The 56,846-nt window shown below is 62.4% G+C and carries 57 protein-coding genes; 28 read left to right on the top strand and 29 right to left on the bottom strand.

The annotated features are described in order from the left end of the window. Positions 1 to 167 precede the first annotated feature (167 nt). From VGG51_01355 to VGG51_01340, 4 genes are all read right to left on the bottom strand, one after another. Positions 168 to 1,562, bottom strand: coding sequence for a selenium-binding family protein (locus VGG51_01355; GenBank protein ID HEY1881670.1), 1,395 nt, complete (start codon positions 1,560 to 1,562; stop codon positions 168 to 170). Positions 1,563 to 1,604: 42 nt separating this feature from the next. Next, positions 1,605 to 2,234 (bottom strand): hypothetical protein, encoded by a 630-nt coding sequence (locus VGG51_01350; GenBank protein ID HEY1881669.1) that lies wholly within the window; start codon positions 2,232 to 2,234, stop codon positions 1,605 to 1,607. 141 nt (positions 2,235 to 2,375) lie between these two features. Then, entirely contained in the window at positions 2,376 to 3,074 is a 699-nt protein-coding gene (locus VGG51_01345) for a hypothetical protein (GenBank protein HEY1881668.1), read from the bottom strand. Between the two features lie 36 nt (positions 3,075 to 3,110). Further along, positions 3,111 to 3,959, bottom strand: coding sequence for a hypothetical protein (locus tag VGG51_01340; GenBank protein HEY1881667.1), 849 nt, complete (start codon positions 3,957 to 3,959; stop codon positions 3,111 to 3,113). Positions 3,960 to 4,298: 339 nt separating this feature from the next. On the opposite strand from VGG51_01340, the gene VGG51_01335 reads away from it, so the two are divergent. Then, positions 4,299 to 5,078, top strand: coding sequence for a serine protease (locus VGG51_01335; GenBank protein HEY1881666.1), 780 nt, complete (start codon positions 4,299 to 4,301; stop codon positions 5,076 to 5,078). A gap of 41 nt (positions 5,079 to 5,119) precedes the next feature. On the opposite strand, the gene VGG51_01330 is transcribed toward VGG51_01335, so the two are convergent. Next, positions 5,120 to 6,313 (bottom strand): serine hydrolase domain-containing protein, encoded by a 1,194-nt coding sequence (locus tag VGG51_01330; GenBank protein HEY1881665.1) that lies wholly within the window; start codon positions 6,311 to 6,313, stop codon positions 5,120 to 5,122. 357 nt (positions 6,314 to 6,670) lie between these two features. Between VGG51_01330 and VGG51_01325 the strand changes: the two genes are divergently transcribed. The 4 genes from VGG51_01325 (at position 6,671) to sigJ (ending at position 10,212) form a co-directional block, all read left to right on the top strand. Continuing rightward, complete coding sequence (locus VGG51_01325; protein ID HEY1881664.1) at positions 6,671 to 7,213, top strand: hypothetical protein; 543 nt, start codon at positions 6,671 to 6,673, stop codon at positions 7,211 to 7,213. Between the two features lie 611 nt (positions 7,214 to 7,824). Further along, positions 7,825 to 8,658: a 5'-3' exonuclease H3TH domain-containing protein gene (locus VGG51_01320; GenBank protein HEY1881663.1), complete on the top strand. Its 834-nt coding sequence runs from the start codon at positions 7,825 to 7,827 to the stop codon at positions 8,656 to 8,658. 76 nt (positions 8,659 to 8,734) lie between these two features. Further along, positions 8,735 to 9,280, top strand: coding sequence for a hypothetical protein (locus VGG51_01315; GenBank protein HEY1881662.1), 546 nt, complete (start codon positions 8,735 to 8,737; stop codon positions 9,278 to 9,280). After that, complete coding sequence (sigJ, locus tag VGG51_01310; GenBank protein HEY1881661.1) at positions 9,277 to 10,212, top strand: RNA polymerase sigma factor SigJ; 936 nt, start codon at positions 9,277 to 9,279, stop codon at positions 10,210 to 10,212. The genes VGG51_01315 and sigJ overlap by 4 nt, the downstream gene beginning before the upstream one ends. Here the strand turns inward: sigJ and VGG51_01305 are convergent. After that, the gene (locus tag VGG51_01305; protein ID HEY1881660.1) at positions 10,157 to 11,329 is read right to left on the bottom strand and encodes a serine hydrolase domain-containing protein; all 1,173 of its coding nucleotides are present in this window, start codon (positions 11,327 to 11,329) and stop codon (positions 10,157 to 10,159) included. The genes sigJ and VGG51_01305 overlap by 56 nt on opposite strands. 100 nt (positions 11,330 to 11,429) lie before the next feature. On the opposite strand from VGG51_01305, the gene VGG51_01300 reads away from it, so the two are divergent. After that, positions 11,430 to 13,691, top strand: a complete 2,262-nt coding sequence (locus VGG51_01300) for a penicillin acylase family protein (protein HEY1881659.1) — start codon at positions 11,430 to 11,432, stop codon at positions 13,689 to 13,691. Between the two features lie 61 nt (positions 13,692 to 13,752). Here VGG51_01300 and VGG51_01295 read toward each other — a convergent pair whose 3' ends face one another. After that, a complete protein-coding gene (locus tag VGG51_01295; protein ID HEY1881658.1) occupies positions 13,753 to 14,652 on the bottom strand; it encodes an NADP-dependent oxidoreductase in 900 nt (299 codons plus the stop codon). Further along, positions 14,649 to 15,479, bottom strand: coding sequence for a hypothetical protein (locus VGG51_01290; GenBank protein ID HEY1881657.1), 831 nt, complete (start codon positions 15,477 to 15,479; stop codon positions 14,649 to 14,651). The genes VGG51_01295 and VGG51_01290 overlap by 4 nt, the downstream gene beginning before the upstream one ends. Before the next feature lie 333 nt (positions 15,480 to 15,812). On the opposite strand from VGG51_01290, the gene VGG51_01285 reads away from it, so the two are divergent. Genes VGG51_01285 through VGG51_01270 form a run of 4 tightly spaced genes read left to right on the top strand, consistent with a single transcriptional unit; the run spans position 15,813 to position 18,346 of the window. Beyond that, positions 15,813 to 16,406: an alpha/beta fold hydrolase gene (locus VGG51_01285; GenBank protein ID HEY1881656.1), complete on the top strand. Its 594-nt coding sequence runs from the start codon at positions 15,813 to 15,815 to the stop codon at positions 16,404 to 16,406. A 17-nt stretch (positions 16,407 to 16,423) separates the two neighbouring features. Then, complete coding sequence (locus tag VGG51_01280; protein ID HEY1881655.1) at positions 16,424 to 16,600, top strand: alpha/beta hydrolase; 177 nt, start codon at positions 16,424 to 16,426, stop codon at positions 16,598 to 16,600. A gap of 23 nt (positions 16,601 to 16,623) precedes the next feature. Further along, the gene (locus tag VGG51_01275; protein HEY1881654.1) at positions 16,624 to 17,466 is read left to right on the top strand and encodes an alpha/beta hydrolase; all 843 of its coding nucleotides are present in this window, start codon (positions 16,624 to 16,626) and stop codon (positions 17,464 to 17,466) included. Positions 17,467 to 17,491: 25 nt separating this feature from the next. Continuing rightward, positions 17,492 to 18,346 carry an alpha/beta hydrolase gene (locus tag VGG51_01270; GenBank protein HEY1881653.1) on the top strand — a complete coding sequence of 285 codons (855 nt, stop codon included), beginning with the start codon at positions 17,492 to 17,494 and terminating at the stop codon, positions 18,344 to 18,346. Positions 18,347 to 18,427: 81 nt separating this feature from the next. Here the strand turns inward: VGG51_01270 and VGG51_01265 are convergent, their stop codons facing one another. Continuing rightward, positions 18,428 to 19,057: a GntR family transcriptional regulator gene (locus VGG51_01265; protein ID HEY1881652.1), complete on the bottom strand. Its 630-nt coding sequence runs from the start codon at positions 19,055 to 19,057 to the stop codon at positions 18,428 to 18,430. A gap of 92 nt (positions 19,058 to 19,149) precedes the next feature. Between VGG51_01265 and VGG51_01260 the strand changes: the two genes are divergently transcribed. From VGG51_01260 to VGG51_01250, 3 genes are all read left to right on the top strand, one after another. Then, positions 19,150 to 19,962, top strand: coding sequence for a retropepsin-like aspartic protease (locus tag VGG51_01260; protein ID HEY1881651.1), 813 nt, complete (start codon positions 19,150 to 19,152; stop codon positions 19,960 to 19,962). 91 nt (positions 19,963 to 20,053) lie between these two features. Next, positions 20,054 to 20,488 (top strand): SRPBCC family protein, encoded by a 435-nt coding sequence (locus tag VGG51_01255; GenBank protein HEY1881650.1) that lies wholly within the window; start codon positions 20,054 to 20,056, stop codon positions 20,486 to 20,488. 69 nt (positions 20,489 to 20,557) lie between these two features. Next, positions 20,558 to 21,520: a hypothetical protein gene (locus VGG51_01250; GenBank protein HEY1881649.1), complete on the top strand. Its 963-nt coding sequence runs from the start codon at positions 20,558 to 20,560 to the stop codon at positions 21,518 to 21,520. A 20-nt stretch (positions 21,521 to 21,540) separates the two neighbouring features. On the opposite strand, the gene VGG51_01245 is transcribed toward VGG51_01250, so the two are convergent. The 5 genes from VGG51_01245 to VGG51_01225 all read right to left on the bottom strand — a co-directional run bounded on the left by VGG51_01245 (position 21,541) and on the right by VGG51_01225 (position 25,145). Next, positions 21,541 to 22,116 (bottom strand): hypothetical protein, encoded by a 576-nt coding sequence (locus VGG51_01245; protein HEY1881648.1) that lies wholly within the window; start codon positions 22,114 to 22,116, stop codon positions 21,541 to 21,543. Then, positions 22,113 to 22,973, bottom strand: a complete 861-nt coding sequence (locus tag VGG51_01240; protein HEY1881647.1) for an aspartyl protease family protein — start codon at positions 22,971 to 22,973, stop codon at positions 22,113 to 22,115. Before VGG51_01240 ends, VGG51_01245 begins: the two co-directional genes overlap by 4 nt. 149 nt (positions 22,974 to 23,122) lie before the next feature. Then, positions 23,123 to 24,394: an RNA polymerase sigma factor gene (locus VGG51_01235; protein HEY1881646.1), complete on the bottom strand. Its 1,272-nt coding sequence runs from the start codon at positions 24,392 to 24,394 to the stop codon at positions 23,123 to 23,125. After that, positions 24,394 to 24,738 (bottom strand): YciI family protein, encoded by a 345-nt coding sequence (locus VGG51_01230; protein ID HEY1881645.1) that lies wholly within the window; start codon positions 24,736 to 24,738, stop codon positions 24,394 to 24,396. Before VGG51_01230 ends, VGG51_01235 begins: the two co-directional genes overlap by 1 nt. Continuing rightward, positions 24,735 to 25,145 (bottom strand): YciI family protein, encoded by a 411-nt coding sequence (locus VGG51_01225; protein ID HEY1881644.1) that lies wholly within the window; start codon positions 25,143 to 25,145, stop codon positions 24,735 to 24,737. Before VGG51_01225 ends, VGG51_01230 begins: the two co-directional genes overlap by 4 nt. 119 nt (positions 25,146 to 25,264) lie before the next feature. Between VGG51_01225 and VGG51_01220 the strand changes: the two genes are divergently transcribed. Then, positions 25,265 to 25,852 (top strand): hypothetical protein, encoded by a 588-nt coding sequence (locus tag VGG51_01220; protein HEY1881643.1) that lies wholly within the window; start codon positions 25,265 to 25,267, stop codon positions 25,850 to 25,852. Here the strand turns inward: VGG51_01220 and bla are convergent. Together bla and VGG51_01210 are read right to left on the bottom strand one after the other, a co-directional pair. Further along, the gene (gene bla, locus VGG51_01215; GenBank protein HEY1881642.1) at positions 25,842 to 26,723 is read right to left on the bottom strand and encodes a class A beta-lactamase; all 882 of its coding nucleotides are present in this window, start codon (positions 26,721 to 26,723) and stop codon (positions 25,842 to 25,844) included. The genes VGG51_01220 and bla overlap by 11 nt on opposite strands. Beyond that, on the bottom strand, positions 26,724 to 27,518 hold the full coding sequence (locus VGG51_01210) for a hypothetical protein (GenBank protein HEY1881641.1): 795 nt from the start codon (positions 27,516 to 27,518) through the stop codon (positions 26,724 to 26,726). It lies immediately after the preceding gene. 237 nt (positions 27,519 to 27,755) lie between these two features. On the opposite strand from VGG51_01210, the gene VGG51_01205 reads away from it, so the two are divergent. The 6 genes from VGG51_01205 to VGG51_01180 all read left to right on the top strand — a co-directional run bounded on the left by VGG51_01205 (position 27,756) and on the right by VGG51_01180 (position 31,392). Further along, positions 27,756 to 28,994, top strand: a complete 1,239-nt coding sequence (locus VGG51_01205) for an alkaline phosphatase family protein (GenBank protein HEY1881640.1) — start codon at positions 27,756 to 27,758, stop codon at positions 28,992 to 28,994. A gap of 77 nt (positions 28,995 to 29,071) precedes the next feature. Continuing rightward, the gene (locus VGG51_01200) at positions 29,072 to 29,518 is read left to right on the top strand and encodes a DUF5069 domain-containing protein (GenBank protein ID HEY1881639.1); all 447 of its coding nucleotides are present in this window, start codon (positions 29,072 to 29,074) and stop codon (positions 29,516 to 29,518) included. Further along, entirely contained in the window at positions 29,455 to 30,225 is a 771-nt protein-coding gene (locus VGG51_01195; protein ID HEY1881638.1) for an alpha/beta hydrolase, read from the top strand. Before VGG51_01200 ends, VGG51_01195 begins: the two co-directional genes overlap by 64 nt. 12 nt (positions 30,226 to 30,237) lie before the next feature. After that, positions 30,238 to 30,585, top strand: coding sequence for a DUF190 domain-containing protein (locus VGG51_01190; GenBank protein ID HEY1881637.1), 348 nt, complete (start codon positions 30,238 to 30,240; stop codon positions 30,583 to 30,585). Beyond that, positions 30,582 to 30,980 carry a CrcB family protein gene (locus VGG51_01185; GenBank protein ID HEY1881636.1) on the top strand — a complete coding sequence of 133 codons (399 nt, stop codon included), beginning with the start codon at positions 30,582 to 30,584 and terminating at the stop codon, positions 30,978 to 30,980. The genes VGG51_01190 and VGG51_01185 overlap by 4 nt, the downstream gene beginning before the upstream one ends. A gap of 13 nt (positions 30,981 to 30,993) precedes the next feature. Next, positions 30,994 to 31,392, top strand: coding sequence for a 4a-hydroxytetrahydrobiopterin dehydratase (locus VGG51_01180; GenBank protein ID HEY1881635.1), 399 nt, complete (start codon positions 30,994 to 30,996; stop codon positions 31,390 to 31,392). A gap of 11 nt (positions 31,393 to 31,403) precedes the next feature. On the opposite strand, the gene VGG51_01175 is transcribed toward VGG51_01180, so the two are convergent. The 3 genes from VGG51_01175 to VGG51_01165 all read right to left on the bottom strand — a co-directional run bounded on the left by VGG51_01175 (position 31,404) and on the right by VGG51_01165 (position 34,771). After that, positions 31,404 to 32,960, bottom strand: coding sequence for a hypothetical protein (locus VGG51_01175; protein HEY1881634.1), 1,557 nt, complete (start codon positions 32,958 to 32,960; stop codon positions 31,404 to 31,406). A gap of 13 nt (positions 32,961 to 32,973) precedes the next feature. Continuing rightward, positions 32,974 to 34,329, bottom strand: coding sequence for an alkaline phosphatase family protein (locus tag VGG51_01170; GenBank protein ID HEY1881633.1), 1,356 nt, complete (start codon positions 34,327 to 34,329; stop codon positions 32,974 to 32,976). A gap of 85 nt (positions 34,330 to 34,414) precedes the next feature. Then, positions 34,415 to 34,771, bottom strand: coding sequence for a DMT family protein (locus VGG51_01165; protein HEY1881632.1), 357 nt, complete (start codon positions 34,769 to 34,771; stop codon positions 34,415 to 34,417). 142 nt (positions 34,772 to 34,913) lie between these two features. Here VGG51_01165 and VGG51_01160 point away from each other — a divergent pair, with 142 nt between their 5' ends. Together VGG51_01160 and VGG51_01155 are read left to right on the top strand one after the other, a co-directional pair. Continuing rightward, on the top strand, positions 34,914 to 36,026 hold the full coding sequence (locus tag VGG51_01160; protein ID HEY1881631.1) for a hypothetical protein: 1,113 nt from the start codon (positions 34,914 to 34,916) through the stop codon (positions 36,024 to 36,026). A gap of 1 nt (position 36,027) precedes the next feature. Continuing rightward, on the top strand, positions 36,028 to 36,570 hold the full coding sequence (locus VGG51_01155) for a YceI family protein (protein ID HEY1881630.1): 543 nt from the start codon (positions 36,028 to 36,030) through the stop codon (positions 36,568 to 36,570). Here the strand turns inward: VGG51_01155 and VGG51_01150 are convergent. Beyond that, positions 36,551 to 37,051 carry a hypothetical protein gene (locus tag VGG51_01150; GenBank protein HEY1881629.1) on the bottom strand — a complete coding sequence of 167 codons (501 nt, stop codon included), beginning with the start codon at positions 37,049 to 37,051 and terminating at the stop codon, positions 36,551 to 36,553. The genes VGG51_01155 and VGG51_01150 overlap by 20 nt on opposite strands. A gap of 52 nt (positions 37,052 to 37,103) precedes the next feature. Here VGG51_01150 and VGG51_01145 point away from each other — a divergent pair, with 52 nt between their 5' ends. Continuing rightward, entirely contained in the window at positions 37,104 to 37,709 is a 606-nt protein-coding gene (locus tag VGG51_01145; protein HEY1881628.1) for a hypothetical protein, read from the top strand. Beyond that, positions 37,696 to 37,962, top strand: coding sequence for a hypothetical protein (locus tag VGG51_01140; protein HEY1881627.1), 267 nt, complete (start codon positions 37,696 to 37,698; stop codon positions 37,960 to 37,962). Before VGG51_01145 ends, VGG51_01140 begins: the two co-directional genes overlap by 14 nt. Here the strand turns inward: VGG51_01140 and VGG51_01135 are convergent. The 6 genes from VGG51_01135 to VGG51_01110 form a co-directional block, all read right to left on the bottom strand. Beyond that, entirely contained in the window at positions 37,947 to 39,092 is a 1,146-nt protein-coding gene (locus VGG51_01135) for a multicopper oxidase domain-containing protein (protein ID HEY1881626.1), read from the bottom strand. The genes VGG51_01140 and VGG51_01135 overlap by 16 nt on opposite strands. A gap of 116 nt (positions 39,093 to 39,208) precedes the next feature. Then, on the bottom strand, positions 39,209 to 42,664 hold the full coding sequence (locus VGG51_01130) for a hypothetical protein (protein HEY1881625.1): 3,456 nt from the start codon (positions 42,662 to 42,664) through the stop codon (positions 39,209 to 39,211). 192 nt (positions 42,665 to 42,856) lie between these two features. Beyond that, positions 42,857 to 43,303, bottom strand: a complete 447-nt coding sequence (locus VGG51_01125; protein ID HEY1881624.1) for a GNAT family N-acetyltransferase — start codon at positions 43,301 to 43,303, stop codon at positions 42,857 to 42,859. Positions 43,304 to 43,631: 328 nt separating this feature from the next. Then, on the bottom strand, positions 43,632 to 44,510 hold the full coding sequence (locus tag VGG51_01120) for a hypothetical protein (GenBank protein ID HEY1881623.1): 879 nt from the start codon (positions 44,508 to 44,510) through the stop codon (positions 43,632 to 43,634). 250 nt (positions 44,511 to 44,760) lie between these two features. Then, complete coding sequence (locus VGG51_01115) at positions 44,761 to 46,515, bottom strand: S53 family peptidase (GenBank protein ID HEY1881622.1); 1,755 nt, start codon at positions 46,513 to 46,515, stop codon at positions 44,761 to 44,763. A 182-nt stretch (positions 46,516 to 46,697) separates the two neighbouring features. Next, on the bottom strand, positions 46,698 to 49,628 hold the full coding sequence (locus tag VGG51_01110; GenBank protein HEY1881621.1) for an FAD-binding and (Fe-S)-binding domain-containing protein: 2,931 nt from the start codon (positions 49,626 to 49,628) through the stop codon (positions 46,698 to 46,700). A 108-nt stretch (positions 49,629 to 49,736) separates the two neighbouring features. Here VGG51_01110 and VGG51_01105 point away from each other — a divergent pair, with 108 nt between their 5' ends. Together VGG51_01105 and VGG51_01100 are read left to right on the top strand one after the other, a co-directional pair. Further along, positions 49,737 to 50,876, top strand: a complete 1,140-nt coding sequence (locus VGG51_01105; protein HEY1881620.1) for a glycerate kinase — start codon at positions 49,737 to 49,739, stop codon at positions 50,874 to 50,876. Beyond that, on the top strand, positions 50,876 to 51,361 hold the full coding sequence (locus VGG51_01100) for a hemerythrin domain-containing protein (GenBank protein ID HEY1881619.1): 486 nt from the start codon (positions 50,876 to 50,878) through the stop codon (positions 51,359 to 51,361). Before VGG51_01105 ends, VGG51_01100 begins: the two co-directional genes overlap by 1 nt. On the opposite strand, the gene VGG51_01095 is transcribed toward VGG51_01100, so the two are convergent. The 3 genes from VGG51_01095 to VGG51_01085 all read right to left on the bottom strand — a co-directional run bounded on the left by VGG51_01095 (position 51,340) and on the right by VGG51_01085 (position 54,515). Then, on the bottom strand, positions 51,340 to 52,167 hold the full coding sequence (locus tag VGG51_01095) for a hypothetical protein (protein HEY1881618.1): 828 nt from the start codon (positions 52,165 to 52,167) through the stop codon (positions 51,340 to 51,342). The genes VGG51_01100 and VGG51_01095 overlap by 22 nt on opposite strands. Before the next feature lie 60 nt (positions 52,168 to 52,227). Then, positions 52,228 to 52,461, bottom strand: a complete 234-nt coding sequence (locus VGG51_01090; protein ID HEY1881617.1) for a hypothetical protein — start codon at positions 52,459 to 52,461, stop codon at positions 52,228 to 52,230. A 77-nt stretch (positions 52,462 to 52,538) separates the two neighbouring features. Next, positions 52,539 to 54,515, bottom strand: a complete 1,977-nt coding sequence (locus VGG51_01085) for a ferritin-like domain-containing protein (protein ID HEY1881616.1) — start codon at positions 54,513 to 54,515, stop codon at positions 52,539 to 52,541. A gap of 313 nt (positions 54,516 to 54,828) precedes the next feature. Here VGG51_01085 and VGG51_01080 point away from each other — a divergent pair, with 313 nt between their 5' ends. Both VGG51_01080 and VGG51_01075 read left to right on the top strand, forming a co-directional pair. After that, positions 54,829 to 55,476, top strand: a complete 648-nt coding sequence (locus VGG51_01080; GenBank protein HEY1881615.1) for a hypothetical protein — start codon at positions 54,829 to 54,831, stop codon at positions 55,474 to 55,476. 114 nt (positions 55,477 to 55,590) lie between these two features. After that, the gene (locus tag VGG51_01075) at positions 55,591 to 56,685 is read left to right on the top strand and encodes a hypothetical protein (protein HEY1881614.1); all 1,095 of its coding nucleotides are present in this window, start codon (positions 55,591 to 55,593) and stop codon (positions 56,683 to 56,685) included. Positions 56,686 to 56,846: the final 161 nt, after the last annotated feature.

Raw genomic sequence — 56,846 nt, 5'->3', positions numbered from 1 at the left:
CGCAACTCGAGCGGGAAATCCCCGCCTACGTCCGACAACGTAACAAGAACCCCAAACCGTTCGTGTGGACCGCTACCGCCGACATGATCCTGGATAAAGTGGTAAAGGTTTGCGAACGAACTTCTAACTCACTACACTAGCTCAGGATGACATTTTCTTCGACTAGCCTAAGAGTAGCAGTATGAGTCCGACGAAGCGTCGCCGCCCGCAAGGCGGACTTGATGTACGCGATGCGCGTCTGCCGACTCAAAGTAGAACTTCTTATCGAAGCTCATCACACCGTCGCCCGCAACGTCGAGTTTCACCATCCAGCTCTTCACGCCGTCGGGATAAAACTGATCGTCCCACGCGCGATAGAGCGAGTTGGTGAAGTAGACGCGCTTGCCGTCGCGGCTGACCTCGACCATCTGCGGGCCGCCCGCGAGGGCTTTATCGGGTTTTGCGGGGTGCGGCGCGCGGCGAGCGATGCCGCCGATGTGCACCGAGCCGACGAGCTCGGGATGGAAGGGATCGCTGACGTCGTACTGGCGCATCTCGCCGGTTCCCCAGCACGAAGCATAAAGGTAGCGGTCGTCGACGGACAGATCAATATCGCTCAGCAGCGGCGGCACCGCCGAGAAGCCTTTGAGCAGGTCGGGCAGCTGCGCGGGATCGGCCGGTTCCGCCGGAATCTCGATTACCTTCTGCGCGGCCCACTCGCCGTTTTTGCGATGCCAAAGCCAGATCGAGCTCGACAAGTCTTTGAGTGAGACGACGACGCCGGCGAATCCATAGGTGTTCGCCGGATCGTGCGACGGCCGCAGCTCGAGCACCATCTGCTGCTCGGGTCCGAGATCGATGCTCTGCTTGTGCTTACGCGTGCGCAGATCCCAGAAGTGGAGCTGATGGCCGTATTTGCCGGCCAGCAGCATCTCCGCGTTGAGACCATTCTCAAGCATCTTCGGCGTGCCCCATTCGCTGCTGATCAGCGCGTCGTGCGTGAGGTGCCACCAGAAATCGTACGCGAGATACTGCGGGCCGCGATCGACTTCCCACGGGCCGATTACGTCGAAGGTATCGCAATCGAGCTTGAAGATACCGCCCGGGCCGTCGCCCTCGGCGTTGCCGAGTGCACTGACGTAGATCGCGTCGGGGCCGCAGTGCACCGTGTGCGGGCGCGTGTAACCGGCCTTTGCGATGATTTCTTCGGGCTCGATGATTTTGGTGATGCGCGGTTGCGCCGGGTTCGGCTTCGTATCGATGACGTAGATGCGCGAGGAGCGCAGGCCCGGCACGATCAGGTAACGCCGCTCGACGTGCGGATGCGGTGCGAACGGACAGAGCGCGGCACTGCACGCGTTCCATCCGAAGTGATGCAGCTCGTCGCCGGTGTTCGGAAGGTCCACGCCGCCGACTTCGGTTGCGTATCGGGGCGAGGACGGATCGGTATCGACGACGGCAAGCCGATCGGGCACGCCGTTGCCGGTCGCGCTCAGCAGGGCCACGTAGGCGAGCGCCTCGGGCGGTGCTTTCATGGCGTCCTTCGGGGAGGCGTAAAAGGTGGGGTCTGGCTTGAGCTGCATGCGGGCTACTCCGTTTTGTTGACCTAGGTCTCCTTTTTTAATTTAGGTCAGGAGAGCGATGAGGCCGGTCAGGATCAGCGCAATCGCCCAAACGAGATCCAAGTTAAGCCAGCCGACGCGCAAAAACCGGACCCCAACCTTCGTATAGACAAGCAGCGCCACCCCCGTCGTCGTCAGCAGGTACCCAAGCGTATGCACGGCCACCATCAGCCAGGCGACGGCGTACGGCCCGTGCGCCACGCCGGGCATCGGCATCGAGGGCGCGCTCGCGTGCGCGGACGTCACGAACGGCAGCAGCATCAAACCGGCGCCGTGCGCGCTCGACATCAAGAATCCCCAGAGAACGAGCCCCCAGAATCCGACGCGCATGCCGACCCAGCGGATATGGCGAGCGCGAACGAGCCGGTAGACGCCGAAACCGATGAGAACCGCGGCGGCCGTGTAGTGCACGGCGTTGTGCGGGAACTCCGCGTCAGCGAAGGTTGCGACCACGACGATGCTGGCGACCGAGACAACGTGCCCGAGCGTCAGCGGCACGATTGCCCGAAGGACGGCGCTCGCGCGCTTCTCCTGAAAACCGAGCGCGACCGCGAAGAGCCAGCCCATACCTGGGTTGAGGCCGTGATAACAGCCGAGCAAAAAGAGCGCGAGCCAGACGTAGCGATCGCTCACGCAGCGGCCTTTTGAAGCCGGATGCTAAGTCCTGGCGAACGCGGTTCGGCGACCTCGATCGGCGGGTCGAAGACAGGACTCGACGGACCGCTCGGGCTTTCAGTCGCTCCCTAAGCTACATATTGTCGTGGACGCTCATGCTCATGCTGTCGTGAGCGTCCACGGCCCAGATTCCCGCGCGGGTCTTTTCGTTCGGCCAAACGTGTACCATCCAACCGAAAACGACCGGAATGAACGTGCCGCCCGCCTTCGTGCAGGCGTCTTTTGCTTCGATCGAGCCTTTGAAGCCGAAGCGCGCGCCGGGACCCATGCGCGCTCGGCAAGCGGCGTCCCCGCCGGCGCCTTGCAGAAATCGACGTGGCGATGCCACGTTCCGTAGCTCAACGGCACGCGCGAATCAAGGACTTCGCGATCGGCGGAGTTTGAGGCCGTGTACATCACGCCGACGATCTGCAGCGTGTCGCCGCTCCGCTTGAAGATTAGCGATGTCGGATGCATCGGGTCAAACTCACCGATGTACGCTTCGACCGCATAGGAGCGGTTCGTGTAGTGCTCGATCGGCAGCGGGATCTTCGGGAGAAACTTCTTGAAACCGGCATTCTCCGCCGCCTCGACCGTCGGATACTGCGCCATCACCTTACGCGCCGCCGCCACGATCGCATCGGCGCGTGCCGAATCGCCGGGCTGCTGTGGGCCGTGCAAGGTCATCTGCATGTGGTCGCGGGTCGTCGTTTGGATATCGGGCGCGGTATACGCGGTCGCCGCCCGGGCGTGCGCGATGGCGAGTACGGCCGTCAGGGCGCCCCCCGCGACGAGTGCGGTTAAGGCAGAACGCTTCACGTGATGGCGGCTCGTGCGCAACGGCAGCGGCGACGACTATTTAGCGCTTAGCACGACATCGGAGGGATGGGCGATCGATACCGAGTTCGTCGGCGATCCGCCGCCAGGATAGTTGTAGACGCCCAAACCGTACGTGTCGACCCCGAAGACCGTCTTACCGGCAATGAAATAGCCGTAGAGCGTCCCCGAGCCGCCAAGCGTGGTCTTTCCATCGACCTTTCCGCCCGTCGTCCGATAGATCGCACGTGCGGTCTGGTCGCCGACCGTGACGTATTTTCCATCGAACTGGACCTCGCCGGGGTACCCGATACTTTGCTTAAGCGACACCGCGACGAGCTTGGTCTTGCCGCTGGGAAGTTCGGCGTAACGGAAAGCGCTGCCGGTCGCGAGGCCGTCGAGAAACACATTCCCCTTACCGTCGTAGCCGGGAAAAAGCGCGTAGACGAATGCCGAATCGGAGTACGTCTTCGGAGTGCCCTTAGACTGCTTGTAGATCGAAAGGTAGCCCGGCCCCGAGCCTCCGCGCCACGTTGAGACAGCGAGATCGTTGGTTTTCGGGTTAACCGAACAACCGTACGGCGTGTGATCGGTATCGGTCTTGAGCGTCGCCATCCGTTTCGTGCTCCCGTGCGCGTACTCGTCCATCTCTTGGGCACCGAAGTTTGCGATCCAGACGTCACCGTTTTTATTTACACACTCGCCCAGCGGTTGCGAGAATCCCTTAAGCGTACTCGTCAACTTGAGTTGCGGATAACTATAGACGTAAACGGACGTGCTTCCGTCGGAGACGTACAGAAGCGAGCCGGTCTTGGCATTGGCACGAACCCAGGACGACCCGTTGAAGCCGTTCGGCTCCCCTTGAGGGGCGCTCGCCGGTGGTTGCATTTGGCCGCAGCCGGCCAGCAAAGCACCTGCGGTAAAAATGATTAACGCGCGTTGGCTAAAGCCAAAACCATTCATCTACAGTACTCCTTGCACGGTTGAAATCTCCGGCTCCCCACTTGGGCTCCGCCGGTAAGATCACCTTCCGGCTTGCCGCTCCGCGACCGGATAATCGAGTCTTTTCATCCGCCCCGTACGCGCAGCGGGGTCGCCGTTCGCATTAAGAATGCAGGATCGGCGAAGCTCCGTGCATGGGTAGGAGGCTGTCCTTGGCCGCCCAAAGGATCGCACCACACGACGCCCTGCAATTAGCGGAGAAGAGAAATGGCTAAGCGATCGATTATGGCCCTCTTATTCCTTGCGCTCCTCGACAGTGTATCGGCCTGTGGCGGAACGCGGGCTTCGGCCAACCCGGCTCCAACGGCAAGCGAAGAAGGGCTGTTCCCATATGCGGCCATCGACAGAATGGCTCGAGCCTCCGTTCCGATCGCGTGCGCCACGGACGTTGCGGGCAAAATCGGCATCCTGAATATAAACGGGAGCGGCTTCTTCGTCAACCGCCGCGGCGATATAGTAACTGCGCAGCATGTGGTCGCCGCCCTTGGCGGGTGTATTCCGGCAATTTATGTGCCGCGCTCTGCATGGTCTTTTACCGACGAGACCGTCGACGCGAAGTGGTATCGGATCTCGTCCTGCGATCAGGACGCAGGCCTCGACATCGCCGTCTGCCACCTCGTCGCCAATCCGTTCAGCGATCCTGCGATCCACACGCCCTTGGAGACCGTTGCGTTCGACATAGAGACGAAGCCGGAGGGGACTGCCGTCGCATTTACGAGTTTCGCTCTCAACAACGTGCATCCAATTACCTCGGTCGGCATTGTGGCAGGGTATTTCTGGGAGAATCACCAGCGCTTTCTTCTAGTCGATAAAGGCGCTTGGTACGGGGCCAGCGGAAGTGCACTTTACGCAGCCGACGGCCGCGTCGTCGGGATCGTCCTCCAAGCCGGGACGTGCGAAACATCTACTCAGGGCAGCTGCCGGTACGACGGGTTGACGTTCGCGCAGACGGCGGGCTTCATCGACGGGTTCCTAACCCGGCATAACGTTGCTCACCAAGTGTAGCTCTTTACAGCGGCGCGTTATTTCTCGACCGGTACGCGCTCTTAGATTCCGGCGCTCTTGAGCGTCTTGAAGATCGCGCTCGCGAGCTTTCCGGCACCGTCTTCCTTCGCCGGCGGGCGGCTATTGAACGAGAACGTGGCGATGACGCCGGTTGCCGGGTCGTAGAAGTGCACGGTGCGGAAGCCGAGGCTCTCGCCTTCGTAGAACCAGATCGGGCCGATATCCGGGAGCATCATCTGCGCGACGCCCAGACCGAAACCGCGCGGATCGTCGGCGGAGACTTTGGCGAGCGGCTTGCCCGTCTTCGTCGAGACGAGGCTCTCCATTTCGGCGCGCTGCTTTGGTGCGAGCACCGGGCCGGTATAGAGGTCGCGCGCCCAGCGCGCAAGGTCTTGCATCGTCGCGGAGATTCCGCCGGCGCCTTGCATCCACGAGAGGCTGTCGAGGCTCACGTTGGTTCCCAGCAGCGGAAAGAGCGGCTTGTTATCGGGATCGGTGTTCACGAAGTAGCCGGCAGGCAGGCGCGCTAATACGTCGGCCGGGTACTGGCTAGGCGCGTAAAAGGTGTTGTTCAAATTGGGGCCGCCGTGGAAAAAGCGCTTATCCAGCTGGTTCGGGAACGTATCGCCCGATGCTTTTTCAACGATTAGCTCGGCGAGCAGATAGTTCGTATTCGAGTACGAGTATCCGGTGGTCGGTTTCGGCGCTTTCGCATTGGTCGGGTAGGCGTACGCGATCAGCTCGGGGACCGTGAAGTGGCGCTTGGGAGTCTTCGCATAGGCGGCAAGCATCTCATCGACGTTATCGTAGCTCGGGATGCCGCTGGTCATGCTGAGCAGCCGGCGGATTGTGACGTTCTTCCAGGCGGGATACTGCGGAAGCCACTTTCCAAGCGGCTGATCGATGTTCAACTTTCCTTCGGCCTCGAGCTGCAGAATCGCGACCGAGGTAAAGGCTTTTGTGTTGCTGCCGATCTGAAAAATGTTGTCGGGCGTGATCGGATCGCCGCCGCCGTACTGCATTCGTCCGGCCGTGACGTTGATGTAATCGCTCGATCCCTTGAGGCTGACGCTGAGCGAGATCGCCGAGAGATGTTCGATCTTCGAGCGCGTCGCGAGATATTGATCGACGTCGCGCGCAAGCGCGGCTTTGAGCGTTGCCGTGGATGGGCTCGCCGCCGAGGCCGGCGCAGCGAGCAACAGCGTCGCGAGCGCAAGGGCAATTGTACGTAGCATAGGCGGCATGCGTTGGCGAAAACCTAGATGAATCCCGCGCCGGGCGGCTTCGTGCTCCTCACATTGGCTTGACAGCCGTGATACCCTAACCTCTTATGGATTTTGACCCAAACGAGTACGTGCGGCCGGAGGACCTCCCCGGGGGCGAAGCGGAGTTCGCTTTCTGCCGCTACTGCGGTCGCGCGTTGCTCGTGACTTCGGGCCGCGAACCCGACTGTGGTCTGCACCGCAATTAAATCGGGTTCGGGAGCGCCTTTTTCGATCGCGCTACCGCAAAATCGACGTTTCTAACCACGACGATGCTTCGTTTTATCGTGCAGTACGAAGGGTAGAAAGCGCCTCGAAAGAGAGGGCTCCATGTACGATTCAAACGATGAATTCGAATCCGAAATATACTACGATCGAGAGCCGGCCGGCGCGGCGGTAGACCGGCTGCACGGACTCGGGTACGGCCGCGATGAGATCAGCGTGATGATGGACGACAAAACGCGCGAGAAGGCGTTTTCCGCGGTCGTCAATGCGAAAGGCAGCGAAGGTATTGCCGCCGGGGCCACTATCGGAGGCGTCCTCGGCGCAATCGTGGCCGGGCTTACGGCAACCGGCAGCGTAGCAGCAATCGCCGGCACGGGCGGATTGGCCACGCCGTTGGTTGTGGGGCCTTTAGCGGCGGCGCTAGCCGGATTGGGAGCCGGCGCGGCGGGCGGCGGCATCGTCGGCGGACTCATCGGCGTCGGTATCGGCGAGAAACGCGCGAAGGACTATGAGAAGGGCCTGCGCGAGGGCGGCATTCTCGTCGCCGTTCGCCCGAAAACGAAAGAACATCGCGCCGAGGTACGCAAGGCGCTCGGATCTCGCGACGTCGACTATGCCGGCGAGGTTAGCGCGGAAAACATCCGCTGATCGAGGATTTTCCGAACCAGCGAAAGGGGATGGGCTTGGGCCGATCCCCTACTCGCATCCGCGCTAAGGGCTTGAGAGCATGGTTAATTTCTCGACGGGGGTTTTAAACCCAACGCCGCGCCCTGGGAAGCTCGGCGATGACTTTCGCGCCCCCGTTTGGGTTCGCCTCAACCGACATTCTGGTGGCAAATTGCGCGACGAGGAACAGGCCGCGGCCATGTTCGGCGAGTGCCGGCGGCAGGCGTGGCGTCAGTCTAAACCCGGATCCGCAATCGGAAACGTCAAGAAGCACGCTCCGTCCGTCGCACCGCAGCCTAACATCTACGGCTCCCGGTGCGTGACGAACAACGTTCCCGATCAGCTCCGTGAAGATCACCTTGGCAGCCAGATCGTCTAAGCTCCAACCGGTGTGGCCGCGAACGGCCGCGAGGAAGCGCGGTCTTTGGGCGAGCGCTTCACGTGCGCTCTGCGCATTGTAGCTCCACAGCAGCCCCGAGCCGCACATGCTCACTCATCCCACATTCGCAGGGCACCCAAACAAAGCGAACAAAGGCTCCGCTCGACGGGTAGACAAGGGGCGCTGCCATTGCGCAGCCGAACCTCATTCGAGCGTGATCGTTCATCTGATCGACGGAACCTACGAGCTCTTCCGCCACTTTTACGGATTGCGTCGCTTCACCGATGGGAAGCAGCGGCGATTCGGAGCGGTTGTCGGAGTACTCAACACCGTGCAGCAAATGATCGTCGAGGGTGCTACACACGTAGGCGTTGCCACCGATCATGTGATCGAATCCTTCCGCAACGAGCTTTGGAGCGGGTACAAAACCGGAGATGGAGTCGATCCCCAGCTTTCGGCGCAGTTCGAGCCGCTCGAGGACGCGCTGCGCGCCATGGGTATTGCCGTTTGGGCGATGATCGAGCTCGAGGCCGATGATGCGCTGGCCTCCGCGGCCGCAATCGCCTCGCAGGACTCTCGTGTAGAGAAAGTTTGCATTTGGACGCCGGACAAAGATCTTGCGCAATGCGTCCGCGGGGATCGCATCGTGCAGGTCGACCGCAGGAGCAAAGCCGTCCGCAACGCTGACGGCGTCCGCGCAAAGTTTGGGGTAGATCCCGAGCTGATACCGGATTATCTTGCGCTCGTCGGCGATGCCGCCGATGGCTTTCCCGGCATCGCGGGTATCGGACCGAAGGGCGCGGCGGCGCTGCTGACACGTTTTGGCGCGATCGAGCTCTTCCCGCCGCAAGAGCTCGGTGACCGCCGCGCTCTCGCGGTGCTATTCAAGGGACTGGCAACCCTTCGGAGCGACGCAAAGCTCTTCACGAACGTGGACGAGTTGGAGTGGCGCGGACCTTCCGCCGAATTTCCCGCGGTGTGCGAGCGACTCGACGCCGCCGATCTGCTTGCGCGCGTTACGAAGGCCGCGCGAGCTCGCGCCCGCTAACTGCCTCACCCGCCCGCTGCCTGCAGAGGTCACAATTCGGCGGGGATCCCCGTCTAGGGGTAGGAGGAACAGATACATGTTCAAGTGGTTGGTCAAGAAACAGCTGGAGTCGTTCGGGCGCAAGTGGGACTACGACACCGGGTATATGGCGGAGATCGTGGACGAAGCCGGCGTGGGAGCGGTAATGCCGATGCAGGCGCTCCAGAGACTGGGAAGCTACCGCAAAGTGCCGGCCGACGCGTGGTACGCCGCAGCGCTGACAGCGGGCAAGGCTGCGGACTGCGGGCCGTGTCTGCAGCTCGGAGTGAAGATGGCCGAAAAGGAGATCAAGCCCGAGCTGATTCGGGCAATCCTAGAGCGTGACTACGCTAACTGTTCAAAGGAAGCGCTGCTCGGCATCGAGCTGGCTCTGAGCACGATCGCACGCGATGGTACGGGTGAGGAAGCGCGCGCCGAGATACTGAAGCGCTGGGGCCGGGCAGGCCTCGTCTCGCTCGCGTATGGTATCGTCGGCGCGCAATCGTATCCGGCGTTCAAATACGCCATCGGTCACGGGCACGCGTGCGTGCGCGTCAAGATCGGCACCGAAACCGTTCCGCTGCCGCATCCGCAGTACGCATGATCGACCAGCGCGCCGAGCGCTTCGAGACCCTGCGCCCGGAACTCGTGCGACACGCGTACCGGATGCTGGGCGAGTACGGCGAGGCCGAGGACGTCGCGCAGGATGCGTACTTGCGCTGGAGCGCAGCGCTCGACTCGACGCAGGTCGAGGACGAGCACGCGCTCGCGCGGACGATCGTTACGCGCCTCTGCCTCGACCGTCTGCGCTCGGCGCGCGCGAAGCGGGAGGTTTACGTTGGCCCGTGGCTTCCGGAACCGGTCATTTCCGAGGGTAACGAGAATCCCGAGGCGGCGGCGACGATGGCCGACGACATTTCATTCGCGCTGCTGCTGGCACTCGAACGTCTGGCGCCGCTCGAACGGGCGGCGTTTCTGCTGCACGACGTGCTCGACGTGCCGTTCGACGAAGTAGCGTCGACGCTGGGGCGGGCCGAGCCGGCGGTGCGCAAACTTGCGTCGCGTGCCCGCGAGCACGTGCGCGATTCGAGCCGCCACTCACGCACCGATCCTGCCGAGCTGCGGCGCGTGCGCGACGCGTTTCTCGCAGCGCTGCAAAACGACGATCCGGCGCTGCTCGCGCAGCTGCTCACCGAGGACGTCGTCTTCACCAGCGACGGAGGCGGTAAGGTTCCGGCGGCTGCGGCTCCGCTGGTCGGACGCGAGCGCGTGACCCGTCTGCTCTTCGGCTTGAAAGAGAAGGGCTGGCGGCAGATCCTGCGGACGGAGCTCGTGATGCTCAACGGCCTGCCGGGCATCCTCACTTTCAACAAGGACGGGATGCAGGACGTCATCGCTTTGGAGATCGTCGATGGGCTGGTTGCCGCGATGTACGTCGTGCGGAATCCGGAAAAATTCAGAGGGGTTACCGCGAGTCCTACTACAGCCCGGATTTCCCCGCGGTCATTTGGAAGGGGACGTTGTTCGGCGTCATGACCTTGGCGATATCGTGAAAGATCGTGTTGGCGACGCCCGGCTGCGGCTTATCGGACTGGAGCGGCACCCACGCCACGACGAACGTGCGATTGGCGGGAAAGTAGTAGTCGGCGGTGTTGTACCCTGGTAAGCCGCCGGTGTAGCCGTACCACCCAGCGCTCTCGCCGAGCGCGAGCCCGAACGAAAGGTTGCCGTCGCCGGTCGGAATCGCGTTCATCAGCTGTTTGTAGGTCGCGGGTTTGCTGACTTTGCCGGTTACGTACGCGATGATCCAGGTGCGGATATCGGCCATATCCGAAATCATGCAGCCAGCCGCGCCCATCAGCGAAACGGGAACCGTGTTGCTGACGTCTTCCCAGTTCTTCTGTTTATCGAGGGCGTAGCCGTGGGCCCACGGGTCGGGCATCGCTTCATCCGTCGGATAGCTCGTGTGCGTGAGGCCGAAGGGCTGGATGATCCGCTTGGTGATCTGGTCGCCGACCGTATCGTGCGTGAGCGATTCGACGATCAGCCCGAGCAGCAGATAGTTGGTGTTGCTGTATTTATAGCCTTTGTTCGGCGCGAAGTACGGCTTCTGCTCGACGGCCCAGCGGATGAACGTGCGCGGGTCGTAGGTCGTGCCTACCTTGAAGTTCACCTTGTTGACTTGGGGCGTGCTGTAAGCCTCAAAGAGGCCGCTGCGCATGTCGCAAAGCTCGCGGACGGTGATGTTTTGCGCGTTGGGAACCGTCACGCCGAGCGAAAAGCGAGACAGAGGATCGTCGAGGCTCAGCTTGCCTTCGTCGACCAACTGCAAAAGTACGCCGACGACGAATGTTTTCGTGTTGCTGCCGATGCGAAAGTGGTCGGCGGCCGACATCGTCCGCTTCGTCGCGACATCGGCGTAGCCGAAGCCATGCACGTAAGCGTTCCCTTGACTGTCCCACACGCCAATTAGGAGTCCCGGCACCGGCGTCTTGCCGCCGAAGAGCTTGCGATCCTTTTCGACCGCCGCGACGATCGCGGCCTGGACCGATGCGCTGTTTACCGATGGCGCCGCGCTCGCGCTGCCGGCGGGGTGCGGAAAAAGACATACAACGAAGGCCGCTGCCAAGGCAGCGATTGAAAATCTGCTCATGGCCGCCTCGTTCGCGTAACCGCGAAGCGAGCCTGTCCCTTAAACAAGCTCAAGATCAGCGCGTCACGGGGCCACGGCCCGAGACGCTGAAATACTCGCCGTGGGGTTTTTCGAACGGCCCGACCCGAGGCTCGCACAAACCGCCGACCCGGCGTTGATCGGCGCGCTCGGCCGCACGCTGCGGCGCCACGCCCTCGCCTTCGCCGTCTGCGCTGCGACGCTGCTCTTCGCCTACGGTGTGAATCTGGCGATTGGCCTGCATAACACGGCGACAACCCACGGCCGCATCGTGGCGGGAGGGTTGTGGGCTACGGTCACGGTCGTCCGCGACCGGCGCGATATTCCGCATATCCGGGCCCGTAACGAACACGATCTCTACTTTGCCGAAGGCTATGTCGAGGGATCGGACCGGCTTTTCCAACTCGATCTGACACGCCGGTATGCCTACGGCCGGCTCGCGGAGATCCTCGGCGCGAAAGCGCTGCTCTACGACCGTATGCAGCGCGCGGTCGACATCAGCGCGATCGCGGCACGACAACTGCGGGCCATGTCACCGCGCGATCGGGCGGCGCTCGCGGCCTTCAGCGACGGCGTCAATGCGGCGGCCGGGGCGCAGCCACTTCCAATTGAATTTCGTATTCTACTCTACCATCCGGATCCGTGGACCCCGAAGGACTCGCTCGCCGTTTCGCTCGTTGCCTCGCTCGAGCTTGCCGATCCGTGGCACGCCGTCTTTGCGCGCGACGCGGTCTGGCGGCATCGCGACCCGAGCTGTTTTGCTGCGACCTTTCCGCTCTCCGATGCACGGTACGACGTGACGATCGACGGTAGACGCGACGACAGAGGCGCGCGCCCTGTGCCACGCGAGTGCGAGATGTCGACGCTTGCGGCGCGACCCCAGCACCGCGCGATCGGCAGCAACGCGTGGGCGGCCGGCGCGGCGCGCAGCAGCGATAGGCGGGCACTGCTCGCCAACGATCCGCATCTCGACCTCACGATTCCGGGAATTTGGTATCTCGTCGACCTGCAGTCGCCGCAAGTGCACGCCGCGGGGGCAACGATTCCCGGATTTCCCGGGATCGTGCTCGGGCATAACGAGAGCCTGGCGTGGGCCTCGACCAACGGCGAGATGGCGACGACGAGCGTCTTTGAGGCGGGGCATCTCAACAAGTCATTTTGGGTTACGGAGCGGTTCGGCGTCCGCTTCGCGCAGGACGTGCACGTGCCATACTACCGAACCTCCGGCGAATTCTCGGTGCCGAACGAGAACGATCCTTCGGAGATCGCGCTCGTCCGCTGGCCGATCTATTCGCAGCGACAGTCGACGATTGCTACCGTCTTCGCGCTCGATCGCGCGCGGACTATCGGCGAGGGGCTGCGGGCGCTGGCGCAGTACCGCGGATCGCCGCAAAACTTTCTCCTCGCCGATCGCAGCGGACGGGTAGCCTGGCACGTTGCGGGCCTGGTTCCCGACGATCCGGCCTGGGGACGTTACGTGCACAAGGCGCGCGACTTTCGCCGCGCGTACGCGCCGGTGCCGTTCGTGCGGCTGCCGCAGCGCGCGGCGTCGCGCAATGCAATTTTCCTATCGGCAAACAACAAGGCGTATCGCGCCGGCTATCCGTATCGTCTCTCCGCGCAATTCGAGCCGCCGTACCGCGCCTATCGCATCGCGCAGCTGATGCACCAACGCCGCCGGTACGACGCGGCGTACTTCGCGCGCATCCAACTCGATACGCTCTCGCCGATCGATCTGGAAATCGCGCGCGACGTCGTGCGCCTGGCGCGCAGGCGCCCTGACGAGCCGAGCGACCGCGACGCGCTGGCGCTGCTCGAACGCTGGAACGGGCGCTATTCGCCAAACTCCGAAGCGGCCGCGCTCGAACATACGCTCCGGCTGGAACTTTTCGATGACGATTCGGCGCTGGGCGCGCGTTTGGACGAGCTGCGCGACTCCGCCGGCGCGCCCTTCGAGCTGGGCCAAGACGTCGGCGGCGCCTTACGCTTTGCCTTCGACGAACATCGCGATTGGCGCGAGGCCGGCCGCCTGCGCATCGAACACCCGCTCTCGCCGATGAACTTTGACTTCCTCAACGGCGTGTGGCTGCCGGGCGAAGGAGATGAGTATACGATACACCTTCAAGAGCCCGGTTTCGCGCAGGGCTTCCGCGCCGTGTGGGACGTCGGCGATTGGGATCGCGGCGGGATCGCGATTCCGAGCGGCGAGTCGGGGGAGCCCGGCTCGGGCCACTACACCGATCTCTCGCGCGACTGGGTGAAAGGCGCCCTCGAAGCGCTCCCGTTTAGCCGCGCGGCCGTGACGCGAGATACGGCGGCGGTTCTTCTGCTCGCACCGCGCTAACCGACTGGCGCTCCAAGGCGGGATATCGCCTCGGCATCGGCGGCGGTACACGTCGCGCGAGCTACGGCTTTAGGATGATCTTTCCGCGTGGGTGCGCAACCGTGCCGGCGAGCATCTCGTGCGCGGTCCGTGCATCTGTGAGCGAGAGGACGACGCCGACATCGGCTTTTAATTCGCCCTCGTCGAAAAGCCGAGCGATCCGTTCCAGCTGCGGGCGTCTTACCTCGACGATAAAGTAGTCGCCGCGGACGCCGTACTGCTGCACTAGCTCGGCCCGCGGCCGCGAAACGCTCGAGACGAGTGCGCCCCCGCGCCGGAGGACGGCCAACGATCGCCGCTGCGTCTCTCCGCCGACAGTATCGATGACGGCGTCGACCTCGGCGACCTCGTCTTCGAAGCGCTGGGTATGATAATCGATCGTCTTTTCGGCGCCGAGCTCGCGGAGATAGCCGGCGTCTCTGCCGTCGGCGACCGCGACGACGCGCGCGCCTGCCCAGTGCGCCAGCTGAACGGCGTACGCACCAACATTACCGGCCGCTCCCTGGACGAGCACCGTCTGTCCGCGCTCGACCACTGCACGGTCGAAAAGCATCTGCCACGCCGTGACGGCCACCACCGGCGCTGAGGCGGCCTCGACGAACGTGAGCGAGGCGGGTTTGTTTGCGATCGATTCTTTTGAGGCAACCGCGTATTCTGCGTAGCCGCCGGTAAACGAAGGATTCGTCAGGCCAAAGATCTCTTCGCCCGTGCCTTCTACGGTGCCGGCGATGTCGGAGCCGAGCGTGAGCGGTAACGCTTCAACTGCGCCACTGCGGCCGGTGCGAACCAGCGCGTCCCACGGTCCAACGCCCGCCGCACGAACGCGCACGAGCACTTGATCGGGACCGGCTTGCGGAACCGGCACCTCCTCGAGGTGCATCTCGTCGATGCCGCCGAAGTTGTGGATGACGATTGCCTTCATGAGGCGTGTACCTCGACGATGTACCCGCCGGGGAACCGAAGCATCGCCTCGCGGCCCCCGTCGAACGGATGCGCCGCGACGAGGACGGCGGCGCCGGCAGCCTCGGCCTTTCGCAACGCGGCGTCGAGGTCTTTTACGCGGTAGCCCATTGTTTCACGGCCGTAGGGATACGCCAGCTGCCCGCTAGTCGCGAGCAAGACGAAGTTACCAAATGGGGAGGTGAGGCGGATACGGCGGTACGTCTCGCCGGGCGAGCCGACTTCAGTGCCGGGCGCCGTGCGGTCGTCGCTTGTCAGCGAGCCGTGGCTGAAGGCGAGCAGCGATCGCACGAGCGCATCAGCGCTTGCCGGAGCAACGTAGAAACGATTATCGGGAATGCTTGCCAGGTGGGCGAAGTGCGGCGCTTTGAAGTGCCAATAGAGCTGCGTGCGTAAGCCGCCGGGAAAGTCGACGATCGTGTCGCGGCCGACGGGATCGGGAAACGGCTGCACGACGACCGCGGCTCCGGCCGCTTCTGCGGCGGCGACCGCGGTATCCATGCCGGTAACGAGCCAGCCGGTTCGCTCGCTTCCGAACGGATACGGAATAGGCGTGAGAAAGCCAAAGACCGAGAGTGCGCCAACCGGTGAAGTAATAAAGCGCCAGCAGGTTCGGCTCGGCGTCGGCGTCACCGTCAAGGCGATCCTCTTTGATGCCGAACCTCCAAACGTAGCCGTGAAGCTCGAAACAAACCGATCGAGATCCGCGGGTGCGACGTAAACGTGCGCGGAGTCGTACTGTGAGCCGACTGAGACGACCGGCGACGCGACAGCGAGTAGTAAAGTCAATACTGCGAACATGCTCTCGCAGCATAACTCGTTTGGTCACGTTGTGTCACCCTTCAACCTTCGACTGCCCTTTGACAAGCTCGGGGTGACATGCGGCGGCTCAGGGTGACATCAGAATTGAGTGCTAGAAGAAATGCGTGAGCATTTGTGTAGCTCGGACCACTATCGCCGGCGGGCTCCGTGCGTTATCGTGGTCCTATGAAGCAAACGGCACTCACTGTGATAACTTTGGTCTCTGCCCTATTGTCTCCGCAGGCCGCCCGAGCCTTTCCAGTCGATTTTGGTCCAGGCTACACAACTCACAGCATCAACGTCGACGGCGCTGCCGTAAGCGTGACGACGGGTGGACACGGCCCTGCGGTCGTGCTGATTCACGGTTACGCCGAAGATTCTCGTATGTGGAAGCCGCTCGCGGCCGCGCTTGCGCAGCACTTTACCGTGATTGCGCCGGATCTTCCGGGAATCGGCAATTCGGCGATTCCGGCGGGCGGGTCGAACATGAGCAACGCCGCGCGACACGTTCGCGATGCCGTGCGGGCGTTGGGATACCAGCGGGTCAGCGTCGTGGGCCACGACATCGGCCTGATGGTCGCTTATGCGTATGCCGCAACGTACCCTCACGAAGTGCAGCGGCTCGCGCTGATGGACGCCTTCTTACCCGGCGTTACCGGCTGGCGCGCGATCTACGACAGTCCCAATCTTTGGCACTTCCGCTTTCACGGTTCGACGCCGCTCGCGCTTGTAAGCGGCCGCGAACGAACGTACTTCGACTATTACTGGAACGATTTTGCGCCGATCCCAACCATTCGCTCTCGCCTGGCGACCGCAGCATGTACATCGCAGCCTACTCCAGGCCCGGGCGCATGGCGGCCGGTTGGGCCTACTTCGATTCCTTTCCGCAGACCGCCGTCGACTTCGCACGACTAGCCGCAACGAAGCTGCGAATGCCCGTTCTCTCGATCGGCGGCGATAAAGGCAATGGCGTCGCGCTCGCCGCGCAAGCGCGCACGGTCGCGCAGAACGTTACCGTCATCGTTCTCAAGAATACGGGTCACTGGCTGATGGAAGAGAATCCGCAGCAGACGATCGCAGCGCTCACAAAATTTCTGGAGTCTCACTAGCAACATTTAGGAGTCCTACGACAATGACAAACGATACTACAACCAACGCCACGCGCCCGATCGTGCTCATCCACGGCCTGTTCCTGAACTGGCAGAGCTGGGAGAACTGGACGGAGCGTTACCGCGCGCGGGGTTTTACGGTCTTCACTCCGGGCTGGCCCGGCCTCGACAAGACCGTTGAAGAGCTGCGCGCCGATCCCACACCGCTCACGCAGCAGAGCATCGAAAACATCGTCGATTATCTCGACGCGTTCGTTCGCAAACTCGAGGAGCCGCCGATCATTATGGGCCATTCATTCGGCGGCCTCTTCGCACAGCTGCTTGCCTACCGCGGCCTCGGCAGCGCGATCGTCGGCGTCGATCCGACCGCCCCGGCAGGCGTCCTGGAGCTGCCTTTCTCGACGCTCAAGGGCTCCGCTCCCGTGCTGGCCAATCCTTTCAACATCGCAAAGGCAACGATGCTGACGCCCGAACAATTCCAGTACGCCTTCACCAATACGCTCACCGATGATGAGAGCAAGAAGCTCTACGACCGCTACGCGATTGCTTGCGCGGATCGGGTGCTGTTCGAGGGCGCGTTCGAAAACTTCGCGCCGCATTCGCCGGCGCGCATCGACGTCAAGGCCGACCGGCCGCCGATTCTGCTGATCGCCGGCGGCGAGGATCACTTGGTTCCGGCCGACTACACCCGCAAAACCTGGGATCTCATCGCGGAATCGCCGTCGATGACCGCGTTCAAAGAGTTTCCCGGACGCCCACACTTCACCGGCGCCGTCCTGGGCTGGGAAGCCGTCGCCGATTACGCGCTCGAGTGGGGGCTTTCACCGACGGCATCCTCGCCGTACAGCGAAGCGATCCTTACCTAACCAAAGATGTGAAAGAAAGAGGTACATGATGGCATATCTGACGCTCCGTGACGGAACCGAGCTCTACTACAAAGACTGGGGCACGGGACAGCCCGTATTATTTAGCCACGGCTGGCCGCTCGATGCCGACGCCTGGGAGGATCAAATGCTCTTCCTGGCGGCACGAGGGTTTCGCTGCATCGCGCACGATCGCCGGGGAAACGGCCGTTCGAGCCAGCCCTGGAATGGCAACGACATGGATACCTTCGCCGATGACGTCGACGAACTCGTACGCACGCTCGATCTGCCCGACTTCATTCACGTCGGCCATTCAACGGGCGGCGGCGAGGTCGCGCGCTATATTGGCCGGCACGGAACCAGCCGAGTCTCAAAGGCCGTTCTGATCGGCGCGGTTCCGCCGATCATGCTCAAGAGCGATACGAACCCCGGCGGATTACCGATGGAAGCCTTCGACCAGCTCCGCGCCTCGGTGCAAGCCGATCGCTCGCAGTTCTTTAAAGACTTGAGCGCGCCGTTCTACGGTGCGAATCGCGAAGGCGCGAAAGTCTCGCAGGGGCTGCGCGACTCGTTCTGGATGCAGGGAATGCTGGCCGGCCTCAAAGCTTGCTACGACTGCATCAAAGCGTTTTCGGAGACCGACTTCACCGAGGATCTCAAAAAGATCGACGTGCCGACGCTGCTCATTCACGGTGACGACGATCAGATCGTTCCGTTCGCCGACTCGGCGCCACTCTCACTGAAACTAATCCCCAATGCGCGTTTGGAAGTGTACAAGGGTGCACCGCACGGGCTCTGTTCGACGATGAAGGATCGCGTCAACGCCGACCTGCTCACCTTCTTCGGCGCGCCGGTCGCCGCCCGGGAGGTCTCTCTCAACTAGGTAAAACCGGGGTCCCGCGAAGCCGAAAGCACGGGCCGTCACGGCTTCGCGGGCGCCTTTGCGTTGGGCCTCGGATTACGGTTAGCCGCCGAGCGTACCGCGAATGATCTCGTACTCATCGCGCACGCACGCGGCGACGCCCTCGACATCGCCTGCCGCACAGCGATCGAGCAGTCTCGCGTGAACCTCGCGCGAGGCGCGGATGAACGCCTTTTGCTTTTCGAGATGATAGTGAAAACGCCACTCGCCGATAATTCGCGCCATTCGTGGGCGGCCGGCAGCATCGAACAGCATCTTATGAAAATGCTCGTGGGCGCCGCGCACTTCGGCTTCGCCGGCCGCACGATTCATCGCTTTTAACGCCTCGCCGGCGCGCGCGAGAACGGCATCGCCCAGTGCTGCGACTGCGTGCCGCATGATGCGCTCTTCCAAGCACTCGCGAATCTCGACGACCTCGCGCAGTTCGCTGCCGTTGGGCCGCGGCGAAACGACCGCGCCTTTATTGGGCCGGTAGACCAGATAGCCTTCCGCCTCGAGCCCGCGCAGCGCTTCACGGATCGGAATGCGGCTCAAGCCAAAACGCTCGGCCAGCTCCATCTGGTTGAGGGCGGATCCGGGGGGGAACTCGCCCGATTCGATATCGGAGCGCACTCGCTCGGCGATCTGATCGGCGGTTCCACGAATCGGCGCGCCCCCGTTGACAGTGGGCATTCATGGATTGTATACATGTTTACACTATGCGTCAAGCGGCCGCGGCGGCATGTCTCCTTCTCCTCGCTTGGAGCGTTCCGGAGGCGGCGGCCGTGCCTTGCGATAGCATCGTTTATCGGCCCGACGACCGGCTTATTAACATCCCGGTCTTCGTCGACGGCTCGCAGCTATGGTTCGACGTCGATACCGGCGCGCGCCATTCGGTCATCGACCTCGCGGCGGCTAAGCGCCTCGGCTTACCGCTGATCAAACCGGCGCGCATGTCGGGCGTGGGACGCGGCAGCGCGGAGCTGCTTCACACGTTGCCGCTCGAGTTGCGGGCCGGTACTGCGAGCGTTCACGTCGCCGACCCGTGGGTTCTCGATCTCAGCCACACTGGGACGAGCCGGCGCATCGACGGCCTCGTGGGAGCAGATTTCTTCAAAGAATACGTCGTGCGCATCGACCCGAACGCGAAGACGATCGCGTTTTGCCGCGGCACGCCGGTGGCGAGCGGTCCGGCTGGTGCGACGATTCCGCTGATCGTCACGAACGATCGCTTCTTCATCAACCTGAGACTTACACTTCCCAACGGTGTCGCGGCGACGCACCGGGTGCGGGTCGACACAGGATCCGACGATGCAGTCAGCGACGACCTCGTGCGGCAGTCGCCGACGCGACGGAAGAGCACACAGGGCGTCGGGCTCGGGACTCCGTACGTGGATTATTCCGGCGTCTTCGCGAGCGTGCAGATCGGTCCGTACGCTATAACGAACGTCTGGGGGCCCTCGGGCAATCCGCCGGCGGTGGGCATGGAGATTCTGCGCCGCTTCATCCTCACGTTCGACGCGCGTCGAGGGCGGCTCGGCCTCACACCAACTGCGCGCCTTCATGATCCCGTTCCCACTCCAGCGCCGGAGCACTGAAGAGGGAACTCGAACGCTGCGCGCGGCTCATATCCTGAGTGAGTGCAGCCCGACCTAGACCGCGCGACCACGATATGGCCAAACGTGAGGGGTGGTTTTAGCGTCCCTAGACAAATATCCACAGGTGGCCCGAATAGTCCGCACGGTCCGGATCCGTGCGCCTCAGGATGTAGTGATCGATCGACTCCAAGACTTCTTCTCGCAACACCCAAAACTCCAGGTAAAGGCTTTGGGCTCATCAACCGCGAGTGTCGAGATTCGATACTACCTGTTGTTCGACTGGCTCAGCATTGCTCCGCATCGCGAGGGTGTAGCATTTGCGTGGCGTCCGGCCTGGCGCGGCTTCCCCGCATTTGGTGCCACGCTTACGGTGCGGCCCAGCGGCAAGAAAACGGAGGTCGTGCTCGACGGTTCGTATGAGCCGCCGGGCGGTCTTTTCGGGCTTTTTTTCGATAACGTCGTGGGTCGAAGACTCGCTGCGCGCACCATGGATGCGTTCCTAAAGCAGATCGCGGACAACCCCTAGAGTAAACCGAGCAACCACACGCATAAAGGCGGGGAGGAGGTCGCTCATCGGTATTCCAAGTCGCGAAGCATGATGCGACTGACTTCCCTTTCGTTAGGAACGGTAATCCTAATCGCGGGCTGCTCGGGCTTGGGCACCAGCCCGCAGGGCGTCGTGCCGCAGGCGGCGTCTTCTGCCGCACGAGCGCGAGACGCGAAGCCGCCGCGGCAGACTCTCTACGTGCTCGTTAATAATGGGACCTATGCGAGCTACGTGGCGCTGTACGATGCGTATTCGAAGAACCCGACGATGATCGGCAAGATCACTAAAGGGCTGGCGAATCCAGGCGCCATTTGGACGGACGCAAAGGGCGACGTCTTCGTCGGCAACGATATGACGTATACGAGCTCGGTTACGGAGTACGCACCCCGCACGTACAAGCTGGTCCGGTCTTATACCAACGGAATCGACTTGCCGTTCGGAGGAATGGTCGACTCTAAAGGCACGATGTACGTTTCGGTCGCGGGTGTGAAGGGGCAGATCGAAGGCGGAATCGCGGTCTTCCCGCGGGGAAAGACGAGCCCATCGACGATTTTAACCGCGGGCGTGTACGTTCCGCACGGCCTTGCCAAAGATGCTGCGGGGCACCTTTTCCTCGCGCAGATCTACGGTTCGCAGTCGTCGGTCATCGAGTTTCCGAAAGCCGCGAATAAAAGTAAGGTTCTGCCGCTGAACGACCTCAATACGGGCGCGTTTCTCGAAGATCTCAAGCTCGATGCCCACAACGACATCGTCGTGGCCGACGCCGAGCTCAACAGCGTCCGCTTCTATCCGCCGCCTTACAAGAAGGAGCGCATGGCCCTCACCAGCGGTGTGACGACCCCAACGGCACTCGCCTATGGAGCGGACGGCACGCTCTTCGTCGGCGATGAATATGCAGGCGCGAACGGCAACGTCGTCGTTTTTCCCCCAGGGGCGACGCAGCCGACCGTTCGAATCACCGATGGAATCACCGGCGGTGTTCTTGGGGTGGCGTTAAGCCCCGCGAAATAAAGCGAGGTCCGTGCGTGTCGTTATTTTCGGGTGTAGTCGGTGGTCCAGTTTGTTTCCCAGGTGCGGCCGCGGTCGGTAGAAAAGGCTTGTTCGAAGCGAGGGTGGTCGCCGCTCTTTAGCCACCACTTGAAACGAACGATTACCGGCGTGCCGTGCCACGTATCGTCGGCGTAGAACTGGCCAACTCCGTTGGGATCGAAGTGGCCGACCTGCTGCGGGAGCGCGAGCCCAATCTTCGTCGTGCCCCAGTAAAGCGACCACTGATGCGTTGCGGCATCGTAGAGACGCAGCGTCATTCCGTGAGTGTAACCGCGGGGCGGCGGGCAGCGCAGGTCGCCGTCCTCGAGGTTCGCGCTGCCGTTCCAGAACGGGCGGATGGTCGACGTCCCGTAGCAGTCGTACCAGACGTTGTCGTGCGCAAGACGCTTGCGCAGGATACGATAGTGCGTCGTCCAGGTGCCGAAAAGGAAGTCGAAGCCGTGGTGATTGTCGTAGGCCGTCGACGTGACGAGCGACGGCTCGGGCGTCGCGGCGCTACCCGGCGAAATTGCGGCGAGAACGACGGCTGCGCAAGCCGCCGCGGCGAAGCGTTTCATGAAGGCCCTCCTAGGTAGAGCGCGCGGTTCGAGATGTCGAGCGTGAAGGCCCGTCCGCGCCAGAACTCGTTGCCGACGTTGCAGTCGTAGGTCAGATTCGTAAATAAGGCCTTCGGCGTTTCGATCGTGGAGGTTGGCGCGCCGGCAAGAGCGACCCGTGGGATCGTCGCGATAATACGCTCCCCCGCGGGCCCCTGCACGCGCTTGAGCCGCGAATCGTCAAGGTTGACCCCGAGCTTTGACGCGAAGCGTCTGTCGAGGAAGAGTCCCTGCGAACCGGTATCGATTTCGCAGAGGCCGCGCTGGCCTCGCCCAAAATCGAACCAGGCAAAGATCCCGAGTGAAATGTCGCGATCGTCGGCAAGTTCGATCGGAACCTTCGAGGCCGAGCGCGTGCGCTTTGCGAACGACGCCTCATCTTCGAGAATCAGCTGCTGCGAGGCATAGTCGAACGTAACCGGCTGGCTGCGAAAGGCGGTCGCGGAGATTAGGCCGTCAATGCCGCTGCCGTCGAGTCCGCTCCAAATGATGGCCGGCGCGCTGGAAATCTGTAGCGTTCGCAAGGAGAGCGTGGGCAGCGTTCCGATATCGGCGTCGACGCGTTCGCCTTCCATCCGCCAGTTGGTGTAACGGCGAGTGGCGATGACGCCGAGCGTTCGTGCGGCCGTCGACGACAGGACGTCGACGCCGGCACCGAGATCGACGATCATCGTCAGCGGCAAGCCCTTCGCGGTTGCCTTTACCGTCACCAGGCCGCCGCTCAAGGTGAAGGGGACGACTGTCTGTGCCGCCGCGCGCAGCGGAATCAGCGCGGCCAGAGCTAACAGCGCAAGTTCTTTTTTCAAGCGTGCAGTCACGCGTCTCGTATTTCGGCTTCGCTCCGCACGACACCCACACCCGTCTTTCGACAATCCTTCGACAATCCTTCGACAAGCTCAGGACGACACGAACCACTGCTAAGTAGGGCACGCGTTATCTCCGCTAAGTGGGACACGCGTTAGCTCCGCTAAGGGTGACACTCAGAGGCGCGAGCTAGGAGCAGCGTGCGGTCGCGCGAGTTGCGCGCGAGTGCGGCGGCGCGCTCGAATTCCGAACGTGCTTCGCTCAATCGCCCCAGTTTGAAGAGCAGATCGGCGCGAACGGCCGGCAGCAGATGGTAGTTGCGCAGCGACGGCTGATCGAGAAGCGCGTTGGCGATTTCGAGGCCGGCTTGCGGGCCGAATGCCATACCTACGGCGACCGCGCGGTTGAGCTCGACGACCGGCGTCGGCGTCAGCTGGCCTAACGCATCGTAGAGAGCCGCAATGCGCTCCCAATCCGTTTCCTCGGGTGTGGCGGCACGAGCATGGCAGGCCGCGATCGCCGATTGCAACGCGTACGGTCCAAGCGACGTGCCAAGTTCCTGAGCTTTGGCAAGCGCGTTGCGGCCGCGGCTAATCAGCAGCCGATTCCAGCGGCTGCGATCTTGGTCGAGCAAGAGAATGGGCTCGCCGGAAGGCCCGACGCGAGCGCCCATGCGCGAGGCTTGTATCTCCATCAGCGCGACGAGTCCCAACACTTCGCTTTCGTTCGGCACCAGCGCCGCGAGCATGCGCCCGAGCCGAAGGGCATCTTCGACGAGCTCTGGACGCAAGACGTCGTCCCCCGCCGTGGCGGCATAGCCTTCGTTGAAAATTAGATAGATCGTTTCAAGAATCGACGCCAGGCGCACCAATCGTTCGGGTCCGGAGGGTACCTCGAAGGGAACGCGCGCTTCAAAAAGCGTGCGCTTCGCGCGTACTATGCGCTGTGCGATCGTGGGTTCGGGAACGAGAAAGGCACGCGCGATCTCGGCAGTCGTCAAGCCGCCGACCAATTTGAGCGTCAGCGCGACGTGCGCTTCCTTCGAAACCACCGGATGGCAGGCGACGAACATCAAACGCAGCATGTCATCATCGATTTCCTCGTAGGAGTCGGCGAAGTCGGGTTCCACTGCACCCTTCGACAAGCTCAGGGTGACACCGGAGGGGCTCGAGGTGGCATCGGAGTCGACGTGCAGCGTTTTGTCACGGCGAATCTGATCGATCGCACGGCGTTTCGCGGTGGTCATCAGCCACGCGCCCGGATTGCGCGGGATGCCTTCGCCGGGCCACTGCGAGAGCGCCGCAACGAAGGCATCCTGCGCCAGATCTTCCGCTCGTCCGACGTCGCGCAGCATCCGCGAGAGGCTCGCGATCAGCTTTGGCGATTCGATCCGCCAAATAGCCGCGAGCGTGCCGCGAGGGTCGCCGCTGCTCACTATGGCGTCGGCGAAACCTCGTGAAGGTAGCACGTCCCGGTGCCGAGGACGCCGAGGAAGCGCTTCGTCCAGGCGATCGCGTCATCGCGATCCTTTACGTCCATGAGAGCGAAGCCGCCGACGACTTCCTTCGATTCGGCAAACGGCCCATCGGTGACGCTCGTTTGGCCGTTCTTGCGCGCGATCGAGAGCTCGAGCATATCGGTGTCGCGTCCGCCGGTGTCGACCAGCGCCCCTTTCGTGCGCATCTCTTGGATCAGCGTGCCCATGCGCTGCGGAAGCGTGGGGTCGTTATGCGGGTGACCGTTGGTGCGGTCGATGGTAACGATCGAGAGGACCTTCACTTCATTTGCTCCGCAAGGCGCTCTTGACGCGCGGCGATCTCGGGGGTGATGTTCTCACCGAAGTCCTCGAGTTCGTAGAACGGCCGGATCTCGAGGCTCTCGCCGTTGGAGAACGGTGCGTGCGTGAAGCGCTCGACGATCTCTTCCTTCGACTTACCCTGAACGATCCAGAAGCCGGCGACCAGCTCCTTCGTTTCGGCGAATGGCCCGTCGATGACCGTCGTCCGCCCGCCGTCGAAGCGCAGCCGCTTGCCTTCCGATGAGGGCCTCAGGCCCTCGCCGGCGAGCATCACGCCGTCTTTGACCAGCTGCTCGTTGAACTTGCCCATCTCGTTGAGGAGCTCGGCCGACGGAAGGACGCCCGCCTCGCTGTCTTTGCTTGCCTTCACTAGGACCACGAATCTCATTGAAAATCTCCTTTGGTGGATTTGCTACTTACCTATGCGTCGAACGGAGGGCTTCCGTTTCGACATGGGTGCGCATTTTTTTGCGGGCACCCCGGGCGGGCGGCCCGAAGGTTGCCGCCGTGGACGAAAAGCGATTCCGTTTCGACCTTCTCGTAGCGCTGGGAGCCCTCCTGATCAGCGGCGTGGCAGCCGCCTCGTCGGCCTACCAGACCTACGTGATCCGCAAGCAGTTCAGCGCGACCGTTTGGCCTTATCTAACCTTCATCACCTCGAGCTCCACCGGGAAGTTCTTTGAGCTGGACGTCGACAATCCGGGCATCGGTCCAGCGCTCATCATCACCGCGACCGTGACGCGGGACGGCAAAGTCATCGACCAGCGGTCGGGACCAAACGTCGTCCCGGCCGTCGGCCGCGCTCTCCAGCCCGAACGCGACGAAGCCGCGGCCGCCGAACACAAATTTCACGAACACGGCAACAACGATATGACCGCGAGCACGATCCAGCCCGGTGACGTCTTGCCGGCGGGTCAAAAGCTCGAGCTCCTGCGGGTCGAGGGAAAGTTCCTCACGGGCCCCATCCTGGCAAACTTTCATCGCGTCAACATCGCGCTCTGCTATTGCTCGCTGCTGGGGGATTGCTGGACGAAGCGTCTCTCCGACCAAGCGATCAAGCCACGATCGGTACGATCGTGCTCGGCTACGTCGTGAGAGCGCGTGCGATGTACTCGGCGACGCTTCGAAAGACCGCCGTAAGCTCTTCTGAGGAGGCCTTCGAACCGACGTAGTACGTCGTAATCAACAGGGGTTTAAGCCGCGGTGGCCACGCGACCGCGATATCGTTGGTCGCTTCGTTACGGCCATTGCCGCTCTTGTCGCCGATCTTCCACGATTTCGGCAGCCCCGCCCGCAAGCGGTCGAGGCCGGTTTGGCACTTGAGCATCCACCCGACGAGCTGGCTGACACTCGTTACGTTCAGCGACGCACCGAATAAGATGGCGTTCATCAGCCCGCGCATCGCAAGCGGCGACGTGGTATCGCGCGGGTCGCCGGGAATCGCGCTGTTGAGATCGGGCTCGCGGCGATCCAGCCGCGTAACCTCGTCGCCGAGGCCGCGCACGTAGGCGGTAGCCCCGGCCGGTCCACCGACGAGCGAGAGCAAGAGATTTGCGGCGGTGTTGTCGCTGAGCTCGATTGCCGCTGCGCAGAGCGCATCTACGGTCATGCCGCCCTGGGCGACGTGAGCGCGGGTTACCGGCGCGTATCCGAGCAGATCGCTGGGGCCGTAGCGCACCCACTGGCCGGTTTTTATCGTTCCGGCTTCGACGTGCGAAAGCACGTCGGCGACGAGGAAGAACTTAAACGTGCTGCACATCGGAAAGCGCTCGTTCTCGCGATAGGCTGCGGCGCGGCCCGTTTGGGTATCGATCGCCGAGACCCCAAGTCGACCGCCATACCGTTGCTCCAGCTGCGCGAACGGCGGTTCGTCGTTGTTCTGCGCCGCGGCGAGCTGCGGCAGCGTTGCGTTCGTCAGTGCCGCGAGCGCGCCCCCGGAAGCGCGCAGGAATGAAATGCGCCGCACTTAGCGAGCCAACGCGCGGACCGCGGCCGGCGGCGTGAATACGTGCGGATTCACGTTGTCGTACGTTACCGACGTAATCCGGCCGACGCCGACGAGCTTGTCGTCTTTAAAATCGGTTTCGCGGGTTGCGAGCGAGAGCTTTCCGAAACGACGATAGCGCTCAAAGACCTGGCGGGATTCGGCGATCTCGGGAGTACCGTCCACCCACTGATGAAAGCGGTACCCGGTGAGCAGGCCGCTCTTCACGTCGTAGTACTGATTGTTCTCGTTTCCCCAGAGGGTAATGCCGCGAACGCGGTAACAGGAACGGCCGGCAAACGATTCGACGCCGACGACCTTCATCGACTTGAAGTACTTCGGTATGTGGGCGAAATAGTACATGTCGGCATCGCGCCGGATCGAGACTGCGTTATGACCGCGAATTACCTGCGGGGCCGAGTGCGCACCGATCGACCAGGCGATCTTGCCGTCGTAACCCGAGAGATACCGGCCGAGGCGGGGGACCGTGACGATCTCGAGACGTTTGAAGTCGGCGAGATAGAGCACGATCCCGGCGTGGATTTGCCTGCCATGCGCTGCATAGATCGTGTTCGTGCCGCGGATCGTCATCGATCGGGGCTGCAGGATCGCCGCCGGGCCGCCGATCGCGTCGACGAAACGCTGCTGGACCTGGGAGACGGTCGGCAAGGAAGCCGGCGGCGCCTGGTGGGCTCTCCCTCCGCAGGCCGCGACGGCGGCAATGGCGATCACCGTGCCCGCGCGGCGAAGCGCCGGACGCAGTTGTAATGCAATCACACTCGTATACCTCAGTTGCTGTACTCTGGGATGACTCTTAGGCCGACAACGCCGACAGGGTTTACGTTGTCCTTCGACAATCCTTCGACAACCCTTCGACATGCTCAGGATGACGCGGCTCGAGCTCAGGATGACGCTATAATGAAACCTTTTTTCGCGCTTGTATTTGTTGCCGCGCTCGCGGCATGTTCTCTCGGTACGTCCGCTTCGCCACCGTACATGCGGGGCGATACGGCCATGCGCGCACTTGCAGGCACCGGCGCCGGCAAGATCGAGCACGTCGTCTACGTCATACAAGAGAACCGCAGCTTCAATGGAATGTTCGAGGGGTTTCCGAACGCGTATACCGTTTCGCGCGGAAAGAACTCGCGCGGCAAGACCGTCGTGCTCCAACCGATAAGCCTCAAGAGGCTGTACGACATCGATCACTCGGCCGGAGCAATGTTCGAGGCGTGCAACGCGCCGGCCGGCGACCTTCCCGGAACCCACTGCAGAATGAACGGCTTCGATCGCGAGGTTGCGTCGTACGGCGCGCCCGCGAATCCGCAGTACGTCTACATCGACCACAACGAGTCGAAGCCGTACTTCGACATGGCGCACGAATGGGTGCTGGCGGACCGGATGTTCGCTTCCCAGCTAGACGAGAGTTTCGTGGCGCACCAATACATCATCGCGGCGCAGGCGAAATCGAGCGTTAATATTCCCGCCGGTCCGTGGGGATGCCCCGGCGGACCGGGCGACAAGGTGCAGACGATCACCCGCAAGCGCGGGATGGGTCCCGTGCAAACGCCGTGCTTCAATTACACGACGCTCGGCGATGAACTCGACAATGCGGGGCTTTCGTGGCGCTTCTACACGAGCACGTTCAACTATCCGACGAGCGGCCTGTGGTCGGGCTACCAGGCCATCGACCACATCTACAACGGCCCGGACTGGAAGAAAGACGTTATCACGCCGCAGAAGCGCTTTCTCACCGACGTCGGCAGTGGGAAGCTCGCGGCGTTTAGCTGGATTACGCCGCTCTGTCCGGATTCCGACCACGTTGCCTGCGGCGGCGGATATGGCCCGTCGTGGGTTGCAACCGTCGTCAACGCCGTGGGCGAGAGCAAGTTCTGGAACTCAACGGTCATTTTCGTCCAGTGGGACGATTGGGGCGGCCTTTACGATCCGGTGCCTCCGCCTTATCGCGACTACGACAGCCTCGGATTCCGCGTTCCGCTGATGGTGATCTCGCCCTACGCGAAGCACGACTACGTCTCGCACGTCCAATACGAGACGGCCGGCGTGCTGAAGTTCGCCGAGGACCTCTTTGGATTGCCATCGCTCGCCGCCGCCGACCGGCGCGCCCACTCGCCCGCCGCCGACACGCTCGATTTTACTCAAGCGCCACGCAAGTTCGTGCCGATCAGATCGCCCAAGGGGCTCAAGTTCTTCCTGAATCAAGGCGACGACGGGCAAGCCCCGGACTACGAATAGCAGCCCAGCGGCAGCTTTCGCAACCCGGCGGCAGGCCGAGTGGATTAGAGCCATACACACCCTGGTATGAGGAGAACATGGACTTAACAATTGAAAAGCCGCGCAGCGCCAAGGACAGGCTGATCGGGCTCGTCTCGCTCAAGCGCGTCATCGACAAGGCCAAGGCCTATAACGAGGGGCACCTCGGCGACTACGATTACGACTGCCCGCACGACAAGCCGCTCTTTGAGTTTCTGGGAACGACCGGGCCCGAGTTCGCGAGCAAAGTCAAGGAGCTACAAACCGACGACGCGATCGCGGATTGGGTGCAGGCGCAGTTCCTCTCAAAAAAGACCGCCCAAGAGATCGAACGATTCAACAACGACCGGATGCATTGGCATCCCGAGCCAGGTTCGCACTCGGCGGAGTACTTCGACAACCTGCGCGAGCAAGTTGCGCCGGGGCGAAAAGAGATCGTCACGTGGTTCGACGTGCTCGACCTGGACGAAGGCCGTCCGGTACCCGTCGCTACGAGCCTGAACTGACCGTTTTATTCGTCCACGGCTGGCAAGCCGATCGCTCGGTCTGGGGCGGCGTTATCGCCGCCCTCGGGCCCGACGCACGCGCCGTCGACGTAGACTTGCGCGGCAGCGGCGAGCTGCGTGATATTCCTGGGCCGTTTACCGTCGAACGATTCGCCGCCGACTTGCGCGAGATCGTTGAGCGGCTTGAAGATCCCGGCCCCGTCGTCGTCGTGGGACATTCGATGGGTGCGATGGTTGCGATGCGTTTAGCAATCGACGCGCCGGAGCTCGTTGCGGCGCTGGTACTCGTCGCGCCCGTTCCAGCAAGCGGCGCCGGCTTCTCCGAGAAGGGCGCGAATCATCTTCGCGCAACCGTCCGGGATCGTGAAGCCGCGCGCAAGTGGCTGACGCGCACGTTTCACAACACGCCCGAAGCCGATGAGTTCGAACGCCTCTGCGAAGCCGCGGAGCGCGGCGACCCTGACGCCGCGCTCGAGAGCTTTGAGTCGTGGACGAACGCCGATTTTGCCGAAGAGACACAAAAGATTTCGGCGCCCGCCGTCGTCATCGCGCCCGAGCACGATACTCCGGAGATATACGAACGAAAAGTCGCAGCGCTACTTCCGAACGCGCGGTTCGTGCTTCTGCGCAATTGCGGCCACTACGCAATCATAGAGCGGCCCGAGGCGATCGCACAGGAGATCGCCGCCGTCATTCGGAGACTCTAGGAGCTTGTCCGAGTGAAGAGTGAGGGCACCGGGAAGCTGCTGCGTATCTTCGTTGGCGAGAGCGACCGGTGGGGCTATCAGCCGCTCTACACCGCGATCGTCGAAGCGGCGCGCAAAGCGGGAATGGGCGGCGCAACCGTCTTCAAGGGAATCGAAGGGTACGGCGGTCACTCGGTCGTGCACGCGGCGCGCGTTATCGATTTCTCCTCGGACCTGCCGGTGCTCGTCGAAATCGTCGATACGCAGGAGCACATCGCCGCTTTTCTGCCGACGCTGGACGAGATGGTCAAAGAGGGGCTGGTTACGCTGGAAACCGTCGAGATTATCGCCTATCGCGCGGGCGAGCCGAAGAGGCGATGAGAGGCATCCTTCCTTTTCTTGCGGTCGGCCTCGGTGCGGGACTCGGCGGGATCTGCCGCTATGCCGTCGGACTCTTCTTCCTCGCGCGCTTCGGTCCGGGATTTCCGCTCGGCACGCTCTTCATTAACGTCAGCGGATCGTTTTGTATCGGTGTCGTCGCCGTGCTCGTTCAGACGCGCGCGCTCGGGTTCCATCCGCTGCTCGGCGTCGCGTTAACGGCGGGATTGCTCGGCGGCTACACGACGTTCTCGAGCTTCGCGTACGAGGCGTTGACGCTCGGCAGCGAACGCGAGTGGCGCCTGAGCCTCGCGTACGCGCTCGGCAGCGTCATCCTCGGCGTACTGGCATGCTACTTGGGCATCGTCGCCGCACGCCTGGTGAGTCGCCCAGCATGAAGCGGAGGATCGTATGACCGAACTTGCTGCGAAGGTTTGTGTGCCGTGCCGAGGTGGAGTTCCACCCTTGGACGATGCGCAGATTGCGCCGCTTCTCGCCCAGATCGACGCGGGGTGGCAGGTCGTCGAGCGCGACGATCCCAAGCATCTACGCGTGAAGGTCCTGACGCGAACCTACCGTTTCAAGGACTTTGCCGAAGCGATGGCCGCGGCGGTGCGCGTCGGCGAGATGGCCGAAGAGCAACAGCACCATCCCGATCTGCGGGTGGCGTGGGGGCGCCTGGGCGTCGAAGTGTGGACGCACAAGATCGGCGGCTTGACCGAGAGCGACTTTATTTTCGCCGCGAAGTGCGACCGGCTCACACGCCCCGGCACCACCGAAGCGGGTTCGGGGGAAACCTGGGGCGTGTAGCCGGTGCGAGGCTATAGCGCTTTTCGCCGAGCCTCGGCCCCCACGGTAACGCTGACCGGTTTCGAGGCAATGCCGTTGGCGACGACCACGAGCGTGCTCTTCCCGCTCGCGATCTTCTTCGGCACGTCGAAGTAGGTCCAGACTCTCTTCGACCCGGTCGCGACGCCCATCGTGCTGTGGTCGTGCGTGCGAGCATAGTAGATCTTGCCGCTGCCGTCATTTGTTATGCGCACCAGCGGATAACCGGTCGCGTTCTGCTCTTCGTCGCCGAACGCAACTGCTTGCGAGAGGCCATTAAACTGCGTTCCCGTGATCTTATACGTTTTGCCGGGCGTGATGCTGGCGGGCGCGTTTGAGATCGTGGGCGCCCAGCCGGCTTGCGGCTTGCCCTTGGGGGTGTAGAGCACGACTCCGCTCGAGCCGAGCATCAGCACCTGTCCCGTCGGCAACAGCACGGGCGGCCCCGCGGCGGTGCCGACCTGCGCAAAGCTCTTACCATTGTACTCGTAGAGAATGTAGTGGATGCTCAACACCAAAACGTTTCCGCTGGGCTCGAGCATCGCGTACGAATCGCCGGCGTTGTCGTTGTTGGGAAAATCAGGGCCTGCGGCCCACGTACCGTTCTTTGTGCCGTAAATTGCGGTGTGCCCGGTGCCGTAGCCGCTCGGTCCCGTACCCGCGCCGGTTGCGAAGACGGTGCCGTCGGGGCGCAGAATCGCCGGACCGATCTCGCCCGGCGGGCGATAGCAGTCTTTTGGCTTCGGCCCGTACTTCACACAGCCCGGCTCGCCCGGAGAGCGCAGATCGACGACCGTCGAGCCGGCACTCCTCCAATGGCCGGTCGCCGGATTGTAGATCTCAGAGTGCGGAGCGTTCTTCACGTCGGCGGTGAGGATCGTCCCGTCGGGCAAAAGCGTCCAGCCTTCCTCGGAGTTGAAGTCGGCCTTGCCGGCGTCGCTGGCCTGCGACCACTTCAGCGTCTTGGGATCGAGGAACGCATCCCAGTGATGAAGCTTGTCGCCCATCATGACGCGCCCATCGGGCAAAATGGTCGAAGGTGAGTCGCCGATCCACTGCCAGCGGTGCGGATGGCCCAGCGGCGTCCAGGTGTTCTTCACCGGGTCGTAGACCGCACCGAGATCGGTCAACTGCAGCGGATACCCGTTGCTCGGATTGTTGTATTCGCCGCCGCTGATCATCAGGCGGCCGTCGGCGAGCACCTGCGAGGCGTACGCCGAAGGCCCGTACCCGGCTTGCAGCGACGCGAGCTGCGACCAGGTTCCGTCGGTATAGCTGCCCTTCGAATCGGGTGCGTAGCGATACCAGTTGCTGCCATAGATATCTTGAGTGAGAACCGAACCGTCGGTCATCAAAAAGCCGATCATCATCGGCGCCGGCGGCTGACTCCTGACCAACGCGAACTGCGCCGAGCGGCTCGCGCCGAGCGCGCCGAGCAATTGCGTCCCTGCGCCGGGCAGCATCGATTGGCTGCCGGAGCACCCGGACGCGGCGGCGGCGAGCGTCGCCGCGGCTAAGAGAGACGCAGAGTTCCTGAAGTAGCGAAGCACGGGACCTCCATTCTTATTCGTAATCGGGTGCGAAATCGGTGTCGCCCGACCGATCCATGAAGAACTTCGGCGGCAATGGCGCCGCAATCTTCACGAATTTGCGCGGGCTGGCGTTGAAATCAAAGCAGTCGGCGGCCGGAGAGGCTGCGCGCCGATCGGCCGGAGCGAGCTGCCCAAGGCCGTAAAGATCCTCGGCGAAGCGCAAGACGCTCGCGGTTTCGTAGGGCACGTGCGACACGAAGCCCTGTTTGGCGTACGGCGACATCACGATCAGCGGAACACGAAAGCCCAAACTGTCGCGATCGAGGTGGGCGGGCGCGACGTGATCGTACAAGCCGCCCCAGTCGTCCCACTGAATGAAGATCGCGGTAGAGTTCCAGAATTTACTCTGACCGACGGCGTTCACCAACGCTGCGACCCACGACGGCCCGTAGCCGCCGGGGCAGTTTACGTGGTCGGAGTCGTCGCAGACCGGCGTTATCCAGGTAAAGTTCGCGAGCTTGCCGGCGCGAACGTCGGTGAGGAATTTCCAGTTCGGGGAGATGACGTTCTTCTTCCAATCGGGGCCGCGATAGATGTGTGCGACGGCCTGATAACTCGACCAGACTCCGCCGCTTCCGCTCGACTCACTGCCGTAACTGCTCGCGTAGAAGCGCCACGAGAGGTGCGCAGCATCGAGCTCGTCGCCGAGCGTCTGATATTCGAAACAGGGCGGCTGCGGCGTCCCGTTGGGGTTGCGATCGATCGTGATCGTCGCAACCTTGTTATAACGGCCGCCGCCGCAGCCCCACTTGCTGTAGGGCAGGTCGACGCTCCAGGCGGCCTGCGCGGCGATGATGTACTGGTGCGCGACGAAGCTCTCATCAAGCTGCGATTGGAACATCCGGTCGGCCAAAACGCCTTCGTGCGCCATATCGAAGTAGGGCTGCGAGTCTCTGCGAGGCACGTAGGCGTACTCCGGGTAAAGAAATGGACCGCCGAAACTCTCTTCGTTGTTGAAGCCATTCATCCGGCAGTGCGTGCCCGGCAGTTCGCCCTTGGGCGCGTTGCAGGCGGCGAACATCGCGTCGGCCGAGTGGTCGATCACGTACTGATCGCTCAGCGGCACCGGGCGCAGCTTGATCTTCTCACCGGTGGAGATGGCGCCGCTGTCGACGGTATCGGCACCCGGATAACCGTGGAACAGGTCGTCGAAGCTGCGGTTCTCTTGCACGATGTAGACGACGTGGGTAATCTTGCCGGCACCTGTTCCGGTGAGGTGGTGCAGCGGGTTGCCGTTTTGCATGTACGGGAGGCCGCCCGAGCATGCCGCGAGCGGGAATGTGAACGCCAGCAGCACCGCAAGGCGTGCTGAATAAAGACGATTCATTGACTCGCACTATGCCGCCCTAGGGGGAGCCTCCTCTTGCTTTGCCGGGCGCGCCCGTCGCGCAAAAAAGAGCCGCGCGGCCAAGCTAGCCCTTAAACGCGAAGTATACTGCGCCGATGATGAACAGGTAGCTGACGGCGTAGTTCCACTTCGGGATCTGGCCGAAAACGACGATCGCGAAGACGGTAAAGACGATCAGCGTGACTACCTCCTGCAGTATCTTCAACTGAGTCAGCGTCAGGGCGCCGTAACCGATTCGATTCGCCGGAACCTGAAAGCAGTATTCGAGCAATGCAATACCCCAGCTCGCTGCAATCGCGAGAACGAGCGGGCTTTTCGTGTTCTTCAAGTGCCCGTACCAGGCGATGGTCATGAAGAGATTCGAGAACGTCAACAAGATCACGGTCGCGATAACGGGATACCGGGCAAGGAATGCAGGCATGGGCGCTTGGTTCCCGGAGAGGCCGCCGCCTAAAAGGCGGTCCGCGCTCTTAGGCCACCCAAGCAGAGGATTTAGGAAGGGCCAGCAGGTGATTTAGGTTTGCCTAAGTATCAAGTGAGGCATGCTTAAGTGGCCGGTTGCCTTGCTTATACCCGCGCTGATCGCGGGCTTTCCGTCCGCCGCAGAAGCCATACCGCTCTTTGCGCACCAGTACGGCGTGACGTGCGAAAAGTGCCATAGCGTCCTTCCGCATCTCAACGAGTTCGGCGCGGCGTTTCTAGCCAATGGCGAGCGCTTTCCCGGCGTCTCGTCGGGCCGGGCGATCCCGCTTTCGCTGAAAGTGAACTTCGTCGACTCGAGCGAGAACCAGGGCGAGGGCCCCGACGGCGCCGGCCTGCCGAAGGCGATCGTCGACGAGGTCGAGGCGTTTTCGTCGGCGACGATCGGCTCGCGCGCGAACTATTTCGTCGAGCAGTACCTCGTCGACGGCGGCGAACCCGGGCTGCTGCGCGACGCGTGGATCAGCGATCGCGCCAATCCCTGGAACGCAAAGATTCCGGTGCTCGTACAAGGCGGACAGTTCACGCTGCCGCTGCCCGTCGATCCGGAGACTTTTCGCGACACATATCAAAGTTATACGCCGTACGAGCAGACCGTGGGCCCGAATCCGTTCACCTTCTTCGATACGAAGCTGGGCGCGAGGGTCTCCGTCGGCGACGCGCTGCACGGCCTAAATCTGCAGCTCTTCGCGGGGCCGGGTTACGACCGGCAGAGCGGGCTCGCGCCAACGGGCACCGATACAGAAGTGTACCTTCAGGACGCGATGGGCCCGTTTACGCTGAGCGTCCTGAACTATGACGGTCTGCGCCCCACGCCGTTGGGGCCGTTTGATCGTTTCAATCGCACGCTGTTCGGCTTTACGTACGGACAATGGACGCGCTTCTCGAGCGAAGCCGTGCTGATCGAGGGCAACGACTCGAACTGCGCAACCGATCCGCCCACCGTCGGCACGCTCGTCGGAGGATGCCACATGAGCGGTGGGTTCGAACAACTGCGCTACGCGTTTAACGACCGGCTCTTCCTCGAGGCGCGGTACGAGGGAACGAACGATCCGACCAACGGCTTTACGCGCGACGGCGTGATCCTCGCTGGATACGGACCGACGGAGAACACGCGCTTGACGATCGAAGACGTGCTTTCGACCTCGCCGAGTACCAGCAATACTATGAATATTCAGTTCACGGTGGCATATTGAGATGAGAAACTATCTTTGCGCGCTTCTTCTCTCGGCGGCTCTCGTTGGCGCGGCCCCGGTGGGTCGCGAGATCGATACGGCCAAGTCGAGCGCGCAGTTCAGCGTCGCGCACATCTGGGTCGAGCGGGTCGTGGGCACGGTGCCGATCCTGCGCGGCAGCGTTACGCTCGACACCGGCTCAATCATCCCCGTGAGCGCGACCGCGGTGCTCGATGCGACTCGCATCAAAACCGACGCGCCCGATCGCGACCGCTCGCTGATGTCGCCGGATTTCTTCGACTCGTCGAAGTTTCCGAACTGGACGTTCGTCAGCACCCGCATCGTGCCCAAGACGCTGACGACGTTCGAGATGGACGGCAACCTGACGATCCACGGCGTCACTCAACCCGAACAACTCAACGTCACGGCGACCGGAACGGCGGCGCAACCCGCATACCGCGCGGAAGGGGAGATCGACCGCCACGCGTTTGGCATGGCGCGCACGCAACTCGATCCGACGATCGGCAACAGCGCCGACGTTACGCTCAACATCGTTGTGAAATAGCGATGAATCGAAGCCGCGCCAAAAGGGCCCGGAGTCGAGGGATTTCGAGCTGGGCTATCGCGTCGACCAACGCCCTGCGAAGTTCGCCAAGCAGCTCTTGACCGAAGCGCTGCGCCCAGCGCGCTTCGACGGTTGCAAAGAGCGGCTTCCAAACGGCACGGGCCCGCATCCCGGCCGACGTTGCGCGAACGTGCTTCGTAGCGGGATCGACGACGAGGTAACCCCAGCGCTGCATTCCCGAAAGATGCGGGGCCGTGCGTGCGCCGCGGACGAGGTCGGCGGCGGATATCCCCTGCTGGTCGACCAAGCGCATACAGTTGGAATACATCGCCAGCGAGACGAGCCAGGGGCTCTTGCGGTTGCCGCCATGCCGCGAGCTGCGGTGAGCAGCGCGGCGCTCCGCCTCGTTATCGAACTCGATCGTAAAGGCGACCAGCGCGTACGAAAGCAGAGTCGGCAGCGGCACTCTCGTTGTTGGCATGAGGCTCCGTTCGTTTGTGGAATTTTAATCCTTGGGGGGTACACTCGCTGGTATGAGTTGGGCGGCTCGGAAGTTCTCCGCAGGACTTGCTCTTGCCGGACTCCTGTGCCCTTGTGCGCGGGCGGCTGCGGCAACGCCGGCGCCGATCGCGCTCGAGCCGGAGAACGTACCGCCCGGTTATACCTTCGACATGGACGTCGCCATGCGCATGCACCATTTTCCGTGGCTGCGTTTTAACATGTCAGGAACCGGCGAGTACACCCCTGGGCAAAGTTATAAGGTCTCCTTTACGAAGACGCCTTGGTTCATTCCTAAACCACCGAGCGGCATGGATCTTTCGATGATCGATCCGCTCTTATGGCCGCAACACTATACCTACGCAGTCGCCGGAACCCACGACGGCATGACGATGTACTCGCTGCACGCAATCGACGACCCAACCCTGCAAGACGCGACTGTGGGACTAGGCCCACAGGCCTGCACGCGCACGATAGAGGCCAACTACACGAACGGGACACGCATTCACATGAAGATCACGCCGGCGATGGTAAACGGGTTTCTGCTGCCGCAGACGCTCACCGCCGATATCGATGAACCACACCTCTCGCTTTCGGCCGATGCGGCCTTCAAGAACTATGCGTTCAATGCGCCGCTTTAAGCGCCGTCAGCCGCGTTTTGGCGCGTTGACAACGCTCGCCGAAAGCGTCTGGATGCCTTTGCGCGAGATCGCGACGGCCTACGCTCGCCGCAAACGTCCGATCAGCATGCCCGATGCGCGAATGCTCGTCGTCCTAACCTGCCGCGAAAAGAAAGTGCCGCGGCCTCGTCCGGATGCGCTCGAGAGACTCGCCTCCGAACTCGTGCGTCTGACGCGCGAAGCCGTCGAGCCGCCGACTTACGGAATTACCTGATAGAAGGCGCTCATGCCGCCGTCCATGTGGTCGGCGACGTGACAGTGGAAGAGCCAGGTCCCGGGATCGTCGGGAACCATGTCGACGGTCAGCATCTGCGCGGGCATCAACGCGAGCACGTCGGTTCTCTGCTTATTCCATAGCACGGTGTTGCCGTGCCAGTGCGGCGTGTGGAAATCGAAGCCGTTGCCGATGTCGACCACGTACCAGCGCACGCGCTCGCCCTGCTTCATCGTGATCTTCGGGCCGTTTGCATAGATGTAGCCGTTGATCGAAAACTTGAAGTTGCCGTCGACGAAGCCGCTGCCGTTGAGGGTGAAGGCCCCGTTGGAGTCGAGCGGGATCGACTCGGCTCGCTGCGGTTTCTTTAGTTTCGGCGTGTACGTCGCGACGTTATTCATGAAGTACCAGCTCTGATTTTCGTTGACGATGTGGTAGACCGCTACGACTTCGCGATCGACGTCCTTGGGCGTGCCGTCCGGTTTGGCCATGCCGCGCGCGGTCACGACGATCGCACCGACTAAACCGCTATCGACGTCCTTCTGCTCGTTGACGTGCGAGTGGTAGAGCCAAACGATTGAACTCGGGTCGTTGGGACCGGGCCCGGCGCGTTCGGGAACCTGCCACACGTAGGTGTACGTCCGGCCCGGCGCGACCGCGCCGCTCATTTTGTCGGTCGACGAGCTGCCGTCGTTGTATGCCATGCCTTCAGCGTTCTTCTCGTAGAAGACGCCGTGCGGGTGAATGCTGTACGGGCGCGAGGCGTTGTTCTTGAAGACGACGTGAATCGTGTCGCCGACTTCGGCGTGGATGATCGGCCCGACAAAGCCGAGATACGCATCGCCGGCCGGACGCTGCTTTTGCGTCGTGAACGTGGCGTCGGTATATTCCCGATAGATCGCCTTGCGGTAGCTGCTGCCGATGTGGTGCGAGTCTTGCACCGCGTACGGGCGCTCCATCGCGTCGAGCGGCTTGCCGGTAACCTCGTCGATGCCGGCCGGCGCGTAGTTCCACGTCACCTCGTCGGCGGCAATGTAGTAGGTTCGCACCTGACCGACGGCGCGTTCGACGCTCGTACTGCCCACCAGTACGACTAACAAAAAGAAGACGCTGACACAAAGAGTGCGCATGGCTCCAAACCCTCCGTAGGTAGGAGAGTGCGCAAACGGGCCCGCGCTTCCTTCATAACTCTGAAAAGAAGCGCGGGCAGCCCAGCCTCATTTGGCGTTTTTTCGGCAACGCCCGCTTATCTCGTAACGATCAGGCGCACAAGTTTGCGCTCCTTGCCGGCGACGGCAACCGTTACGCTAAGCCGCTCCTTGAGCGCGCGGAGAACCAGCTCGCCGAGGTCTCGCTCGCGGCATTCGAAGACGCGGCGTTCGCAGCAATCCTTGAGCACGAAGCCGACGAAATCACCGAAGCAGTTGAACTCAACCTCGCAGACCTTGCCGGTGAACTCTTCACAGGTTTGGCTGCCCGACGGCTGATCGGGACGGTAACCACCAAGCGACGGCGGGATGCTGTGCGGGTCGCCGCCCAGCCCTTGTACGCGCTGGCTGATCTGGCCGATGTAGCGGAGCAGGACCGGATACCAGCGATCCGTTTTGGGCATGGCCTCGAGCCGCGCCTTGAGGATGGCCAGCGTTGTCTCCTCAGCCGGCAGCATCTTCTCGCTGGTGGAGACGGGGATCTTCACTTGAAATGAGCCGACAATGTAGCGTTCGTACTCCAGGCTTTCTCGATAGACATCGCGCTGCAAACTCTGCGCTTGCGGCACGATCTGCTCCGGGAGGTCGATGTTACGGCCGGCCGCTTTTCGCCGGGCGAGGGCGATTTTAGGCTCCTGCGGAGGTGGAGGCGGCGCGGCGCGACGCAAACGTTTACCGATACGCCGCACGACGATATTGAATTCCTGACCGGTCTTCACCGTTTGCGGCAGATCGATCGTAAACAGCCCGGCGAATCCCGGGCCCGTTCCTTGCGGTACCGGTACGTACGTCGCACCGTTGAAGGTCTTGACTTCGATCGTGTGCGGATCGGCGGCGGCCAGGGGGTGCACGCCGTACATCCAAGAGGCGAGCGCAATCACCTCGGCGCTCGAGACTTGCGGCCAGTAGATGCGCGCGGTGGAACCGGGTGGAACGTCGCCCCACACGATCATGAGTTCGTCTGGCCGCCCGGCCAGCGGTCCGCTCGTGGGCGGCGCGCCGCTTGGCCTTACATCGAAGGTCTGCGGTACGCGGTGCGCGTCGGCCGGCCCCGGGTTATCCGAGGTCGTGACCTGAAGGTTGCGCTGGGCCAACTGATCGCTGCTCTCCGGAGTCGGCACGCTGCTGCCCACCGTTCGGATCGGCGCGTTGTTGTACGCGATCTGGGCTACCAAACAGTGATGGGTCCCGGGGAGCGCGTCAGGGATCGGCACATTGTTAACCTTGGCGTTGGCGTCGTTGACGTTGAGGAAGCACCCGAAGTACGCCCACTGAGCATCGCTTTGCTCGATCGTGATCGTTAGGTTGTTGGCTCCAGTATTCGTGAAACCGCCGGTTTTGAACTCGGGATCGTTCGACGCGGCAAAATTCGGCTGCGCGCTCGTCGCAAAGAACGGGATCGTGTGATTGTCGGAGGGCGCCAGCGGCCAGAGCGGGTCGCCGCTCCCGTCGTTGTTGCTCAGATAGGTCGACGAGGGGTCCCACTGCGTGTCGGCGGTCTGCGTCCCCCAGAGCCGGAAGAACACCTTAACGCCGGCCGCCGCGCCCCCCGAACCTTGCGATCCTTTCAGGCGGACTCGGGCGATCGCGAAGCTGTAGTTGTTGTGAAAGGCAAAGTTCGCGAAGGAGAACGGCGTTACCGACGAGTCGCCGGTGAACTCGCCCTGTTGCTGTGGGATGACGTTGCTGCCGGGCAAGAACGGATCGACGCCGCCGGGATCGCCGTAGTTCTGATTGAGGTGCTGCAAGAGCGCTTGAACGTACGTATACGCACCATCGACATCGAAATCGCCCAGACCGGCACTGTTTTCGACAAACTTCGGCCCGCCGGGTACGGGAAACTGTGACGCGCCCGGCGTGGCGGTGAAGACGCGCAGGTCTTCGCTGAGCCAAGGCACCGTGAGCTTTGTCGGGTCCGACGGGTCCGCAATGACGTTCGTGAAGTACGGGTCCGCGCCGGCCAGGAAAAAGAACTCGGTCGACGCCGAGAGCGACTTGCCGAGTACGGTGATCGACGACGTAACCGCCGCCGGCGTCTCGCCGCTCGATGGGAAGGTGCCGAGCGGTTTTGCGAACTTGACGTCATAGGCGAAGACGATCTGTTGCGGGACCTTGGGATTGCTGCTCTGGAAGTAAATGTTCGGAAGCTGGGTCGAACGCGCTGCGGTGGTGCCGCCGAATGCGATCGATGGGGCTGACGGCAGCGTTGCACCGACGATGTTACGGCTGAAACCGTCCAGCGCCATGTAGAGCCCGTCGGGGTAGGCTCCTCCGTGATTGATGATGTCGAGGATCTCGTCTTGTCCCCACGTGTTCTTCGAGCCGACGAAACTCAGTACCCCAAGGGGCCACGGATCGTCGGTGTTCGGCCCGGGAATGGAGGCGGCCTGATCCGGCGGAAACGCTGCGGCTAATACGCTTGCGAAGTACGGAAATGGATCGGACGCGTCGCCGGTTAGGTTTTGATAGACTCCGCGCAGGCACGCTCCGTCGATCGGGTTGCCGCTCGAGTCGAGACCTGGTGCGGCGGCAATGATGCTTGGGATCGAGAATCCGAGCTGATGGAAGAGGTAGTAGATAAAAAGCAACGAGCATCCGGTACCCGGGCCGTTGCCGGGAAACGGCAAGGTGGAGTTGACGTAGTCCTTGCGCGCTCCGTAATGCGTCGTTCCGTCGAACTCGGTGGAAGCAGGGTTTCCGGAAGGGAGCGAGCTGTCGAGCCAGCTTACCGGACTGCCGGTATTGAAGAGCCCGCTCAGCCCGTGGGAGAGCTGGAACTGCACCGTTAAGAAGAGCGACAGGCCCTCGCCACAGCTCTCCTCGTCGCCGACGCCGCTGGAAAAACCCCAGCCCTTGTGCTGAGCCAACATCAACATCTCGGAGACCTCAGCCACGATAAGCGGGCGAATGGAGTTTGCGTCGCCGCTGCCGGGCTTGAGCGTGAGCGGCGGACCCCAACTCGCGCCGCCGCCGACGGCAGTGACGTGGGTCGGGATCGGCAGCGTCATCGCCTTCGTGATGTCCACGCCGGCGAACTGCGCCTGCAGCCAAGCGAAGTCGGATTCGCAGACGCCGATCACCGAGTTGGTGCGCGCGGGTTCGATGCCGCCGGGGCCGCCGAGGTTCTCGTCGTAAAAGAATGCGTAGTGTGTTGTGACTCCGCCATTTGTGAGACCGGTCGTCACGCCCCAGACCGCATAGAGCGTCAGATCCGTCGTCTGATTTGGAAAATTGAACTTCGAGTCGGCCGGCGACCCGTGGTTCGTCCCGCTGCCGTCCGGCGCCGTGTTCCAATAGAGAAACACGGCGCCGCTCCGCGAGAGATTGCCGGTGACGATGTTCTCGGGGTTGTTATTGGAATCGTTTTGCTCGTGTGGAGCAGTGGTTGAATCGTTACCGGCAACGTTGACGTTGTTGCCCGCAGCGTAGGTGTTAGAATCGACGGGGACCTGACCGCCGTCCGAACCGTTTCCGTTATAGATGACGTGCGCCACGTCAGCCTCCTCTGGCTAAGCCTACAAAAAAGTTGGTATACTGCCGAATTCTTGTTGACCGCTGACTGACGTCAGGGTCCCGTACTGGCAGCCTACTCTGCGTGCAGGGTGCGTTCAAGGTCCTTTTGACCTAAACGCGCTAGCGCCGAATGCCTGAAGAAACCGTTAACGGAAGCGCACCGAAGCGTCGCTTCAGATGACTTTCTTGAAAAAGAATCTCTTATGGCCGGGCGGGCAGTCGCCTAACTCACCAAAGATTTCGTATCCGTGCTTCAAATAAAAACGCTTCGCTTGAAAGTCGAACGTGTCGAGGTGAGCCAATGCGCAGCCCATCCGTCTCGCTTCGTTTTCCACCGCCTCCAAAAGCTTGGAACCCAACCCCTTTCCTCGATACTCTTCGTTCACCCACAATACATCGATGCATAAGACTCGCCAGCAGTACACGGTCGCCGTAATTCCGCCCAGCACATCTCCGCGATCGTTCTTAAAGCCGTAAGCAATAGGCGTGAAAGGCGCCGGCTGCGTAAATGGAACCCGCGACGAGTTGAACTCAACGATTCTTTCGCTAAGGCATTGAGCGTCCGTTGGGGAGAGCAGATCAAAAGTGCATCCTGCATTACTGCTGAATTCCGGGGTCATTCGTGCTCCCTTCAAGGGTTCGCTTTCGTTTGCCCTGCGTCTGCCCCGCCCATCCGCCCCGAGGACCGCACAGCATCTCTGAAAACGAGCTGAAAATGCTGCCGCAACGCCGCGCGAAGCCTGCCGAGGTTCACTCAAGCTAAACCAAAGGAATACCGGGCGCCGTGGCCTTCACGCAGGTGCGCTGAGCGGCTTCGTAGCCACGGCAACGCTGACGGGATGCGGAGAATCGCAGCCACGGATCGGTGCGCCGGGAACGACGTTGCTTTGGCTCTCAGCCCGACCCTAACGGTAACGGCGCTGCAGCGGTCAGCCGATAGCGACCGATTTAGTGGATAGCAATGCCGACCGGATCGGTGAGGCCGTTTGAAAGTGTTGGAGTAGTCTGCTCTCCATTGGCCGTATAGCTAGTCACCGAAAAAGGACCGCCGAGGTAGGTACCAAAGTTCACGACAAAGATCTTTCCATTCGGGTCTACGGCTATACTGACAGGATCGTCCAGCCCGGCGGTAATCGTCGGAGTGGTCTGCTTTCCATTGGGGGTATAGGTCCTCACACTGCCCCCCGCGACGTAGATCTTGCCGTTCTTGTCTACGGCAACGGCAACGGCAGAGCCTGGGATCGTAGGTTTCGTCGGCTTTCCGTCGGGCGTGTAGGTGCCGATGCCGCCCTGAGTCGCGACGTAGATTTTACCGTTCTTGTCGACCGCGACCGCCCGGGCAGCAACCGGGATCGTAGGATTCGTCGGCTTTCCGTCGGGCGTGTAGGTGGTCACGCCGTCTTCGCTTGCGATGTAGATCTTCCCGTTCGCATCAACCGCAACACCGGTGGGTCTGAACAGGTTGTTTAAGCTGGGCGAAGTCGGTCTTCCATGTGGTGTGAATGTACTCAGAAATCCTTGCCCGTTAGGCGCCGAGATCGTGACGTAAATCTTTCCACGCTTGTCGACCGTCACTCCGGATGCAAGCCTTGTATTGAACGTTCTACCTATCCGCTCTCCTTCTGGGTTAAACGTTCTAAATTTGGTAAAGAGGCTCACGACGTAGATTTTGTATGTATCGCCGGCGTTATTACGTCCGGGCTCCAGCGCCGCACCCGAAACTCCGAAGGTACTCGAAGTCGGTGCAACGTTGTACCCGCAGCCCACGAGTATTACAACCACCGCCACAACAAGAGCGAGGCGCATCAAGGGCGATAAATCCTTCACGTGTTTCTACCTTTTCAAAACGGCCCTGTATGCAAGGTAGCACGGTTCAGCATGCCGCCGTTAGGTCGGAAAGCAGTATGCGCAGCGGGGACCTGACCTATTTGCCCGGGACCTTCGGCCCGGTTTTAGGCACAAGACGGCTCGCGACGCGAAGCCGTCCAAAGCCAAGGGTTCGCGCATCCCATAATCGTACGGCGGGCCCCCCGACAGAGATTCTGAAGCGGAACGATTCTTGCGGCACCAAGCTTCCTCAAGGATTCGAGGGAGAAGTGGGCTCACCGGCTACGGACTTCGCACCGGCGACGCGCGCGCCGTACGGCGTACCCAAGCCCAGAACCGGATCCCAAAGGGCGGCCGTCGTCGGATAGCCGTTATTGCCTTTGAGGCCTTTGCGGAAATAGTAGCCCTTACGCTTGTTGGCAGCCGTGTAAAGCTCTGCGTTCACTGGGCCGAGCTTGCCCTTCACGAGTTCCGCGGTCAGCGCGAGCAGGCCGACGAAATCCGGGGACGCCGCCGAGGTGCCGATCGATTCCGTCCATTGGCCCTCGACATATTCGGTATCGCTGCTGTCGTCCAGGTTGCACTTCTGCGCCTCGCAGCTGTGGCCGCCCGAGCTGAACCCTTCTCCGCCCATGTGAACCGAGACATCGGGAAGCCCGCGCGCCGGCTTTGCGACGGCCGCTTTCTGATACGCAGGCCGCGGGTAGATCACGCTGTAGCCGCCGCCCGACCCCCAATAGTCGCCGCCGTTATTCGGCTTGATGTCGGCATAGGCGTCTTCGTGCTGGTACTTCGAGTTCGGGCTGCCCTTGGCGTACGACGTCGTGAGATTCGTGCCGCCCACCGCGAGCACGTAAGGGCTGACGGCCGGCCAGACCACGCCTTTTTTATTATTCGAGCCGCATTGCATCGCCGCGTGATCGCCGCTGGCCGCCACCCACGTGATGCCTTCGCTCAGGCCTTGCTTAAAGATCGCGTCGTATGCTTTAAGCTCTTTCAGGCCGTTGACGGTTTTAAATGCCAGCTCGCAGCCGCCGAAGGACGAGTTGACGACGACGATGCTCTTGTCTTTGACGACCGCGGAATAGGCGTCGTAGATATCGGAATCGCTGAGGCTGGGAGTGTCGAAGATAACGATATTTGCTCTGGGAGCCATACCGCCAGATTGCTGAACGTCGAGCGTAGCTTCGCCGGTACCGTCCCCGCCATATTTACCTCCGCCGTCGATTTTCACATCTTTCAAGCTTGGGGCGACCTTCGAATCCTCGGCACGAAAATATTCTTCGATATCCGATTGGCTGACCGGCGAGTCGATCACGATACCGATAGTGACTCCGGCACCGGTCGCATCCAGATAGCTAGGGTATTGGTACGCCTGTTTCAAGTCGGTCCCGAAATAGGGCCCGTACGGACCCTCGATGTTATCGGGGCGAAGGCCGCCGTTTGGGCGAGCGAGCTTCGAAAACACACGCATCGGGGGGATACCGTTTAGGCCGACGATCGTCGCTTCGCTGCTCTCGAGCAGCGGCGAGAGCGTCAGCCGCGTTCGCGGAGCGAGTGCTTCCGACGAACCGCTGCCGACCATTTGTAACGGCGTGCGGAAATAACGTTCGGCTTGCGTCTGCGTACCGGCAGCCGTTACCGCCTGGTCGCCAACCGAAACCGTGAACCCGGCTCCGGCCAGCTCGCGTGCCACCGCCGCAAGCACCTCGGGCTTGGGCGCAAAACTGCGCAAGAAATCGCGGCGCGAAATGAACTTGCGAAACGTCGGCGAGGACGGATCTTGCAAGCCCTCCAGCAGTTGCGTAAGCTTCTGCTGATCGCGCAGCGGCAGGGCGACCGAAAAACGTAGGCCCCCTTGTCGACCGGCGGCCGCGCCGGCAGACCCTACGGGAACCTGAAAGGCCGTTGCGCCGCCGGCGCCCGGCGGTAGTGCCGTGCTGCGCGAGCAGGCCGTAAGCATCGCGGCCGCAATTGCCGCGGCGCACCTGGTTTGCAAACTCATAGTCGCTCCTTTGTAAAGGCGGTTCAACGAGATGCTACCATCGGGGCGGCGCGGGCAGCATGGGGGAGCAACCCTACCTTTTCCGAAAAGCTTTCCATACTGGTGACCCGATCCGCGAATAATTGGGGACTAGGCGGCCGGAGCAACGGTGAGGGTCGGCCCCTCAGAATGAAGCGCGCGGTTCAGAGTGGAGACGGTAACGTGCGGCTCTGCGCGGCGAGATAGATGACGTCGGCAAGATGGAGTGCTTCGCGGTCGGTGCACTGACGTATCTGCTCGCGGCAAGAGAATCCATTGCTGATAATTAAGTCGTCGGATGCCGTTTTACGGACGCTCGGTAAGAGCACTAGCTCACCGGCCTTCACCGAGACCTCGTAGTGTTCGCCTGCCTCAAAGCCGAAGGCACCGGCCATTCCGCAGCAGCCGGCGTCGAGCCACTCCGCCTTAACGCCCATCGCCTTGAGGACGGCCGTATCGCCCGCAGTGCTGAGGACTGCCTTTTGATGGCAGTGCGCATGCACGGTTGCCTTTGCGGCCAGCTTTGGCGCTTGCCACGACTCGTCGGCTGCTAAAAACTCCCCGAGTAGGGTCACCGCTTCGCTCAGGCGCCGGGCGCCGGCATCCTGCGGAAAGAGGTTGAGCAGTTCGTCTTTGAAGACGCTTACGCATGAGGGCTCAAGGCCAACGATGGGCGTGCCGCGTTCGAGTTCCGGGCGGAGCTCGTCGATGACGCGCCGCAGAAAGAGTTTCGCGCGATCGAGCATTCCATAATCGTAGAGCGGCCGCCCGCAACAAAGATTCTGCAGCGGAACGACGACCTCGTAGCCCGCATCCTCCAACACCTCGAAGGCGTGTTGCGCCGTTGGCGCGTGAAAGTAGTTGTTGAAGGTATCGACCCAGAGAATGACGCGCTTGCCGCCGGTGACCGTGACCGGATTCGAGCGGTTCTTTCGGTGCCAAGCTTTGAACGAGGGTTCGGAAAACCTCGGAATCCGTCGCTGCGACGCCATGCGCACCGCGCCTTTGGCGAGGTTCGATAGCACCGGAGCTTGCGTGACGAAGTTCGCGAGCCGCGCGACGCGCGAGCCCAGGCGCGCCCACCACGGAATCAGACCGAACGCATAGGCCCAGACCGGGCGCAGACGCCCCTCGTAGTAGTGGGCGAGGAACTCGGCTTTGTAGGTCGCCATGTCGACGTTGACGGGACAATCGTGTTTGCAGCCCTTGCACGCGAGGCAGAGGTCGAGCGCCGATTTGACCTCTTCCGACCGCCAGCCGCCGGTCAATGGTGAGCCGCGCAGCATCTCGAAGAGCAGGCGCGCGCGGCCGCGGGTTGCGTGGCGCTCCTCGCGGGTAACGCGATACGACGGGCACATCGTACCGCTCTCATGGCTGCGGCATTTTCCAACGCCGACGCAGCGGTTTGCGGCGTAGGCGAACGACCCGCCATCGTTGCGCGCGAAACTGAAGTACGTTGGCGGATCGAGCAGATTGTACGGCGGCCCCTCGCGGAGGTCGACGTCGACCGGGTAGGCGTCGACGACCTTGCCGGGATTCATCCGATTTTGCGGATCCCAAACATGCTTAAAGGCGCGAAACGCTTCGACGACACGTTCACCGTACATGATCGGCAGCAGTGCAGCCCGCGCCTGGCCGTCGCCGTGTTCGCCCGAGAGCGAACCGCCGTAGCGGCGAATCAGTTGCGCCGCTTCCAGCAAAAAGGCTTTCCAAGCCTCGACTCCCGCTTCCGTATGCAGGTCGAAAGTCGTGTTGACGTGGATGCAGCCTTGCCCGAAGTGGCCGTAGAGCGAGCCGACGTAGCCGTACTTCTCAAAGAGCGCACGTAAGTCGCGCAGATAACGCCCAACGGCCTCCGGCGGCACGGCCGAGTCTTCCCAGCCCGGATAGAGATCCGGTAAGCCGGGCACCTTTGACGTCGCGGGGAGCGCTGCGTCGCGGAACTCCCAGAGGACCTTTTGATCGTGCGCACCGGTGATAATTTTGCTGTCGATCGCGCCGGCAGAACGCAGGTCGGCTTCGCAGACGCTGGCGGCTGCGAGCGCTCCCTCCATATCGCCGATGCGGCCGAACTCGCAGATGAGCCAGCCTTTCGCTTCGGCGATGCCCGGGAGAAGACGGTCGTCGCCGACGTCGAGCCGCTTGCGCTTGATGAACTCGAGCAGCAGATCGTCGAAGCCTTCGAGCGCAATGGGTCCGTGCGCGTTGACCCGCGCGACGGCGTCGCCGGCTTCGCACACGTCTGCGAACGCCAGGACGAGCAGGCAGCGCTTGTCGGGATTCACGATCAACTTGACTTTCGCCGAAAGGACGATCGCGCAGGTGCACTCGGTTCCGACCAGAGAGCGTGCGACGTTGAAGTGGTTTTCGGGGAGGAGCTCGTTGAGCGAATATCCCGAAACCCGGCGCGGAATATTCGGAAATCGCTCGCGGATGTCGGCTGCATAGCGATCGGCCAGCTCGCGCAGGCCACGATAGATCTGGCCGGTGCGGTCGTCGCGCGCGCAGAGACGTTCGAGCTCGTCAGGCGGTGTCTCGCCGACGGTTAAGCGGAGGCCGTCGTAGGTGAGGATGTCGAGCTCGTAGACGTTATCTTCAACCTTGCCGGCCATCTGCGCGTGCATGCCGCAGGAATTGTTGCCGATCATGCCGCCCAGCGTATTTTGCGCGTGCGTCGCCGGATCGGGGCCGAACGTGAGGCCGTGCTGCAGGGCAGCAGCGCGCAGGTCGTCGAGGACGATGCCGGGCTCGACGCGAGCCCACCTCTCCTTGGGGTTGATTTCGATGACGCGGTTCAGGTACTTCGAGAAATCGAGGACGACGGCGACGTTGCAGCACTGGCCCGCGAGTGAGGTTCCCCCACCTCGAGCCAGGATCGGCGCTCCGAACTGGCGAGCGACTTCGAAAGCAGCAGCGACGTCGCCGGCCGTTTTCGGGATGACGACACCGATTGGAACCTGGCGATAATTCGAGGCGTCGGTTGCGTAGAGGGCGCGCGAGCCGTCGTCGAAGCGAACCTCGCCGGAGATGCGGGCGCGAAGCGCTCGCTCAAGCCCTCGTGCATCGCCACCCCACCTTCGCGCCTCATCGCTCACGCCGATTGCGTTATACCGCCCGTTGGGGAATTCCCCGATCGTCCTTCGACTTCGGCGCTTCGCGCCCACGCTCAGGGTGCCGCAGTTGTTCCGGAGAATCTCCGCGGGGTGCAAGATACGATCGTTATTGCTCCCGATAAGTTTAAGGGAAGCTTGAGCGCAACTGAAGCGGCGCGCGCGATCGAGCGCGGTGTTTCGAAGGCGCGGCCGCAGGCGCGCTGCGAGCTCTGCCCGATGGCCGACGGCGGCGAGGGAACCGTCGACGTCTTCTTGGAGCGCGGCGCAATGCGAAAGGTGGCGCGGGTGCGCGGCCCGCGCGGTGCGCTTGTCGACGCCGCGTACGCGCGCACCGGCGAAACGGCAATCCTCGAGATGTCGAGCGCCTCCGGGCTCGGGTTGCTCGATCGTTCACAGTACGACCCAACGAAAGCCACCACGTTTGGAACCGGCGAGCTGATCCGCGCCGCGTTGGACGGCGGCGCCGACCGGATCGTGATGGGAATCGGCGGAAGTGCCACCAACGACGCCGGCACCGGAATGCTGCGGGCGCTGGGCGTTCGTTTTCTCGAGGCCTCCGGCGCAGAGATCGACGACGCCATTCTCGAGTTCGCGCGCCTCGAGTCGATCGAGCTCGCCGGGCTCGACCCGCGAATCGGAAAGACTACGATCGAGGTCGCCGTCGACGTCGATAACCCGCTGTACGGGCCGGATGGCGCCACGTATACCTTTGCCGGGCAGAAGGGCGCGACGCCCGCACAGATCGAGGAACTCGAAGAGGTGCTGCGGCACATTGCCTGCGTTAGCGCGCGCACGCTCGGCCGCGATGAGAGCAATGCCCCGGGCGCGGGTGCGGCCGGCGGCCTCGGCTTTGGGCTCGTGGCGTATCTGGGTGCGAAGCTGCTGCCGGGCGTTCGCCTCATCGCCCGTGAGTGCGGACTCGGTGAGCTGCTGAAAGGCGCGGCGCTGTGTTTGACGGGCGAGGGGAAAATCGACCTTCAGACACTGCACGGCAAAACGGTCTACGGCGTGGCGCAGATCGCCCGCGAGCATAGCGTTCCGACGATTGCGTTCGGTGGGACGGTGGATAAGGACGCCAAGCAACGCCTTGCACAACTCGGCATCGAGGTCGTCGGGATTTCGCCGGCCGGTATGCCGCTCGAGGAGTCGATACGATCGGCCGCGAGGTTATTGGAAGCCGCCGCGCAGGCAACCGTTTCGACCGCTAGCGGTGCGGGTATGCCAACGTAATGCAGATCGACACGACACTTCTACCCGTACGCGGCGACGACGCAGTCGAAATCCTTCGCAACGATCATCAGGTGATCAAGAGCCTGCTGACGGAGCTGACGGGGGAGGGGCCCCAAGAGCGCAAACGCGTATTCGAACAGCTGGTTGGAGTTCTCACGATCCACAACGCGACCGAAGAGAACTTAGTCTATCCGGCGATCAACAAAATTGCCGACAGCAAACAAGAATCGCAGCACCTCTACCACGAAACCGCCGACGCGGACGTCCTCGCGTTTGAGCTCGACGCCCTGCTCAAAGCCGGCGACGTCTCGCAGTTCGGCGTGAAAGCTCAGAAGTTCCAAGAGGCGGTGCTTGCTCACATCGACGAGGAAGAGAACAAAGCGTTTCCGCGGCTGCTGGAGATCGGTGATCCCCGGAAGGTCGAAGAGCTCGCAGAGGCCGTGCGTACCTTCCGCAAGTCGCTTCACTTCGAAACGGCCGTCTGACCCTGACGGCGAGCCGCTTTGAGCGAGCGTTTTAGCGTCTGATCGAGCGGCTCGCCCTTCTTCTCCCATCCTTCGACGAACCGCAGAGAGAAGCGCTCCTCAGACGAGAGACCGTCTGCGGAGCGTTTCTCTTTCGCGATGCGCTTTCGCCCCGGCAGCTTTCGCTGCGCCGTGTAGATTTCAAGGACGGCCGGATGAACGTAGGCCTTTCGGCAGACCGCCGGGGTATTGCCGAGGCGCGCGGCGACACGCTCTAAAGCGGCGGCGATGTTCGTTTTTGCATCGACGAGCTGCGCGGCCGGCTCGGCGAGCGCGCCGATGCACTCGACGGTCCCGATCCACGTACGAAAATCTTTTGCCGAGAAATCGTCGCCGGCGATCTCGCGCAGGTAGGCATTGACGTCGTCCGAGCTGACGGTCGCGACCGAGCCGTCTTCCTCGACATAGCTGAAGAGCTCCTCACCGGGAAGATCGCGGCACCGCTTGATAATGCGCGCGAGCCGCGCGTCGTCGAGCAGGATGCGCTGCTCCTTCCCCGTCTTGCCGCGAAAATGCAGACGCACTTGCGAACCGGCAACGCGCACGTGGCGCGTGCGCAGCGTCGTCAGGCCAAATGAGTCGTTCGTCTGGGCGTACTCCTCGTTACCGACGCGCAGCCCGGTGGCGTCGAGGAGCGAGACGACGGCAGCGAGCACTTTTCGCCGCGTGAGGCCGGGGCTTGAGAGATCGACGGCGACCGCCTTGCGAATCGCCGGCAACGCGTGGCCGAAGGCGACGAGACGGCGGTACTTCGCTTCATCGCGCACTTCGCGAAAGCGCTTGTGATAGCGGTATTGTTTGCGTCCGCGCGCGTCGCGTCCGGTCGCCTAGAGGTGGCCGTTGGCGATTGGCGAGATCCAAACGTCGCCATACGCGGGGGGCACGGCCAGTGATTTGATTCGCTGCAGCTCGGTTTCGTCGCTCACCGGCTTTCCGTCGGGAAGGAAGTAGGCGAAGTGCTTCCCGCGCTTACGCCGCGTGATTCCGGGTTTTCGGTCGTCGATATATCGCAGCCCGGCTTCACGCGCGGCCAGCGCAGGATCGAGGGATTCGGCGAGCACCTACTTACTATACCCAGATCGGGTGGTCAATGGCGGCGCTCCCGCTGCTCGGGTGGTCCGCCGGCCCTTTGCGCGCGTTAGTTATCGGGATCGTCGAAATTCGCGTAATAGTGCGAACCATCGCAGAACGGTTTGTTCTTCGAATGGCCGCACCGGCAGAGAGCGTAGTGCTCGAGTGACGCGCCTTGATTGCGCGGCTCGCCTTCGAGCTCGATGCCGCCGCGAACCCAGTAGCTCTGATTGTGCGACACGAAGATCTCGGCTTCGCGCGGCTCGCCTTCATAGCGAACGCCTTCCTTGATGAAGCCGAGCGCGCCCGAAGGACACTGCTTCACGATCGCCTCGATCTGCTCGGCCGGCGCACCCTCGGGCGTCACGAACGGCTCGCCTTTGACGTGGAAGACCGCGGGCAGATGTTCCGTGCAGTTGCCGAAGTGCGAGCAGGTGCCGCGATTGTCGAGCACCGTGAGTTCTTTGGTTTCATACGTATCGAGATGGTCGGGCGTTCGATCCGGCTTTTTGTTGCTGCAGAAGTTGATCCGGGCGTGCGTGCCGTCGCAGTACGGCTTGATCGCCGAGCCGCCGCAGCGGCAGAGCGCGAGAATCGGCCGCACGTCCAAGCTCTCGCCTTTGGAATTGGTGAGCTTGCGAAGGTTGCGGACGATGTACGGACCGTCAAGCTCCGGGCGGATGCTCGTGCGGTTGGCGCGGCCGTCGCAATCCTCGCGCACGGCCTGGGCGAATTCCGGTGGAATGAAGGGCGTGAGGTGTTCGGCGACCGATTCGAGGGCGGCCGCGGCCTCTTGCACTTGCTGCGGCATCGTCGCCTCTGTGGCGAGATTCGTCAGGCGTGTCGAGAGATCGTAGAGACGCTCGAGGAAAAAGATCCAGGCGGCTTTGCGGTGCGATAGCAAGCGCACGTTCTGAGTGATGCCGAAGGGCGGCCCCGCGGTCATGCCCGGATACTCAGGGCCGGCCGGCATCCGTGCGAGTGCCTCGCCGAGCGGACGCAGGCCGGAGGCCATCATTCGCAGCGTACCGCGCGAAAGGAGGCGTAACTGTTCTTCGGTTTCGCCGCCGTGCGCGAAGAAGCGCGCCAGCATCATCAGCATCAATTCGTAGACGCTGTTGAAGATTTCGGCGAGCTCGCGTGACGAGGCATCCGTGATGCGGTGCAAGCCGTCATTGGGGCCGGCGATGCGGGTGATGGGATTGACGAGCATCTTGCGGAAGGGCTCGAAGACGCGGTTCTCCGCCTTCGCGCGCTGCGCGAGCTGCTCGTACTCCTCGTGGATCGAATGGAATACGTAGAAATGCGCGTCGGGATGGTGGCGCGGCGGTGCTTCGCCCTGTTCGATGATCCGCTCGACGGCACGATGCGCGGAGGCGCGGTCGTGCACGCGGATCAGCTTGCGTGGGAGATCGAGATAATCCGGGCGCGCCTGATCGGCAGGATCGCCGATGAAGAGCCGCTCGGGGCTGATCGTATCGAACGCCGTTTCGATCTTCTTATAGAATTCGCCGATCGTGCGGAAGTCGACGTCGAACGGCTCGATCGCGTTCTGCTGGCGAACGATTTCGTCGTGATCGATCTGTGCCGTCGTGCGGCGGCGGATGTCGTCGCAGAGCGGACGGAGATGCACCGGAATCGCCTCGTCGGCCGGCATCTCGTAGCACATGAAGCGCTCGATCAGCTCGTGGGAAAGGGGTTCGAGCGTAATTTCGATTCCGAACGGAAACGCGGTCGGCGCAAGGGGAAAGTTCGCGCGTCCGAAATGGGGCGCGCCGCCGGCCGCCGTCAGAAGGTTAGAAACCTGCGCAAGGTGGAGCATCTCCTCGACCGCGACGTGCGCGATCTTCTGCTTCCAGCCGCGAATCGCCAACAGCTCCTCGTAGGTAATGCCGCCTTCGTCCGGACGCATCTTAATGGAATATCCGGCATACAAGTAGGAGCATGCCAGGTCGTGCTCCAGCTCCGACGCGCGCGTCAGCAAGTAGAGCAGCTCTTCACGGGTTTCGACGGGCGCGATGTGATTTTCGGCAGCGACGCTCATGCCGCCTTAACCGGGGCCGTGCGTGGGTGGGTTGCAGAGCCTCCACTCACGGCGACAGGCGCGAGGTCACTTAGGGCGGCGGTGGCGTTCTCGATTGAAGTGAGGGCCCGGGCCTCGCCTTTCTTCACCGTTTCGGTATTACCGCCGGCAAAGGCGATTTCGGGAAAACTCGTCAGCATCCGGTCCGGCGTGTGGCAGGACGAGTTTTGGATTAACCCGTCGGGAACGAAGAACCGGTGCGACGATGCGTCGCAGCCGCAAAAACACCTGCCCGGAAAGCAGAAATAGCGGCCGCATGGCGTACCATGCGAGTATGCTCGACGTAAAACGCGGCTCGCGAATCGGCGCCATCGTGGCGGTGCTCTGTTTTGGAGCACTCGACATCACGCTGCAAGGCCGCTACCGGCTGGCGCCGCGTGGCGCCGTTACCGCGATCGGCGCACTGTTGATCGTCTTATTGATCGCAACGTATTACGTAAAGAACCAGCGTCGCAGGCGACTCGAGTGGAACGCAATGACGCTCTGCATCGTCGCCGCGATGGTTTTAAACGCGGCCAATCTCGCCGACGTCGTGCAAGACGTTCTCTTCGATTCCGGCAGCGTCGAACCGACCTCGTTGATCCTCACCTCGCTGGCCATCTGGTCGGCCAACGTACTGGTCTTTTCGCTGCTTTACTGGGCGCTCGACCGCGGCGGCCCCGATGCCCGCGCGAGCGGTTCGGACGAGCCGGCCGATTTCGATTTCCCGGCCTACGCCTCGGCGCGCGCTCCCGCCGGCTGGAAACCGGTATTTATGGACTATTTATTCCTCGGATTCACCACGGCGACAGCCTTTAGTCCTACAGAAGCAATGCCCTTAACGTCGCGAGTCAAGGGTCTAATGGTAGTTCAAAGTTCGGTCTCGTTGGTTACAATTATTATCGTCGCGGCGCGCGCGATCGGGATCATTCCAAGCACCTAACCCGGACGGAACAGCCAGGCTCTCGATTTCGTTAACGGATTGGGGCGGTTTCCAACCCGCCACAACCGGAGGCCGCCCCAATAGCTTCTTCTTTGGAAAGAGAGTCATTTAGCTATGCGTTCACTACCCTGCGCGATCGGCACGATCGCCACAGCCGCCCTCTTAGCAGCGTGTTCGGGAGGCCCCTCCTCGACGACTCCGGCGGCCGATACGGGCGTCAGCTCTGCAATCACCCACGACGCGCAGGGGCATCTTCGAGCGCACTGGTCGCGGCGGGCCACGCTCATCCCCGATTCGATGCGCCCCAATCACGAGATGCCGCTGCACGGCGTTCCGCTGAGCAAAAAGGGTGGCGGTGGCGGCGGGGCCGGCGCCGGCGGCTTTTACGTCGGTCAGCTTCTGACGAGCGAGCTGCTCGAGTACGCAAATAAGAACACCGGGAATGCTCCGCCGGCCTGCACGATCGGCGGCGTGAGTCTGCCGCAAGGCATCTCCTCGGACGATCAAGGCGACATCATCGAGCCCGACGGCGGGACCGCAACGGTTCAAATATTCAAAGGCCGCGGCGAATGCGGACCCTCGCTGGGAACGATCAACGACACTTACGGCGAGCCGGTCGACGCCTCAGCCGCAAACGCGGTCAGCGGTAGGATCGCCGTCGCTAACGTCTTCGACTTCTTTGGTGCCGGCAGCATCTCGGTCTGCACGCTCTCCGGCGGCTGCAGCGCAAACCTCAGCAATCCGAACATGTTCGCCGTCTCGAGCGTGGTGATGAAGAAAGGCAGCGGCGATTGCTGGGCCTCAGCCATCGACGGGAGCGGCAATCCGACGTTGACGTGGTTTGCGGGCTGCACGGGCTCCGGGCAGACGGCAACCGGCTATCAGAACGGCTCCTTCGGTGGACTCGACATCGACAACAAGGGCAACATCGTTTCGCTCGACAGCATCTTTGGCACGGCAACGGTCTACTCGGGATGCAATCCGGCGTGTACCGTCGTCAGCGGCCCGTACACGCTGCAGGGGAACGCGGTCTTCGGCCACCTCAACAAGCAGTCGATGACCTTCGCCGCAGCAGACGTGATCAACGGACAGATCGACGTCTACAAATACCACCAGGGCACGTTTAGCTATTGGTACAGCTTTAACAACGGCCTCTCCGCCTTCAATGGAGTGGAAGGCGTCACGTACAGCCCGCGCTCCAGACAGTAGTGTTGTGAGTTATAAGTTCGTTGCAATAACACGAGACTTTTGGTATACTGGATAAGTGAGGAAATCCAGGCAAACCGTTCGTGGCCGACCCAAGCGAGACCTCAATCTTACGCGCGACGAGCGAGAACAACTGGAGCGTTTCGCGCGTCGTCCCAAGAGCG

This window comes from Candidatus Cybelea sp. (assembly GCA_036489315.1).
GTDB lineage: Bacteria > Vulcanimicrobiota > Vulcanimicrobiia > Vulcanimicrobiales > Vulcanimicrobiaceae > Cybelea.
The sequence above is the reverse complement of the archived record's forward strand: the minus strand, read 5'-3'. Positions and strand labels throughout refer to the sequence as shown.

Bases quoted from the DNA above. Each gene is read 5' to 3' on its own strand.
- VGG51_01355 (HEY1881670.1), bottom strand. From the start codon at position 1,562: ATGCAGCTCAAGCCAGACCCCACCTTTTACGCCTCCCCGAAGGACGCC.
- VGG51_01340 (HEY1881667.1), bottom strand. From the start codon at position 3,959: ATGCAACCACCGGCGAGCGCCCCTCAAGGGGAGCCGAACGGCTTCAAC.
- VGG51_01335 (HEY1881666.1), top strand. From the start codon at position 4,299: ATGGCCCTCTTATTCCTTGCGCTCCTCGACAGTGTATCGGCCTGTGGC.
- VGG51_01330 (HEY1881665.1), bottom strand. From the start codon at position 6,313: ATGCTACGTACAATTGCCCTTGCGCTCGCGACGCTGTTGCTCGCTGCG.
- VGG51_01325 (HEY1881664.1), top strand. From the start codon at position 6,671: ATGTACGATTCAAACGATGAATTCGAATCCGAAATATACTACGATCGA.
- VGG51_01315 (HEY1881662.1), top strand. From the start codon at position 8,735: ATGTTCAAGTGGTTGGTCAAGAAACAGCTGGAGTCGTTCGGGCGCAAG.
- sigJ (HEY1881661.1), top strand. From the start codon at position 9,277: ATGATCGACCAGCGCGCCGAGCGCTTCGAGACCCTGCGCCCGGAACTC.
- VGG51_01305 (HEY1881660.1), bottom strand. From the start codon at position 11,329: ATGAGCAGATTTTCAATCGCTGCCTTGGCAGCGGCCTTCGTTGTATGT.
- VGG51_01295 (HEY1881658.1), bottom strand. From the start codon at position 14,652: ATGAAGGCAATCGTCATCCACAACTTCGGCGGCATCGACGAGATGCAC.
- VGG51_01280 (HEY1881655.1), top strand. From the start codon at position 16,424: ATGCCCGTTCTCTCGATCGGCGGCGATAAAGGCAATGGCGTCGCGCTC.
- VGG51_01275 (HEY1881654.1), top strand. From the start codon at position 16,624: ATGACAAACGATACTACAACCAACGCCACGCGCCCGATCGTGCTCATC.
- VGG51_01270 (HEY1881653.1), top strand. From the start codon at position 17,492: ATGATGGCATATCTGACGCTCCGTGACGGAACCGAGCTCTACTACAAA.
- VGG51_01265 (HEY1881652.1), bottom strand. From the start codon at position 19,057: ATGCCCACTGTCAACGGGGGCGCGCCGATTCGTGGAACCGCCGATCAG.
- VGG51_01250 (HEY1881649.1), top strand. From the start codon at position 20,558: ATGATGCGACTGACTTCCCTTTCGTTAGGAACGGTAATCCTAATCGCG.
- VGG51_01245 (HEY1881648.1), bottom strand. From the start codon at position 22,116: ATGAAACGCTTCGCCGCGGCGGCTTGCGCAGCCGTCGTTCTCGCCGCA.
- VGG51_01225 (HEY1881644.1), bottom strand. From the start codon at position 25,145: ATGAGATTCGTGGTCCTAGTGAAGGCAAGCAAAGACAGCGAGGCGGGC.
- VGG51_01205 (HEY1881640.1), top strand. From the start codon at position 27,756: ATGCGCGCACTTGCAGGCACCGGCGCCGGCAAGATCGAGCACGTCGTC.
- VGG51_01200 (HEY1881639.1), top strand. From the start codon at position 29,072: ATGGACTTAACAATTGAAAAGCCGCGCAGCGCCAAGGACAGGCTGATC.
- VGG51_01185 (HEY1881636.1), top strand. From the start codon at position 30,582: ATGAGAGGCATCCTTCCTTTTCTTGCGGTCGGCCTCGGTGCGGGACTC.
- VGG51_01180 (HEY1881635.1), top strand. From the start codon at position 30,994: ATGACCGAACTTGCTGCGAAGGTTTGTGTGCCGTGCCGAGGTGGAGTT.
- VGG51_01170 (HEY1881633.1), bottom strand. From the start codon at position 34,329: ATGAATCGTCTTTATTCAGCACGCCTTGCGGTGCTGCTGGCGTTCACA.
- VGG51_01165 (HEY1881632.1), bottom strand. From the start codon at position 34,771: ATGCCTGCATTCCTTGCCCGGTATCCCGTTATCGCGACCGTGATCTTG.
- VGG51_01155 (HEY1881630.1), top strand. From the start codon at position 36,028: ATGAGAAACTATCTTTGCGCGCTTCTTCTCTCGGCGGCTCTCGTTGGC.
- VGG51_01150 (HEY1881629.1), bottom strand. From the start codon at position 37,051: ATGCCAACAACGAGAGTGCCGCTGCCGACTCTGCTTTCGTACGCGCTG.
- VGG51_01145 (HEY1881628.1), top strand. From the start codon at position 37,104: ATGAGTTGGGCGGCTCGGAAGTTCTCCGCAGGACTTGCTCTTGCCGGA.
- VGG51_01140 (HEY1881627.1), top strand. From the start codon at position 37,696: ATGCGCCGCTTTAAGCGCCGTCAGCCGCGTTTTGGCGCGTTGACAACG.
- VGG51_01135 (HEY1881626.1), bottom strand. From the start codon at position 39,092: ATGCGCACTCTTTGTGTCAGCGTCTTCTTTTTGTTAGTCGTACTGGTG.
- VGG51_01125 (HEY1881624.1), bottom strand. From the start codon at position 43,303: ATGACCCCGGAATTCAGCAGTAATGCAGGATGCACTTTTGATCTGCTC.
- VGG51_01115 (HEY1881622.1), bottom strand. From the start codon at position 46,515: ATGAGTTTGCAAACCAGGTGCGCCGCGGCAATTGCGGCCGCGATGCTT.
- VGG51_01100 (HEY1881619.1), top strand. From the start codon at position 50,876: ATGCAGATCGACACGACACTTCTACCCGTACGCGGCGACGACGCAGTC.
- VGG51_01085 (HEY1881616.1), bottom strand. From the start codon at position 54,515: ATGAGCGTCGCTGCCGAAAATCACATCGCGCCCGTCGAAACCCGTGAA.
- VGG51_01080 (HEY1881615.1), top strand. From the start codon at position 54,829: ATGCTCGACGTAAAACGCGGCTCGCGAATCGGCGCCATCGTGGCGGTG.
- VGG51_01075 (HEY1881614.1), top strand. From the start codon at position 55,591: ATGCGTTCACTACCCTGCGCGATCGGCACGATCGCCACAGCCGCCCTC.